The 56,481-nt window shown below is 64.9% G+C and carries 50 protein-coding genes and 1 tRNA gene (2 of these 51 running past the window's edge); 27 read left to right on the top strand and 24 right to left on the bottom strand.

Features of this window, described 5'->3' with window-relative positions:
* Positions 1–1,964: the 5' end (the start) of an amino acid adenylation domain-containing protein gene (locus tag ACNJYD_RS33245; protein ID WP_439364522.1), read on the bottom strand. The gene continues 4,492 nt to the left of window position 1, outside the view; 1,964 of the gene's 6,456 nt are visible here — the first part of the coding sequence; it begins with the start codon at positions 1,962–1,964; its stop codon lies off the left edge, out of view.
* Between the two features lie 136 nt (positions 1,965–2,100).
* Between ACNJYD_RS33245 and ACNJYD_RS33240 the strand changes: the two genes are divergently transcribed.
* From ACNJYD_RS33240 to ACNJYD_RS33225, 4 genes are all read left to right on the top strand, one after another.
* Positions 2,101–5,571: an ATP-binding protein gene (locus ACNJYD_RS33240; RefSeq protein WP_439364521.1), complete on the top strand. Its 3,471-nt coding sequence runs from the start codon at positions 2,101–2,103 to the stop codon at positions 5,569–5,571.
* Positions 5,568–6,362: a protein-L-isoaspartate O-methyltransferase family protein gene (locus ACNJYD_RS33235; protein ID WP_212259254.1), complete on the top strand. Its 795-nt coding sequence runs from the start codon at positions 5,568–5,570 to the stop codon at positions 6,360–6,362. Before ACNJYD_RS33240 ends, ACNJYD_RS33235 begins: the two co-directional genes overlap by 4 nt.
* Before the next feature lie 103 nt (positions 6,363–6,465).
* Positions 6,466–6,732 carry a type II toxin-antitoxin system Phd/YefM family antitoxin gene (locus tag ACNJYD_RS33230; RefSeq protein WP_439364520.1) on the top strand — a complete coding sequence of 89 codons (267 nt, stop codon included), beginning with the start codon at positions 6,466–6,468 and terminating at the stop codon, positions 6,730–6,732.
* Positions 6,733–7,347: 615 nt separating this feature from the next.
* Entirely contained in the window at positions 7,348–8,298 is a 951-nt protein-coding gene (locus ACNJYD_RS33225; RefSeq protein ID WP_439364519.1) for a DUF6492 family protein, read from the top strand.
* Positions 8,299–8,301: 3 nt separating this feature from the next.
* On the opposite strand, the gene ACNJYD_RS33220 is transcribed toward ACNJYD_RS33225, so the two are convergent.
* The gene (locus ACNJYD_RS33220; RefSeq protein ID WP_439364518.1) at positions 8,302–9,369 is read right to left on the bottom strand and encodes an endo-1,4-beta-xylanase; all 1,068 of its coding nucleotides are present in this window, start codon (positions 9,367–9,369) and stop codon (positions 8,302–8,304) included.
* Positions 9,370–9,716: 347 nt separating this feature from the next.
* Here ACNJYD_RS33220 and ACNJYD_RS33215 point away from each other — a divergent pair, with 347 nt between their 5' ends.
* The gene (locus tag ACNJYD_RS33215; RefSeq protein ID WP_439364517.1) at positions 9,717–11,153 is read left to right on the top strand and encodes a lipopolysaccharide biosynthesis protein; all 1,437 of its coding nucleotides are present in this window, start codon (positions 9,717–9,719) and stop codon (positions 11,151–11,153) included.
* Positions 11,154–11,387: 234 nt separating this feature from the next.
* Positions 11,388–12,938, top strand: a complete 1,551-nt coding sequence (locus tag ACNJYD_RS33210; protein WP_439364516.1) for a L,D-transpeptidase — start codon at positions 11,388–11,390, stop codon at positions 12,936–12,938.
* A 29-nt stretch (positions 12,939–12,967) separates the two neighbouring features.
* On the opposite strand, the gene ACNJYD_RS33205 is transcribed toward ACNJYD_RS33210, so the two are convergent.
* From ACNJYD_RS33205 to ACNJYD_RS33185, 5 genes are all read right to left on the bottom strand, one after another.
* Positions 12,968–13,780, bottom strand: coding sequence for a class I SAM-dependent methyltransferase (locus ACNJYD_RS33205; RefSeq protein WP_439364515.1), 813 nt, complete (start codon positions 13,778–13,780; stop codon positions 12,968–12,970).
* Positions 13,781–14,078: 298 nt separating this feature from the next.
* Positions 14,079–14,588 (bottom strand): DoxX family protein, encoded by a 510-nt coding sequence (locus ACNJYD_RS33200; protein WP_439364514.1) that lies wholly within the window; start codon positions 14,586–14,588, stop codon positions 14,079–14,081.
* The gene (locus ACNJYD_RS33195) at positions 14,585–15,367 is read right to left on the bottom strand and encodes an HvfC/BufC N-terminal domain-containing protein (RefSeq protein WP_439364513.1); all 783 of its coding nucleotides are present in this window, start codon (positions 15,365–15,367) and stop codon (positions 14,585–14,587) included. Before ACNJYD_RS33195 ends, ACNJYD_RS33200 begins: the two co-directional genes overlap by 4 nt.
* Complete coding sequence (gene bufB, locus ACNJYD_RS33190) at positions 15,357–16,271, bottom strand: MNIO family bufferin maturase (RefSeq protein ID WP_439364512.1); 915 nt, start codon at positions 16,269–16,271, stop codon at positions 15,357–15,359. The genes ACNJYD_RS33195 and bufB overlap by 11 nt, the downstream gene beginning before the upstream one ends.
* Positions 16,272–16,308: 37 nt before the next feature.
* Positions 16,309–16,614, bottom strand: coding sequence for a BufA1 family periplasmic bufferin-type metallophore (locus ACNJYD_RS33185; RefSeq protein WP_260382328.1), 306 nt, complete (start codon positions 16,612–16,614; stop codon positions 16,309–16,311).
* Between the two features lie 312 nt (positions 16,615–16,926).
* On the opposite strand from ACNJYD_RS33185, the gene ACNJYD_RS33180 reads away from it, so the two are divergent.
* From ACNJYD_RS33180 to ACNJYD_RS33165, 4 genes are all read left to right on the top strand, one after another.
* Positions 16,927–19,023: an adenylate/guanylate cyclase domain-containing protein gene (locus tag ACNJYD_RS33180; protein WP_439364511.1), complete on the top strand. Its 2,097-nt coding sequence runs from the start codon at positions 16,927–16,929 to the stop codon at positions 19,021–19,023.
* A 178-nt stretch (positions 19,024–19,201) separates the two neighbouring features.
* Positions 19,202–20,155: an alpha/beta fold hydrolase gene (locus ACNJYD_RS33175; RefSeq protein WP_439364510.1), complete on the top strand. Its 954-nt coding sequence runs from the start codon at positions 19,202–19,204 to the stop codon at positions 20,153–20,155.
* Entirely contained in the window at positions 20,130–20,714 is a 585-nt protein-coding gene (locus ACNJYD_RS33170; protein WP_439364509.1) for a HutD/Ves family protein, read from the top strand. The genes ACNJYD_RS33175 and ACNJYD_RS33170 overlap by 26 nt, the downstream gene beginning before the upstream one ends.
* Positions 20,715–20,818: 104 nt before the next feature.
* The gene (locus tag ACNJYD_RS33165) at positions 20,819–22,024 is read left to right on the top strand and encodes an adenylate/guanylate cyclase domain-containing protein (protein ID WP_212259240.1); all 1,206 of its coding nucleotides are present in this window, start codon (positions 20,819–20,821) and stop codon (positions 22,022–22,024) included.
* Here the strand turns inward: ACNJYD_RS33165 and ACNJYD_RS33160 are convergent.
* The 3 genes from ACNJYD_RS33160 to ACNJYD_RS33150 all read right to left on the bottom strand — a co-directional run bounded on the left by ACNJYD_RS33160 (position 22,011) and on the right by ACNJYD_RS33150 (position 22,899).
* Positions 22,011–22,304, bottom strand: a complete 294-nt coding sequence (locus ACNJYD_RS33160; RefSeq protein ID WP_439364508.1) for a hypothetical protein — start codon at positions 22,302–22,304, stop codon at positions 22,011–22,013. The genes ACNJYD_RS33165 and ACNJYD_RS33160 overlap by 14 nt on opposite strands.
* 163 nt (positions 22,305–22,467) lie before the next feature.
* Positions 22,468–22,647: a hypothetical protein gene (locus ACNJYD_RS33155; protein WP_172788175.1), complete on the bottom strand. Its 180-nt coding sequence runs from the start codon at positions 22,645–22,647 to the stop codon at positions 22,468–22,470.
* Between the two features lie 45 nt (positions 22,648–22,692).
* Entirely contained in the window at positions 22,693–22,899 is a 207-nt protein-coding gene (locus tag ACNJYD_RS33150) for a hypothetical protein (protein ID WP_210342456.1), read from the bottom strand.
* A gap of 148 nt (positions 22,900–23,047) precedes the next feature.
* Between ACNJYD_RS33150 and ACNJYD_RS33145 the strand changes: the two genes are divergently transcribed.
* From ACNJYD_RS33145 to ACNJYD_RS33135, 3 genes are all read left to right on the top strand, one after another.
* Positions 23,048–23,845 (top strand): adenylate/guanylate cyclase domain-containing protein, encoded by a 798-nt coding sequence (locus tag ACNJYD_RS33145; RefSeq protein WP_439364507.1) that lies wholly within the window; start codon positions 23,048–23,050, stop codon positions 23,843–23,845.
* A gap of 157 nt (positions 23,846–24,002) precedes the next feature.
* Positions 24,003–27,074 (top strand): EAL domain-containing protein, encoded by a 3,072-nt coding sequence (locus tag ACNJYD_RS33140; RefSeq protein WP_439364506.1) that lies wholly within the window; start codon positions 24,003–24,005, stop codon positions 27,072–27,074.
* Between the two features lie 77 nt (positions 27,075–27,151).
* Positions 27,152–28,093 carry a non-homologous end joining protein Ku gene (locus ACNJYD_RS33135; RefSeq protein ID WP_212259236.1) on the top strand — a complete coding sequence of 314 codons (942 nt, stop codon included), beginning with the start codon at positions 27,152–27,154 and terminating at the stop codon, positions 28,091–28,093.
* 45 nt (positions 28,094–28,138) lie between these two features.
* Here ACNJYD_RS33135 and ACNJYD_RS33130 read toward each other — a convergent pair whose 3' ends face one another.
* Positions 28,139–28,408 carry a hypothetical protein gene (locus ACNJYD_RS33130; RefSeq protein ID WP_212259235.1) on the bottom strand — a complete coding sequence of 90 codons (270 nt, stop codon included), beginning with the start codon at positions 28,406–28,408 and terminating at the stop codon, positions 28,139–28,141.
* A 246-nt stretch (positions 28,409–28,654) separates the two neighbouring features.
* Between ACNJYD_RS33130 and ACNJYD_RS33125 the strand changes: the two genes are divergently transcribed.
* The 4 genes from ACNJYD_RS33125 (at position 28,655) to ACNJYD_RS33110 (ending at position 31,784) form a co-directional block, all read left to right on the top strand.
* Complete coding sequence (locus ACNJYD_RS33125) at positions 28,655–29,131, top strand: DUF3833 family protein (protein WP_212259234.1); 477 nt, start codon at positions 28,655–28,657, stop codon at positions 29,129–29,131.
* Positions 29,132–29,283: 152 nt separating this feature from the next.
* Positions 29,284–29,706, top strand: coding sequence for a hypothetical protein (locus ACNJYD_RS33120; RefSeq protein WP_212259233.1), 423 nt, complete (start codon positions 29,284–29,286; stop codon positions 29,704–29,706).
* A gap of 503 nt (positions 29,707–30,209) precedes the next feature.
* A complete protein-coding gene (locus ACNJYD_RS33115) occupies positions 30,210–30,794 on the top strand; it encodes a hypothetical protein (RefSeq protein ID WP_246571837.1) in 585 nt (194 codons plus the stop codon).
* A gap of 213 nt (positions 30,795–31,007) precedes the next feature.
* A complete protein-coding gene (locus tag ACNJYD_RS33110) occupies positions 31,008–31,784 on the top strand; it encodes a helix-turn-helix transcriptional regulator (protein ID WP_212259232.1) in 777 nt (258 codons plus the stop codon).
* Here the strand turns inward: ACNJYD_RS33110 and ACNJYD_RS33105 are convergent.
* The 8 genes from ACNJYD_RS33105 to ACNJYD_RS33070 form a co-directional block, all read right to left on the bottom strand.
* Positions 31,781–33,136: an HlyD family type I secretion periplasmic adaptor subunit gene (locus tag ACNJYD_RS33105; RefSeq protein WP_439364505.1), complete on the bottom strand. Its 1,356-nt coding sequence runs from the start codon at positions 33,134–33,136 to the stop codon at positions 31,781–31,783. The genes ACNJYD_RS33110 and ACNJYD_RS33105 overlap by 4 nt on opposite strands.
* A 113-nt stretch (positions 33,137–33,249) precedes the next feature.
* A complete protein-coding gene (locus tag ACNJYD_RS33100; RefSeq protein ID WP_439364504.1) occupies positions 33,250–34,986 on the bottom strand; it encodes a type I secretion system permease/ATPase in 1,737 nt (578 codons plus the stop codon).
* A gap of 136 nt (positions 34,987–35,122) precedes the next feature.
* On the bottom strand, positions 35,123–35,581 hold the full coding sequence (locus ACNJYD_RS33095; RefSeq protein ID WP_035705682.1) for a hypothetical protein: 459 nt from the start codon (positions 35,579–35,581) through the stop codon (positions 35,123–35,125).
* A gap of 251 nt (positions 35,582–35,832) precedes the next feature.
* Entirely contained in the window at positions 35,833–37,137 is a 1,305-nt protein-coding gene (locus ACNJYD_RS33090; RefSeq protein WP_439364503.1) for a hypothetical protein, read from the bottom strand.
* Positions 37,138–38,133: 996 nt separating this feature from the next.
* Positions 38,134–39,819 carry a hypothetical protein gene (locus ACNJYD_RS33085; protein ID WP_439364502.1) on the bottom strand — a complete coding sequence of 562 codons (1,686 nt, stop codon included), beginning with the start codon at positions 39,817–39,819 and terminating at the stop codon, positions 38,134–38,136.
* 413 nt (positions 39,820–40,232) lie between these two features.
* On the bottom strand, positions 40,233–40,466 hold the full coding sequence (locus tag ACNJYD_RS33080; RefSeq protein WP_439364501.1) for a helix-turn-helix domain-containing protein: 234 nt from the start codon (positions 40,464–40,466) through the stop codon (positions 40,233–40,235).
* Between the two features lie 567 nt (positions 40,467–41,033).
* Positions 41,034–41,109, bottom strand: a tRNA-Ile gene (locus ACNJYD_RS33075).
* A gap of 337 nt (positions 41,110–41,446) precedes the next feature.
* Positions 41,447–42,421, bottom strand: coding sequence for a Bug family tripartite tricarboxylate transporter substrate binding protein (locus ACNJYD_RS33070; RefSeq protein WP_439364500.1), 975 nt, complete (start codon positions 42,419–42,421; stop codon positions 41,447–41,449).
* A gap of 107 nt (positions 42,422–42,528) precedes the next feature.
* On the opposite strand from ACNJYD_RS33070, the gene ACNJYD_RS33065 reads away from it, so the two are divergent.
* Positions 42,529–43,491, top strand: coding sequence for a TAXI family TRAP transporter solute-binding subunit (locus tag ACNJYD_RS33065; RefSeq protein ID WP_439364499.1), 963 nt, complete (start codon positions 42,529–42,531; stop codon positions 43,489–43,491).
* A gap of 195 nt (positions 43,492–43,686) precedes the next feature.
* Here the strand turns inward: ACNJYD_RS33065 and ACNJYD_RS33060 are convergent, their stop codons facing one another.
* Together ACNJYD_RS33060 and ACNJYD_RS33055 are read right to left on the bottom strand one after the other, a co-directional pair.
* Positions 43,687–44,901 carry an ABC transporter substrate-binding protein gene (locus ACNJYD_RS33060; protein ID WP_212259226.1) on the bottom strand — a complete coding sequence of 405 codons (1,215 nt, stop codon included), beginning with the start codon at positions 44,899–44,901 and terminating at the stop codon, positions 43,687–43,689.
* Between the two features lie 103 nt (positions 44,902–45,004).
* A complete protein-coding gene (locus ACNJYD_RS33055; protein ID WP_439364498.1) occupies positions 45,005–45,898 on the bottom strand; it encodes a substrate-binding domain-containing protein in 894 nt (297 codons plus the stop codon).
* 84 nt (positions 45,899–45,982) lie between these two features.
* Here ACNJYD_RS33055 and ACNJYD_RS33050 point away from each other — a divergent pair, with 84 nt between their 5' ends.
* The 4 genes from ACNJYD_RS33050 to ACNJYD_RS33035 are packed head-to-tail and all read left to right on the top strand — an operon-like array spanning position 45,983 to position 50,130.
* Positions 45,983–46,162, top strand: coding sequence for a hypothetical protein (locus tag ACNJYD_RS33050; RefSeq protein ID WP_212259224.1), 180 nt, complete (start codon positions 45,983–45,985; stop codon positions 46,160–46,162).
* A gap of 17 nt (positions 46,163–46,179) precedes the next feature.
* Positions 46,180–47,007, top strand: coding sequence for a substrate-binding domain-containing protein (locus ACNJYD_RS33045; protein ID WP_212259223.1), 828 nt, complete (start codon positions 46,180–46,182; stop codon positions 47,005–47,007).
* Positions 47,008–47,060: 53 nt separating this feature from the next.
* Positions 47,061–48,167 (top strand): molybdopterin-binding protein, encoded by a 1,107-nt coding sequence (locus ACNJYD_RS33040; RefSeq protein WP_439364497.1) that lies wholly within the window; start codon positions 47,061–47,063, stop codon positions 48,165–48,167.
* Positions 48,168–48,180: 13 nt separating this feature from the next.
* Positions 48,181–50,130 (top strand): molybdopterin biosynthesis protein, encoded by a 1,950-nt coding sequence (locus ACNJYD_RS33035; RefSeq protein ID WP_439364496.1) that lies wholly within the window; start codon positions 48,181–48,183, stop codon positions 50,128–50,130.
* Between the two features lie 13 nt (positions 50,131–50,143).
* Here the strand turns inward: ACNJYD_RS33035 and ACNJYD_RS33030 are convergent, their stop codons facing one another.
* The 3 genes from ACNJYD_RS33030 to ACNJYD_RS33020 all read right to left on the bottom strand — a co-directional run bounded on the left by ACNJYD_RS33030 (position 50,144) and on the right by ACNJYD_RS33020 (position 51,985).
* Entirely contained in the window at positions 50,144–50,380 is a 237-nt protein-coding gene (locus tag ACNJYD_RS33030) for a hypothetical protein (RefSeq protein ID WP_439364495.1), read from the bottom strand.
* 65 nt (positions 50,381–50,445) lie between these two features.
* Positions 50,446–51,093 (bottom strand): molybdenum cofactor guanylyltransferase MobA, encoded by a 648-nt coding sequence (gene mobA / locus ACNJYD_RS33025; protein WP_439367543.1) that lies wholly within the window; start codon positions 51,091–51,093, stop codon positions 50,446–50,448.
* Between the two features lies 1 nt (position 51,094).
* Positions 51,095–51,985: a formate dehydrogenase accessory sulfurtransferase FdhD gene (locus ACNJYD_RS33020; RefSeq protein WP_439364494.1), complete on the bottom strand. Its 891-nt coding sequence runs from the start codon at positions 51,983–51,985 to the stop codon at positions 51,095–51,097.
* Between the two features lie 209 nt (positions 51,986–52,194).
* Here ACNJYD_RS33020 and mobB point away from each other — a divergent pair, with 209 nt between their 5' ends.
* The 5 genes from mobB to fdhF all read left to right on the top strand — a co-directional run.
* Complete coding sequence (mobB, locus tag ACNJYD_RS33015) at positions 52,195–52,722, top strand: molybdopterin-guanine dinucleotide biosynthesis protein B (RefSeq protein ID WP_439364493.1); 528 nt, start codon at positions 52,195–52,197, stop codon at positions 52,720–52,722.
* A gap of 9 nt (positions 52,723–52,731) precedes the next feature.
* Positions 52,732–53,988 carry a molybdopterin molybdotransferase MoeA gene (locus ACNJYD_RS33010; protein WP_439364492.1) on the top strand — a complete coding sequence of 419 codons (1,257 nt, stop codon included), beginning with the start codon at positions 52,732–52,734 and terminating at the stop codon, positions 53,986–53,988.
* A 47-nt stretch (positions 53,989–54,035) separates the two neighbouring features.
* Entirely contained in the window at positions 54,036–54,269 is a 234-nt protein-coding gene (locus ACNJYD_RS33005) for a sulfurtransferase TusA family protein (protein ID WP_439364491.1), read from the top strand.
* Positions 54,270–54,555: 286 nt separating this feature from the next.
* Positions 54,556–56,262 carry an NADH-ubiquinone oxidoreductase-F iron-sulfur binding region domain-containing protein gene (locus ACNJYD_RS33000; protein ID WP_439364490.1) on the top strand — a complete coding sequence of 569 codons (1,707 nt, stop codon included), beginning with the start codon at positions 54,556–54,558 and terminating at the stop codon, positions 56,260–56,262.
* On the top strand, positions 56,259–56,481 hold the 5' portion of the coding sequence (gene fdhF, locus ACNJYD_RS32995; protein ID WP_439364489.1) for a formate dehydrogenase subunit alpha. The gene runs 2,546 nt beyond the window's last position; 223 of the gene's 2,769 nt are visible here — the first part of the coding sequence; its start codon is at positions 56,259–56,261; its stop codon lies beyond the right edge, outside the window. Before ACNJYD_RS33000 ends, fdhF begins: the two co-directional genes overlap by 4 nt.

Below are 56,481 nucleotides of genomic sequence, written 5' to 3'. Positions count from 1 at the left end.
ATCTCGACGACGTTATAATTGTACCGGGTCGGGTCGAGCCGCGAGAGCACGTACATCCGCTGCTGCTGGAACGACAGCGGTGCGTCCGTGCCCGCGGCGCGGCGCCAGGCCGGCAGCGCCGTCTCGCGCCGGCTTGCGGCGGTCTCGATCCGGGCCGCGAGCGCTGCGACCGTCGGGCAATCGAAGATGTCCTCGAACGAGAAATCGACATTGAAGCGGTCGCGCAGGCGCGAGCGCATCTGTGTCACCGCGAGCGAATCTGCGCCGAGCGCGAAGACGTCCTGGTCGGCGCCGACCTGCGGCAGCTCCAACAGGCCGGCCCAGATCTCGGCGAGCTGGCTCTCGGCCGCAGTGCGCGGCAGCCGGGTCTCGCGACCTGCGTCCGCGGTTGCAATCAGTTCGGCGAGGGCATTGCGCTTGACCTTGCCGCTGGCGCCCTTCGGCAGCGTGGCCACACTGCGGATCAGGCTCGGCACCTTGTAGGCTGCAAGCCGCTTTCGTGCGAATTGGCGCAGCTGGTCCGAGGTCGCCTCGGCGTTCGGCCGCAGCACCACGATTGCTGCGACGTTCTCGCCGAGCTTCTCGTGCGGGACCGCGAACACGGCGGCCTCCAGCACCGCCGGATGGCTGAGCAGGACGTCCTCCACCTCCAGCGGCGAGATCTTCTGCCCGCCGCGATTGATGACGTCCTTGACGCGGCCGACGATGAAGAGATAGCCGTCGTCATCGAGATAGCCGAGGTCGCCAGTCCTGAACCAGCCGTTGCGGAACGCGGCCCGTGTCGCCGCCTCGTCATTGTAATAGCCGCGGCTCATGTTCGGCCCGCGCAGCATGATCTCGCCGTGCGCGCCGCTGGCGAGCATGCGGCCCGTCTCGTCCATGATCGCGATCTCCGGGCCGGCGGCGCGGCCGACCGATCCGACCTTGCGCAGCTCGAACGGATTGGCCGCGATCTGCGAGGCCGCCTCGGTCATGCCGTAGGTCTCGAGCACGGGAACGCCGAACGTCGCCTCCAGCCCGGCGAGAATCGCCGGCGCGAGCGAGGCCGAGGCCGACCGGATCACGCGCAGCGACGACGGTCGGGCGCGGTCCGGGTTCGCTTCCGCCGCCGTCAGCAATGCGCGATGGATGGTCGGCACCGCCGTGTACCAGGTCGGCTGCAGCTCTCGCATCCAGCCGAAGAAGGACGCTGCGTCGAAACCGTCGGTGCAGATCACGCTGGAGCCCGCAGCCAGCGCCGTGAGCAGGCCGGAGATCAAGCCATGGGCATGAAACAGCGGCAGCACATTGAGCAGGCGATCATGCGTCGTGAGCGACAGCACATGGCCGGCATTATAAGCGGAGAGGCAGACATTGCGGTGGGTCAGCGGCACCATTTTCGGTCGTGCCGCCGTGCCCGACGTCAGCAGGATGAACGCATCGTCGTCGCCGCGCGAAGCGCCGTTGGCATTCGTCGGCCCGATCGCCGAAGCGATGAACGCGCAGCCGCCGAGATCGTGGGCGGGCCCCGCCACGAAATCGATCACGGCGATATCGAGTGCCCTGGCGACGTCACGGCTCGCCGAGTTCATGTCGGCCCGGGTCACGAGCGCCGTCAGCTTCAACTCGCTGAAATAGCGTTGCAGTTCGTCCGCCGTCAGGTCGGGGTTGACGGGGACGCAGGCGCAGCCTGATGCGACCGCGATCAGCGCCAGCGCAGAATCCGCGCCGCGCGGCAGCGCAACCGCGATGCGGTCTGCGGGGCCGATGCCGAGTTCACGCAAGGTCTGGACCAATTGCCGGATCGACTCGGCCAGCGCCCCGTAGCTGAGCGCCGGCCGGCCGGGAGCGAGGAGTGCGGGGGCGGCCGGCGTCTTGCGGGCATAGAATTCGAGAAGGCCGCTGATATGCGCGAATATCTTCGGTTCGGCCGTGGTGCCGGCGAAGGCTTCGTCCGCTCCGGTTGCAATACCCGACAACGCCATTCCCTTTTGGTCCGATTAAGTTATTCTTCCAAGAAGTTAGGGAATGCGTCCAGTCCGAGGTGAAGTTTGGCCCCCAAAATCTTTGGTTGAGGGGCCTCCAAGCCCTTCGACGGAGTGATGGTCGGGCAGAATCACCATGCTGGAGAATGAGCCGGGCACGAGTTTGGAAGGCGGGCTGAAACGCTGGCTCGAAAGTATCGGCCTCGGGCACTACACCGATCTTTTCGCGCAGCACCGTCTCGATCTCGACGTCATCGCGGATCTCACCGAAGCCGATCTGGTCGAGCTCGGATTGCCGCTCGGCGATCGCAAGCGGCTCCAGCGGGCGATGGCGGCGCTGTTTCAAGCGGAGACCACGGAGGCGCCAGCCGCGGCGGCGCGTCCGCAAATCCGGGCGGAAGTCGGAGCTGAACGGCGCCAGCTCACCACCATGTTCTGCGACATGGTGGATTCCACCTCGCTGTCCGCGCAGTTCGATCCGGAGGACGTCCGCGACATGATCGCGGACTTTCGCGAGACCTGCGTCCGGGTGGTCAAGCAATACGAGGGCTTTGCCGCCCGTTTCGTCGGCGACGGTATCCTGGTTTATTTCGGCTATCCGACCGCACATGAGGACGATGCCGAGCGCGCGGTGCGCGCCGGACTCGAGATCGTGCGGGTGCTGTCGACCGCACGCGCGGTCGAGCCGCGCGGTGCGCTCAGCCATTCACCCGCCGTCCGCATCGGGATCGCGACCGGCCTCGTCGTGGTCGGCGATCTGGTCGGGCAGGGTACCGAAGAACGCGATTCCGCGGTCGGGGAAACCGTCAATCTCGCGGCGCGCCTGCAAGGCCTGGCGCCGCCCAACGGCGTGGTCATCTCCGCTTCGACACAGTCGCTGCTGAAGGGGAAGTTCGACTACCGCAATCTCGGCGTCCACGACTTGAAGGGAATTCCCGAGAAGACACAGGCCTGGCACGTGGTGCGCGCCTCGCGGGTGGAGACCCGCTTCGCCGCCGCGATGGGCACGCGGCTGACGCCGCTCGTCAACCGCGAGGAGGAGATCGCGCTGTTGATGGGGCGCTGGCAGCAGACCAAGGACGGCGACGGCCAGGTCGTGGTCAAGTTCGGCGAGCCCGGCATCGGCAAGTCGCGCATCATCCAGGAGATCTTCGAGCGGGTATCGGGCGACCGCCATGGACAGGTCTCGCTGCAGTGCTCGCCCTACTACACCTCGACCGCGTTCCATCCGTTCGTCGCGCAGCTCAAATTCACCCTCGGCCTCGATCGCGAGGAGTCGTCCGCGCTGTCGCTGGCGAGCCTGGAGAACGCGATCGCCTCCGCTCATGGCGACATCGAGCAGGTCACCCCGCTGTTTGCCGCGTTGCTGTCGATACCGACCGGAGACCGCTATCCGCCGCTCGAGCTGTCGCCGCAGCAGCAGAAGGATGCGACCGTCGTGGCGCTGGTCAACCATTTCCTCGGCCTTGCGCGCGAGATGCCGCTCGTGATCGCGTTCGAGGATCTGCACTGGATCGACCCGACCTCCCGCGAGGTGATCGACCTCCTGGTCGACCGGGTGCAGAACCGGCCGATCCTGGCGATCATCACCGCGCGCTCGGAATTCCAGCCGAGTTGGAACGCGCATTCGCACGTCACCACCCTGGTCCTGAATCGGCTGAGCCGGCAGCTGCGCACGACGCTGGTCGAGCGCGTCGCGGGGCGCGAGATGCCCAAGGAGGTCGTCGAGGAGATCATCGTCAAGACTGACGGCGTGCCGCTATTCCTGGAAGAGCTGACCAAGACGGTGCTCGAATCCAATCTGCTCACCGAGCGGCACGGGCGCTATGTGCTGTCGGGACCGTGGCGACAGCTCGCAATCCCCGCCACCCTGACCGACTCCCTGATGGCGCGGCTCGACCGGATGGGACCCTCCAAGCGCATCGCGCAGATCGGCGCCACGATCGGCCGCGAGTTCTCCTACGAGACGCTGCACGCCGTCGCCAACACGCCGGCCGAGCAGATCGAGGCGGCACTCAATCATCTGGAGGAGGCGGGGCTGATCATGCGCCGCGGCCATCCGCCGGACGCGCTCTACTCCTTCAAGCACGTGATGATCCAGAACGCCGCGCATGCGAGCCTGCTGCACAGCGAGCGGCGCAAGCTGCATGCGCGGATCGCCCAGGTGCTCGCCGAGATGTATCCGGAGAAGACCGAGCGCGAACCGGAGCTGCTCGCCCATCATTTGACCGAATCCGGCCAGAGCGAGGGCGCCGCCAGCTTCTGGCTCAAGGCCGGCAAGCAGGCGGCCAAGACCGGCGCCAACCTGGAAGCGATCGGCCATCTCCGCCGCGGCCTTAACGTCGTGCAGGCCAATACGCGCATGCAGGGCGCGGACGAGATGGAGCTCGAGCTGCGTATTGCGCTCGGCAATGCGCTGATCGCCGCCAAGGGCTACGCGGTGCAGGAGGTCGAGGAGAACTACATCCGCGCGCTGGAGCTCGGCCGTCAGCTCGACGACGACGAAAAGGTCTTCGCTGCCACGCGCGGGCTCTGGGTGTGCCATTTCATCCGGGCCGATCTCACCCGCGCGCACGATCTCAGCGTCGAGCTGTTGAAGTTCGCCAAGCGCGAGCGCCTGAACGAGCGGACGCAGCCGGCGCAGCAGACCGGCTATCTGATCGAGGCGCACCGCGCGATCGCGATGACCATGTTCTATCGCGGCCGCTTCGCAGCCTCGCAGCACCATCTGCACCGCTGCATCAACCTGTTCAGCCCCGATCTGCACTCCGATTTGATGGAACGGCACGGCATCGATCCCGGGGTCGTCTCGCTGTCCTATCTCGGTTATCTCTTGTGGTTCCTCGGCCGGCCCGACGCCGCGCGCCAGCACAGCGAGCAGGCGATCGCGAACGCCGAGAAGATCCGCCACCCGTTTACGCTCGCCTTCGCGCTGGTGTTCGGCGCCTATCTCCGGCAGCATTTGCGCGACGTGGAAGGCACGCGCGACCACGCCAACCGTGCCATGATCATTGCCACCGAGCACAATTTCCTGCACTGGAAGCAGCAGGCGGCGATCCTGCGCGGCTGGGCGCTGGCTCAGCTCGGCGAAGCCGACGAAGGCCTCGCTCAGATGCGCTTCGGCCTCGACGAGTACGAGGCGATGGATTCCTGGCTCGCCGGCTGCTGGTTCCGCTGTCTGCTCGCGGAAACTTACGCCAAGGTCGGGATGCGCGACGCCGCCTTGCGCGCGCTGGATGGTGCGCTTGCGACCGCAAGGCGGACCGGCGATCACTTCTATCTGGCCGAGGTCTATCGCCTGCAAGGCGAGATCACGCTGGCGGGTGGCGACCCGGCGTCGGTACAGGAGGCGGAGGACCTGTTCGGCCTGTCGCTGGAGATCGCGCGCAAGCAGGGCGCGCTGTCCTGGGAGCTTCGCACCGCCGTCTGCCTCGCGCGCCTGTCGCATCAAGCCGGCAAGCGCGAGCACGCAAGGCTCCTGCTCATGCCGATCGTCGGCAAATTCAGCGAGGGCTTTCATACGCAGGACCTGAAGCAGGCGATGCAGCTCGTCGAGGAGCTCGGTATGGACGCGCCGGTGCGCGAGCAGGCCGGTCATGTGACATGAGCGATCTTGCCGCCGCGCGTGCGCGCTATGTGGAGCTGATCGCCAGGCGCGAGCGGATTGCCTCAAGGCGTCTGCTCGATGCGCTCGCCGCCGTCCCGCGCGAGAAATTTCTGCCAAGGGGACCGTGGCGCATCAAGGGCGAGGCGGCGCGCAGCTACCGGCTGACGCCCGATGCCGATCCCGTTCATCTCTATGACAACGTGCTGGTCGCCATCGATGCACGCCGCAAGCTCGACACCGGCCTGCCGAGCCTGTGGGCGCATTTGATCGACATGCTCGACGTCAAGCGGGCGGACCGTGTCGTGCAGATCGGCTGCGGTCTCGGCTATTTCTCGGCGGTGCTGTCGATCATGGTCGGCGAGAAGGGGCGCGTCCATGCGATCGAATGCGACGAGCGGCTCGCGGCCCGAGCGGCGAGCTATTTGCGCGACTATGGGAACGTCACCGTCGTCCACGGCGATGGATGCAAGGACGTGGGCGAGCCCGCCGACGTGATCATCGTGCATGCCGGCTTCTCGCATCCGCATCCGCTCTGGCTGCGGTCGCTCCGTCCGCGCGGCCGTCTTCTGGTGCCGCTGACCCAGCGCGACCGCGAAGGCGCCGCCCTCAAGATCAGGCGGAGGGCCAGGGGTTTCGAGGCAGAGGCGATCCAGCAGATCCGGATCTTCCCCGGCCAGGGCCGCGGCGTGAGCGCCCTCGACGACCGCGTCGCCGACTGGTGGCAGCGCGCCTCAGCCCTCGCACCGCTCCGCTTTCGTGCGCTGGAGCAGGGGCTGCCGTCGGATGGATAAGTTATTGATCCAATAACAGTTTTATATCTTTCCGGCGTCTGCCATTGAACGCGCAATATATGTGAATTACATATTTCACAGCTTCAATGTAGTTTGGTGAGACATGCGGGATCTAAAGGAGTTTAGCGCGCAGGACCTGCAAAGACGGTTGGGCGAGGTCCAGGACGCGGCTCTTGTTGCGCCGATCGCGATCACACATCGCGGTCGCCGGCGGCACGTCATGATGTCCATCGATGAATTCAACCGCCTCGAACAAGCCGCCAGCGCAAGCGTCTACAGGATCGGAGAGCTGCCCGGCGATCTCGCGGAAGATCTGGCTAATGTCGAGATGGATTCCCGGCATGACCATCTCGACAAGTTGCTGGATTAGGTGACGGCTTGCGCGAGCAATTGCCGACACCCGAACCGGGCATGGTCGTTCGCTTCGATTATCAATGGGCCGATCGCAAGCAGCCCCGGAAAGATCGGCCAGCCTGTGTCGTTCTCGTCAAGGTGCGGCCTGACCCCCCGACCGCATCGGGAGGGTGATGAGCCTGCCCGTCTCGACGAAGTCATTTACCTACCGGTCAGCACCAAGCCGCCCCGCGCAGATCAGGCAGCTGTTCGTATCCCCGATCAGGTTCGACGTCATCTCGGGCTTCCCGGCGAATCCTGGATCGTGATCTCCGAGTGCAACGTCCAGTTCTGGCCGAACGATTTGTCGCGCGTTCCAGGATCTGGAAGGTGGCTATACGGATTTCTGCCTCCACGCTTCTTCCGTAGCGTTCGCGACCGGCTCGTCGAAGAGTTGAAGAGCCAGCGATTGAAGATGGGGAATGTGCGCTATCTGCCGCCGCGCACGAGGTCGTAGGTGTCCGACGCTCGAAGCAAGGCTGCCGTCGGATGGATAACACTTCGTTTCATTTTACCTTGATTCCGTTTGTGGGTTTCCCCGGTTTCACGGCGCCGCTATCAGTGCGGGCTGATGGCCATTTGAGCGTGCTCCATGCATTCCGTCGCCCTGCTGACCGCCAGCTACGCCAAGGATATCGAACGTTTTTCGCTGCTGAGCGAGAGCATCGACACCTGGCTGACGGGCTACACGCGGCATTATGTGCTCGTTAACGATGAGGATGTGCCGCTGTTCGCGCGCTTCGCGTCCGACAGGCGGGTCATCGTTCCGGCCTCGCGGTATCTGCCGAAATGGCTGTTCGCGCTGCCGCCGCCGCTTCAGTTCATCAGCAAGCGGCGCGTCTGGCTATCGCTGCTGTCGTCGCCCGTGCACGGCTGGCACATCCAGCAGATCCTCAAGATCGCTGGCGTCCTCAATGCGCCCGAGCAGCGCCTCTGCATCCTGGATTCGGACAATCTGTTCTTCCGCGAATTCGACGTCGGCCAATATGCCGGCGGCGAGCAGACGCCTCTGTTCGTCACGCGCGAAGCGATCGGTGCCGACCACCCCCTGCATGGTCTGTGGCTGCGCACGGTCGATCAGTTGCTCGGCATCAAGCAGCGCACCTTCCCGGCGGACGATTATGTCGGCAACGCGCTGGTCTGGGACAAGGACACCGCGCGTGCGATGACGGACGCGATCAAGTCGGCGACGGGCCTGAGCTGGGCGCTGGCGCTGTGCCGGAAGAAGAAATTCTCCGAGTATTTGCTTTACGGAAACTTCGTCGCGACCTCGCCGGAGCACCTGGCGCGACATCGGGTCACCGAAGACAGCATCGCGGTCTCGCACTGGGACGACACGCCGCTCGACCGCACCGCGATCGAAGCGATGATGCGCACGGCCTCGCCCGAGCAGGTCGCGCTTTGCATTCAGTCCTATTCGTCGACCTCGATCGACGACATCCGCGACGTGTTCCGTCTCTCATCAAGCGACCGACGCGCGCCGAGCCTGGCTCCCGATCACATCGGCGACGTGGCCGCGTTCGAAACGCCCAAGACACGCTGATCTCTAAGTATCTTTCGTGAACTTGCTGATGACGTCCATGAACGGCTTCGGCTTGAACTCGCCGTCGAGCGGAAGCGGGCGGTTCGGCTGCTTGTCCGCGCGGGCGAAGGTGCCGTTGATCCAGCTGTAACGGTCCGAGAGGCCCCAGGTCAGGATCGAGCGCACCGGGCCGCTCGCGGAAACGGCGGTCAGCAGGTCGTCGACGCGCTTGGCGACGACGGCATCGCGCTCCGCAGGACTTCCCGCCAGCTTCTGGTCGTCGACGTCGAGCTCGGTGATGAGCACCTCGAGCCCCCAGGAGCGCAGCTCGGTGACGAAGTCGGCGAGCCCGTGCGTGTCGATCTCGAGCTCGGCATGCAGATGCGATTGCAGCCCGACGGCGTGGAGCGGAACGCCCTGATCGAGCAGGTCCATGATGAGGTTGCGATAGGCCGCCCGCTTGGCGATGAAGGAATCCTTCGCCGATTCGATGTCATATTCGTTGATCGCGAGCTTGACGAAGGGATCGGCCGCGGCGGCCGTGCGGAACGCCAGCGCAATCCAGCTCTTGCCGAGATGCTGCGTCCAGAACGTATCGCGCCGGTCGGTGATCCCCTTCGGATTGTCCGGGATCGGCTCGTTCACGACGTCCCACGACGTCAGCTTGTCCTTGTAGTAGGAAACCACGGTGCCGATGTGGTCGAGATAGGCGCGCTCGACGCCCCTTCTGTCCTTGATCTGCTTGGTCCAGTCCGGAATGTCGTGATACCAGGCGAGTGCGTGGCCGCGCATGGTCAGATCGTTGTCGCGCGCGAAATCCAGGATCGCGTCGGCGCGCTCGAAGGCGAACGTATGGGCGTCCGGCCGCAGCATCGGCCATTTCAGCTCGAGCACTGGCACCACCTGCGTGCAATAGGTGCTGATGGCCTCGCCGAGCCGCGGATCGGCTTGCAGGTCCCACAGCGTCGCCGCAGCGCCAAAGCCGGGACGGCGCTGGGCGCGTTTCGAGGCCGGCACCGCGGACGCAGATGCGCCCGCAGCAAGGGCCGCGGCGCTGCCGAGGAGAAATTCGCGTCTAGCGAGCCTGGTCACGTTTGGACGTTCCTTCTGCAACCAACGCGCCTTCGTACCAAGCGGTGCGGTGAACCGCCCGGGTTTCATGGCGTTCGGTTAACTCTGCAGCAGGGCGGGTAAAAAGGGACCCGGAAGCGAAAAACGCCGGGAAACATGGTTTCTTTTCCCTGATCCATGCGCCCGTTCAGCACAGGGCAAATTTAACGCTAACGCGCGAAAGCCGCTCCAACGCCGCATTCGCCGCCCGATCTGCAGACTTATGTGACACTCTTGAGGGATGCTGCGGCGCAGTTCGTTCGCCCGCCAAGATCCAATTGGATCGAGCCTCGCCACACTCGCAAGACCGCTGCCGGTCCCGTGCTCGCATGCTGAACCGCCATTTCTCGATTTATCTCGTCGCCTACATCCTGCCTGCGGCGGTGGGCTTCTTGGCCGTCACGGCCTATACGCGGCTGCTGAGCCCGGCGGAGTACGGCGTCTATGTGGTCGGCATCAGCCTTGCGGGCATTCTGGGTGCGATCTTCTTCGCCTGGATCAAGCTGTCGGTGTCGCGCTATCAGGCGATGTCGGCGGAGGTCGATTTTCGCGGCACGGCGATCGTCGCCTTTGCCCTGACTGTCGCGGTGCTCTGCGCCACCACGCCGTTGATTGTCCTGTTCCGCAGCGATGTCAGCGTCGAGCTGCTGCTCGCCAGCATGTTCGTCGCGATCATGGCCAACGCGGTCGATGTCGGCCAGGAGTTCGAGCGCGCCAAATTGCGGCCCTACCGCTTCGCGGCGATCTCGATCGTGCGCAGCGTCTCCAGCGTCGGCTTCGGTCTGCTCGGCATCTGGCTCGGCTGGGGTGGATTGGGACTGCTCGCCGCATTCGGTTTGGGGTCGCTCGCCGGCATCATCCTCAATCTCGTCGGCGACCGCACCAGGATTGCGCGCTTCCAGCGCAGCCAGTTCATGCAGCTGGCGCGCTATGGCCTGCCGCTGACGCTGGCCGGCCTCTCCGTCGCAGTTTATTCGGCCTGCGACCGGCTGATCGTCGCCTATCTGCTCGGCAAGGACGCTGCCGGCATTTTCGGCGTTGCCGCCGATCTGCCGCGCCAGTTCATGGTCATGATCGCATCCAGCGTCGCCGCCGCGACCGTGCCGCTGGTGTTCCGGTCCTTGTCCGAGAATAACGGCGAGACGACGCGGGAGCGGCTGACCGAAAGCCTCGAGCTCCTGCTCGTCGTCGTGGCGCCCGTCGCGGTCTGGCTTGCGCTCGCCGCGGACCAGGTGGCCGGCACGCTCGTCGGCATCGACTTCCGCGCCGGCGTCTCGGCGCTGCTGCCGACCCTGGTGCTCGCGCGGCTTTTCGGCATCGCCAATCAGTTCTACGTGCAGATCAGCTTCCAGCTCGCCGAGCGGCCGTTCATGCTGGCGGCGCAATCCTTTCTCACGCTGGTGGTCAGTGTGATCCTGATGTTCGCGCTGATCGGCGGCTACGGCCTGTACGGCGCGGCGCTGGCGACGCTGGCAACCGAGGCGATCGGCTTCCTCGTCGCACTCGTCCTGATGCATCGGGCCCATCCGGTCCCGTTCGAGCTCAATCGCCTCGCCGGCGTTGCCGCCTCCGCAGCCGCGATGGCGGCGGCAATTCTGCTGGCGCGCTCGCAAGCGGGCGGCACCGGCCTCGCATCGCTCGTCATCGTCAGCCTCGCCGGCGGCCTTGCCTATGCGGCTGCGGCCTGGCTGCTCAATGTTGCGAACGTGCGAACCTTGTCGCTGCGTGTACTGCGAACGCTGAACCGCAAGGCGTTGGGCGTCTAGCCGCCGTGGGCGGCTGATCGGACATTCTGCCGCAGTGGTCCAGACCAGCTTCGGGCCAGCCTCGGCTGAAGGCCGCCTTCCGCCTGGGCGAGGCGTCGTATATGAGAGATTTGCCGCCGGAAGTGCCGAATCTCGCCACAGAGGGAACGTAAGGCGGCTGCGATTTCTTAATGCAATGACTCCAATCTGGCACGTGAGCGACACCAGCCGACTGGCAGTTCGACCGAGGATGGCATGAAAAACCGATCGACGACGGCGCAATCCATCAGGGCGGTGGGGCGCCGGGGGCCTGCCGGAATCATGGCGCTCGTGGCGGCGGCGACCCTTGCAGCGGTGGCCCCGGCGATTGCGGCCAAGCAGCCGCGCCAGGTGGCCGAGGCGGTGGCGCAGCGTGTGGCTGGCGAGCCGATCATGGCGATCGTGTCGATCAAGAGCCAGCAGGTCACGTTCTACGATGCCGATGGCTGGATCCTGCGCGCGCCGGTATCGACCGGCACCACGGGCCGCGAGACGCCGGCCGGGGTGTTCGCCATCGTCGAGAAGGAAAGGGAGCACCGCTCGACGATGTATGACGATGCCTGGATGCCGCATATGCAGCGCATCACCTGGAACGGCATCGCCCTGCATGGCGGACCGCTGCCCGGCTACGCCGCCTCGCACGGCTGCGTGCGCATGCCGTTCGGCTTCGCCGAGAACCTGTTCGACAAGACCTATCTCGGGATGCGCGTGATCATCTCGCCGTATGACTCGGTCCCGACCGACTTCTCTCACCCCTCGCTGTTCGTGCCGAAGCCGGAGGCCATCGCGGCCGTGCCTGCTCGGGCCGACAAGCTCTCCGCCGAGGCCGAGGAGGCCGCAAGGGCGGCCGACGAGGCCAAGAAGGCTGCGTCCGCCGCCGCGAAGGAAGCCGCCTCGCTCCCGGCCGCGCTGCGCAAGCTGGAACAGCAGAAGGCCCGCGCCGATGCCGAGCTTGCCTTCGCCGACAAGACGCTCGCGAATGCCAGGAACGATCAGGCCCGCGCCAAGGCCGAGGAGCTGAAGCAGAAGGCGGCAGCCAAGGCTGCCGACGCGGCGACGCAGCTCGACGCCGCCAGGGCCGCCGCGCAGCCGAAGCGCGATGCGGTGGCCGCGACCAAGGAAGCCGCGAAGACCGCTGCGGCCAGAAAAACCGAGGCCGTCAAGCTGGCGACCGACGCAAAGCTCGCCGGCGAGCCGGTCTCGGTCTACGTCAGCCGCGCGACGCAGAAGCTCTACGTGCGGCGGAACACGCACAAGCCGGCGCCCGACGGCGGCGGCGAGGTGTTCGACACCAGCATCGAGGTCCCCGTCACGATCCGCAATCCCGAGCAGCCGATCGGCACGCATATCTTCACGGCGATGGCCAAGACCGGCACCGGCTTGCGCTGGAGCGTGGTCACGATCGAGAACGGCGACGAGGCTCGCAACGCGCTCGACCGCATCACCATCCCGCAGGACGTGTGGGACCGCATCGGGCCGACCGCGTTGCCGCGCTCCTCGATCATCATCTCGGACGAGCCGCTGAGCAGCGAGACCAATTACCGGACCGAGTTCGTCGCGGTGCTGAGCAACGAGCCGCAAGGCGGCTTCATCACGCGCAAGCCGACCGCGCCTGCGATGATCGCGAGCGATGACGGCTGGGACAATAACGGCTTCGGCTTCTTCTTCCAGCAGCGCGATCCCTACGTCCAGCCGGCCAACCCGCGCCGGCGCAGCCAGTACCAGTATTATCAGCCGGCGCAGCCGATGCAGCGGGGCTTCTGGTAAGGACGCGCCGCGTCGGCCGACGTCCGCGGCTACGGGCGGGCCTCGATCACGATCGCCTGGATCTTGCCCTCGACCGGACCGGACCCATGGCGCGTCCGGATCGTCTCGGCAACGATCTCGGTTGCGGCCTGAAGCTTGCCGGCATCCCGTGCCTCGATCTCGCTGCGCAGCGGCGTGCCCTGGCAGAGCGCAATGGCGACGTACTCGGCTGACGGCGCGCGGCTGATTTCGGATCGGGTTTCGATCGATATGTCGCGGAAGCCCGCTCGTTCGAGATCGCCCCTGATGACGGCCTTGTCGTGATAGCCGTGCGGCGTCCGGATCATGAAACGCGGCGGATCGTCGGGAAACAGCTTTCCGAGCGCGGCCGTGGCTTCATGCGTCAGCACGTTGTCCTCGATGCGATCCCAGACATTGAACACGAACGTGCCGTCGCCCTTCAGGACGCGCTTCACCTCTCCATAGGCCTTGATGCGGTCCGGAAAGAACATCGCGCCGAACTGGCAGCAGACCACGTCGAACTCGGCATTGCCGAAGGGCAGGGCCATCCCGTCCGCCTGGCGCCAGGTGATGCGATCGTCATCCGACTGGCGTTGCGCTGCGACCGCGAGCATCGGCTCGTTGAGATCGGTTGCAACGTAGCGAACGCCGCGCGGCAGCGCCGCCGCCACGGCACGCGTCACGGCGCCGGTGCCCGCGGCGATCTCGAGCAATACGGAGGGAGAGCGTGCGGCGACGCGCCGAGCCATGTCCTCCGCATAGACGGCGAAGATCATCGGGACGAGATACTCGTCGTAGATTTTCGGAATCGAGCCGGCGAAGACCTTGTCAGTGTCGGGCATGCTAGCCTCGCTGAAGGTTCGAACACGAGGTGCAGGCTACCATGGTTTCCCGCCAGGGCTAGCACCTCGCGGTCGATAGCGGCCTGAGCGGGATGTAGCTACGCTCATCACACCCGCAGCCGTCATCCCTGCGCAACTGCGAAGCAGTTGTCGCTGGAGGTGCTCGCCTTGCGATGCATCGCATCGCAAGGTGAAGCCTCGAAGGATGGGCCACAGACGCTTGCAGCTCATCCTTCGAGGCGCGCAAGGGCGCGCACCTCAGGATGACGGAGTGCTGTGGATAGATAAGATCGCAGGCTCATCGCCCGTGCGACCGCGCACGACAAACAAGATGGTCGAGCGAGATGTGCCCCGGCCCGTAAGCCATGAGGGCAAGTGCCATCGCTGCCCAGGTGAGGTGGATCGGCCAGCCATCGGGCACCGTGAGCTCGACGATCACCGTCATGAACAGCAGCCCGAGCGCTGCGAACCGCGTGCCGAGCCCCAGCACCAGCAGGATCGGGAACATGATCTCGCCGCAGCCCGAGAGGAAGGCCATCACCGTCGGTGCCGGAAAGTGATAGGGCCCGCCCGGCAGATGCAGCATGAATTCGTCGCTGAACAGCGTCACCGCGGTGTCGTTGAGCTTGAGGAAGCCGCCCCATTTGAGCAGGCCCGAGCGCCAAAATGGCACGGCCAGCGCGAGGCGCAGCACCAGCTGGACCAGCGATGGCGTCGCGAGCGTCTGCACGAGATGATTGGCTCTGTCGATGATTGCTCCGGGCGAGGGCAGGCCGCTGGCGGTCGTCATGTGCTGGTCCGTGATCATGATGGGTCTCCGCAACAGAGCGAGGTGAAGGCGCCGGCTTCCATCAGCCCGGCGATGTTCGCGGCAATGTCGAATTCGCTTGCAGTCTCCAGCGCCGCCGCCGCGGCCTCGCCGAGCGGTCGCCCTGACATGAGAAGGTGCGCGAACACCGCGCCGCCGGGTGGCAGGCGGCGCATGGCGACGTCGAACGCGCCTCGCGTGATCAGGGCATCCTCCGGCGTCGAAGCATCGATCCGCATGACCGGTGCGTTGTCGCGATTGGCCGCAAAGATCGTCACGGCGGCGTAGTCCGAACGCAGGCATTGTGCGGCCGGGTGCGGAATGAACACCAGATCAGCCAAGCGATCGGGTGTCACCGCCACGAGCCGGGCCGGCGACAGCGGGGTTGCGTCGGCGGCGTGATAGGCATCGAGCCAGGCCCGTTCGAGACGCGCGACGTCGGCGAGCCAGGGCATATCTTGCGCATGCTCGTAAGCTTCGATGAACTCGGCGAAGTCGCGGCCGTATTCGAACAGCAGCGGCGATGTCGGCGGATGGCTGCGCACATGCAAGCGCGCCATCGCGCGGAAGAAGTCGGTGCCGGTGATGCGCTGCACCGCCGGATAGATCGCGGCCAGCGCGTCGATCAGGCTGACCGTGACGTTGTTGCGGTAGACGTCGTAGCGCCGGCCAGCGGCTTTGCCGTTGGGGCCGGTGACCAGCTCAGGCGTGCTGCGTGCCGGATCCAGCAGCGCCGGCGCGAACGATGCAGCAAAGGACAAGCCGGGTTCAGGCAGCATGACGGTCTGCTGCCATTGCTGCGGACTGACGGCGGTCGAGGATCGCCTGTGCAGCAGCGGCCTCCGCTTGCAGCACCGGCCAGTCCGGAATCTTGCTGTCCCATTCGATCAGCGTCGGCACCGGCCCGCGGCGTTGGATGACGATTTCGTAGAGCTTCCAGACGGCGTCCGCGACCGGGCCGTCGTGGCTGTCGATCAACAGCAGGTCACCTTCGTCGTCGGCCTGCTCGGCATGCCCGGCGAGATGAATTTCCTCGACACGCGACAGCGGGAAATCAGCGAGGTAGTCGAGCGCCGAATATCCATGGTTGGTCGCGGAGACGAACACGTTGTTGACGTCGAGCAGCAGGCCGCAGCCGGTGCGCTCCGCAACGGCGCGGATGAATTCGGTCTCGCGCATCGAGGATTCGCGGAAGGCGAGATAGGTCGACGGGTTTTCCAAGAGCAACGGCCGGCGGAGCGCCTCCTGCACCTGGTCGATGTGATCGCAGACGCAGGACAGCGTCGCTTCGGTATAGGGCAGCGGCAACAGATCGTTGAAGAAGCTGGTCTCATGTGTCGACCAGGCGAGGTGCTCGGAGACCAGCGCGGGCTGATAGCGCGCGACCAGGCCGCGGAAGCGTGCCAGATGCGCCTTGTCGAGCGGCCGGGGTCCGCCGATCGACATGCAGACGCCGTGTAGCGAGAGCGGATGATCGCGGCGGATCGCCTCCAGCGCGCGATGCGGCGGCCCGCCGGCGCCCATGTAGTTCTCGGCGTGGACCTCGAAGAAGCCGCGCCGAGCCTTCGCCTGGAGGATTGCCGGGAGGTGCTCGGGCTTGAAGCTCGTTCCGGCAACGCCGCCGATCGGCGTTGCGAAGCGGAGCGGCAGCGCTGCTGGCAGGGCCGGCTTGATTGTGCTCATCGTGCTGCTCCGTTCGCCCTTCCCGTTGCGCCGGCCGTTACACCGGCTTGAGCGAACCCTTCTTGCCGCCCGGCAGCTCGATGCTGGTGCAGGTGCCGCCCTGGACGAATTTCCAGGCATTGCCCTGGTAGTCGGCGGTCGAGGTGCCCTGGCAGGTCGTGCCCGGTCCCGCCGCGCAATCGTTCTGGCCCTTCAGGGCGACGCCGAAGCACTTCTCCTTCTTGGCGGCGACGGCGGCATCGGCTTCGGCCTTGGTCAGAGGGCCGGCGGAGGCAAGGGTTGCGAGCGCGGTCGACACCGCACCGGCGAGGACGAGAGAGGTCACGGCATGTTTGACAGACATCAGAGGTTCTCCTGTTCGAAGTGGCATCGCCTGGGCGGGGATGCGCGCATGGTCTCCTTCGCTCCGCGCGCCGCCCGCGTTACGGCGGGCTGCTCACGAATCCGTGAGACCGAGTGGGTCGGGCGCACGGGCGGTGCGCTTGGGTGGGGATTAGCGGGCAAGCGACGGCGTAAAGCCAATGCCTTGGCGCTATCGACACGTTAGAGCGAGAGCATTGGATGCGTCCTACCAAACTTGGCAGAGGTAACGGACGGTAGGAAATCTGCGTAGAGCGATGACAGGAGCCGTGCCCACCCAAAGGCGGATACAACCATGAACGTCGATCCCGGACGCCAGCTTCGTGCGATCGCAAGGATGACGGTGAGCATCCGCCTTGCTGTGTCCGCGCTGGTCCTCACGGCGATCCTGCTGACCGCGGCGCTTTCCAGCCTGCTGTGGTGGCGCACGGCGGAGGCGGCCAGCCGGCAGCTCGCCTCGACCATCAACGAGCAGATCGTGGCGGCGGTGCGCAAGGAAGTCTCGGCCATCGTCGACGAGGCGCGGGCCGCGCACACCGCGATCCGCACCCTGTTCCTCCAGAACGTGCTCGACACCCGCGAGGCCGACAAGCGCGAGTTCGTCTTTCTCTCGCAATTGCAATCGCAGGCGACGATTTCCTGGGTCGCGTTCGGTTGGCCCGACGGCTCCTTCTTCGCCGCGCACAAGCTCGGCGATCGGCGCCTGGAGATGATGGAGATCTCGCTGACGGATCATCCGGGGCAGCGCCGCGTCGACGAATATGACGTGGTGCCCGGCGACATCGAGTTCGCCAACCGCCGCTTCGAGCCGACCGATTTCCGCGTCGCCGATCAGGCCTGGTTCAAGGCCGGCCTCGGCGCGGACGACCCGCAATGGTTCAGGGTGATGGACCACGCGACCGGCGAGCGCCCTTCGATCGCTTTCGCCGGACCGATCGACGTCTACCAGGAACGGCAAGGTGTGCTTGCCGTCATCATCGAATATACCAGGCTCGCGCGCTTCCTGTCGCAGCTGGAGGTCGGGCGCACCGGCACGGCCTTCATCGTCGACGGCAGCGGCGAGCTCGTCGCAGCGCCCGACAAGGACGCCGACGAGCTCCATCCGGCGCGCGGCGACACGACGCTGCTGCCGCTGGCGCGCGCAGCGCTCGACCAGGCGGGGGAGGCCGGCCGCAAGGATGCCTGGCGAAGCCGGCTCACCTCGGGCGGCGCGGCCTATGAGGTTGCGCTGACGCCACTGCCGTTTCCCGGCTGGTCGCTCGCGACCGTGATCCCCGAGGCCGAATTTCTCGGACCGGTCGAGACGACATTGCACCGCCTGATCCTCGGTCTTGCCGTCGGCGCCGTGCTCGCGGCGCTGGCCTCGGCGATGCTGGCGCGGTCCGTCATCGCCGCGCCGCTGTCGCGCGTCGTCGGCGAGCTGCGCCATGTCGAAGCCTTCGCGCTGGAGCAGGTTCGTCGCCATCCGTCGCGGCTCAAGGAGATCGCGAGCCTGTCGGGTGCAATCGCGGAGATGGCGGCCGGCCTGTCCGCCTTCCGCAAGTTCATCCCGGCGGATCTCGTCCGCGGCCTGCTGCGCCAGGGTGTCGAGGCCCGGCCCGGCGGCAGCATCCAGGAGCTGAGCGTGATGTTCATCGACATTGCCGGCTTCACCGGGCTGTCGGAGCGGCTCGGCGATCGCGTGGTGCCGCTGCTGTCGCGCTATCTCGACCTCACCTCGGAGATCATCGTCGCCAACGGCGGGACCATCGACAAGTTCATCGGCGATGCCGTGATGGCGTTCTGGGGCGCGCCGCAGCCGCAAGACGATCACGCCGCGCGATGCTGCCGCGCCGCGCTCGCCTGCCGCCTTGCGGTCGAACAATCGGGCCTCGTCGACGATCTCGGCCAGCCGCTCCAGATCCGCATCGGCATCAATTCCGGCCGCATGCTGGTCGGCAATATCGGCTCGGAGCTGCGGCTGAACTACACCGTGATCGGCGATGCCGTAAACGTTGCGAGCCGGCTCGAAGGCGCCAACAAATCTTACGGCACGCAAATCCTGATCGGCGCGGCGACCGAACGCCTGGCGCGCGGCGCCGTCGTCACGCGCGAGGTCGACAGCATCGCGGTTTACGGACGCGAGGAGGGGCTGTCCGTTCACGAGCTGATCGGGATGGTGAACGATAATGCGGCGGGCAGCGGCACGATCGGCTGGATCGCGGATTACGAACGAGGTCTCGCCGCCTATCGCGCGCGCCGATTTGCCGACGCACTCGCCGATTTCGAGGCCGTGCTGAGGCAACGCGGCGACGATCGTCCGGGCGAGCTGATGCGTGACCGCTGCCGCCGGCTCGCTGCAGCTGCGCCCGACGTCACATGGCGGCCTGTGGCGGCATTGACGTCGAAATAGCCGCGCGGATTTTGCGACGTCATGCGCGTGCCGCGCATTCCGCAGGCCGAGCCCTTGAGCTCGCCGGGGCCCTATTGTAAGGGATCGCCTGGGTCTGCAGTTCACCCAGGCGTCAGCGTCCCGCGAAGCTTCTGCGTCATCTCAAGGCCCGGCGCACCCGAGGCGTGGAAGGCGCGACATGACCGCAAATCCGGATGCATTGCCGCTCGCCGGGCCTGCTCCGGTCTCGGTGCAGACCTCCCGCGGGATCGTCCAATGCGCGGTCGCAGGCGAGGGGCCCGCCATCCTCGCCATTCATGGTGGCATGGGCGGCCACGACCAATCCTGGCTGCTCGCGCGAGCGCTCACTTCGACGCTCGGCGACAAGCGGGTGGTGGCCGTGTCTCGCCCGGGCTATCTCGGCTCGCGCCTGGAGCTCGGTGCCTCGCCCGACGAGCAGGCTGATCTCTATCGCGAGCTGCTCGATGCGCTCGGGATCTCCAACGTGGCGGTCGTCGCGGTCTCGGCCGGCGGCCCCTCGGCGCTGCAATTTGCCGCGCGGCATCCCTCGCGCTGCCGTTCGCTGGTGCTGGTGTCGGCCTGCACGGGACGACTGCAAACGCCGCCGGACATCGCCGGGCGGCTGCGCATGATGCGCCATCTTGCGCGTCTTCCCGGATTGCCTCGGCTCCTGAAGTGGCGGGCTGAACGCAATCCGCAATCCGGTGCGCGCCGCGCGATTCCCGACCACGCGATGCGCGAGCGAACCTTGCGCCATCCCGAGGCTGGCCTGCTGTTGCGCACCTTGCAGTCGAGCGTGCTCGAGCGTCTGCACGCCCGGATCCCCGGGACCGTCAACGACATCGCGCAATTTGCCGCGCTGGAGCAATTGCCCGCAGGAACGGTCTCGGCGCCTGCTCTCGTCGTGCACGGCCGCGCCGACGACGTGGTGGCGTTCTCGCATGCCGAGAACGCCTGCCGCGCAATCCCGCAGGCGAAGGTGCTGGCGCTCCCCGACGGCGGTCACGTCTCGCTGTTCACGCATCTGGACGTTGTGCGCAAGGCGGCCGCGCCGTTCCTGGACGGGCGCGACGATGCTCCGCAACCTCATCGCATCAGGGGACTCCATGAAGGCAACGCTGCTCAATCCTGAAAGCTACACCCGCTCGCCGTGGAAGAATGGCGGCGGCATCTTCACCGACATCGCCGACGCTCATCGGGCCGATGCGCCGCGGAAGGACTGGGACAGCCTGCTCTGGCGCTTTGCGTCGACCCCGATTCTTGCGCCCGGTCCCTTCTCCCATATGCCCGGCATCGACCGCTTGCAGATGGTGGTCGAGGGACGCGGGCTGGTGCTGAAGTCGCCGACGCGGGACTTCGACGAACGTGAACCTTTTACGACGGTGCGTTTCACCGGCGAGCTCGAGATCGTGACCGAGCTCGAGGCGGGTCCCGTCGAGGTCGTGAACCTCATGGCGCGGCGCGGTGCGGCGGAGATCGACCTCCTCGCGCTGAAGGAGCCCGGCGAAAGGCCGCTCGCCACCGGCACGCATCTGGTCTACGCCCCGCGCGGCGAATGCCGCATCCGTCTCGACCATGAGGATTTTGCGATTCCCCGCACCGGCACGCTGAAGCTCGAGCTGGCCGGGCCGTCGCAGCTCGTGCTCGTCTCGGGCCTGGCGGTGCTGGGGTCGATCCGGCTTTTGGGGTAGAACTTCAGACCAATGCGCACAATCCGTGCAACTGGCTAGGTTGACGCCGCTCGGCCGGCGCACGATATCTGCTTCGTTAAAGACCGCAGCTCGAGGGGCAGGATATGAATGCGCCAGATACATACGCCCCCACGCAGGCCGACGGCGTCATCGACTGGCTGACCAACGGTACGCGCGACGAGCGCTACATCGACGACATCTTCGCGCAGATGTGCATCCGCCTGCAGCAGGCGGGCATTCCGGTGCAGCGCGCGACGCTCCATGTACTGATCAATCACCCGCAATGGCTGGGCGCCCGGATGATGTGGTCCGACGGGATGCGCGAGGCGGAGATTGCGCTGGTCGACTACGACGTGCGCGAGCGATCCGAATATATCGGCAGCGCCGCCAACGAGATCCATGACGGCGCCGCCGAGGTGCGCGAGCGGCTCGCGCAGGATTCCGCGCATCGCCGCAAGCACGCCCTTTATGACGAGATGCGGGCCAAGGGCCTGACCGACTATGTCGCCTGGCCGCTCTATCATACGCTCGGCAAGCGCCACATCGTCACTTTCGCGACCGCCCGGCCCGGCGGCTTCGAGGACGCCCACATCGCCGGCCTGAAGAAGCTGCTGCCGGTGCTGGCGCTGGTCAGCGAGATCCGCGTCAAGAATCGCCTGGCACGCACGCTGCTGGAGACCTATGTCGGCACGCATGCCGGCGAGCTGATCCTGGCCGGCGCCACAAGGCGCGGCAGCGGCACGACGGTGCGCGCGGCGATCATGATCTGCGACCTCAGGGACTTCACCAAGATCTCCGACAACTGGCCGCGCGACGACGTGATCGACCTGCTCAACGACTATTTCGACGCGATGTCGGAGCCGATCGCGCGGCACGGCGGCGAGATCCTCAAATTCATCGGCGACGGGCTGCTCGCCATCTTCCCGCTGCATCAGCCGAACGCCTGCGCCAATCTGCTGCACGCGGTGGGGGAGGCGAGGGGAGCCATGGCCGCGCTCAACGAGCGGAACAGCGGAAGCGGCCGCGCGCCGCTGAATTACGGCATCGGCGTCCACGTTGGCGACGTCATGTACGGCAATATCGGATCGGCCAGGCGGCTCGACTTCACGGTGATCGGCCCGGCCGTCAACATGGCCTCCCGCCTGGAGACACTGACCAAGACGCTCGGCAGGAACGTGCTGCTGTCACGCGATTTCGCCGAGCTGGTCGAGAAGCAGTTCGCGCTGGAGCATGTCGGCAGCCACGAGGTGCGCGGCTTCAACGCTCCGATCGAGCTGTATGCCTATCCGGCTCGCGCTACTTCCGGTTAGTTCCGCTGGTGTTCGGCAGGGCCTGCTGGCCGCCCTGGGTTTGCCTGGCCGGATCGTTGTCGCCCGGCCTCATCGTTGACGACTTCGCCGGTGCATTCGCGCCGCCGCTGTTGGCGTCCGACGAGGTATTGAGGCTGGAGGCGCCCGCGCCGGTGGTGCCGCCGGTGCCGGTCGAATTGATGCTCGAGCCCGTCCTCGACGCACCCGCGCCGCTTTGCGCGAAGGCGGAAGGGGACGAGGCGAGAGCCGCGATGAGCCCTGCGATGACGAGTACTTTCATGTCCGCTCCTGTGCTCGGCCCCAGGCGGCCCCGACCCGGCGGTCCGGGGGCGGGGCTTTGAGCCGGGGCCGCCATTTGCCGGAATGGTGAGACGCCGGCGAAAGGCCAATGCGCGGCAGCGCGTGGTCGTTCCAAATCCTTCGGCGGCCGCAAACCCGCTGAACTACGCCGACCAGCGATCCTGCTCTTCCTGGTGCGCGTGCTCGTTCAGCCGGTCGGCGAGCTCGTCCGCGATCTGCTCGGTCTCGGCCGAGGCCACCGGCTCGCCCTTGTGGGTCTTCAGCTTGTCCTTGTCGGCTTCAATCGGAAAATCGTCGGGTGTCAGTCCGGTCGTCTTGTTCATGGCGCGCCTCACTGCATCCAGTTGCGGAAAACACACGAGGCGGCGTCAGGCGCCGCCGACCGCCCGCGTGATGGTGCCGCTCCCGCCGCAGGTCGCGCAAGGCGCGCCATCGATGCGCCCCTTGCCGTGACAATCGGGACAGACGTCTTCGCCGGTGCCCTTGGTTCCGGGCGGGGCTTCGTCACCGGGATTGAGCGCTGCTTGCGTCGGGATCTTTGCGTCTTGCGCGTGGGCAGCCTTCGTCTTGGTCATCTGCGCCTCCTCGAAAACACCGCAACGCGCCTTGCCGCAGAAAGTGCCAATCGGTTGGCCAGAGAACCGAGCGCCTATTGCCGATGCGGAACTCTCCGAATAGGCTTGGCGCACATCGTCCAACGGTCCTTCCATCGGCCGCGCCTTCATGCCCAAATTCCTCCGCATCGGTGTCCATCAGTCCAACGTCTCCGGATACACGTCGAAGGCGTGGTGCGTCAGGCGGGTCGGCTCGGCGGTCTTCCTGAAATGGGGCGCGGTGGAGGTGCATGGCACAGGTGCTGCGCGCAAGGTCTATTGGTCGCGCCTGCCGCAGGAGAAGACCGTTCGTTGCGGCAGTGCGCAAGCCGCGCAGGACTACACCAAAGCCGCGATCGCGCGGCGCCGCAGCCATCGCTATGAGCCGCTGACCGGCGCGATCGCGAACCGGCGGCCGTCGGCCGCGCGCGGCGCCGAGCTCAAGCAGGCGCTCGCCACCATCCTGATCGTCGACATCGTCGGCTCCACCGCGAAGGCGGCCAAGCTCGGCGATGCGCGCTGGACCAAGGTGATGGGCCACTATTACGCGGCGGTCCGCAAAGAGCTGAAGACGTGCGGCGGCAAGGAGGTCGTCACCACCGGCGACGGCGTGCTGGCGACCTTCAGGAAGCCCGCCGCCGCCATCGCCTGCGCCAGCGCGATCCAGAAAGCCGTGCGCACGCTCGGCCTCGAGATCAGGGTTGGCCTGCACACCGGCGAATACACCATCAGCGGCGGCGAGATGGTCGGCCTCGCCTTCCACATCGGCACCCGTATTGCCGCGAAAGCGCGCGCCGGCGAGGTCCTGGTGTCGAGCGCGGTGAAGGAGCTGATGACGACGCAAGCGGCGATCGGCCTGCGCGATCACGGCGTGCACCGGCTGAAGGGGGTGCCGGAAAGGTGGAGGCTGTGGCGGGTGGAGGGGTGAGGGCGGCTCTTTGCCGAGCCCCGAGGTTTCATTTCGGGAACCGAGATGATCGACGTCCCAGTGTTTCCGACATTCCGTTAAACCTAAAAATACCAAGCGCCTTTACGGGTCCTTCGCCACTCCTGCCCTAGCCTTCACGGCGGCTGGGGCAAATTTAATGGGCTTCTTCGCGCGGCTTCGCGACTCCTTCTCCGTGGGCGACACGAGCGATCCGCTCGGCCGTGCGCTGCTGGTCGAACAGTTCCGGGTTTTGCGCAAGCAGGTGCCCGTTCTCTACGCCATGCTCCTGGTCAACAGCATCAGCGTCGGGCTGGTCCTTCCCAACACGATATCGGCGTGGCTGCGATTTGCCTTGCCGGCCGCCCTTCTGGCGGCCTGTCTGTTCCGGCTCGCCCAGTGGCTGCGGCTCAAGAAGGCCGATTTCACCGCCGAGGAGGCGTATCTCGAGCTTGCAAGAGTTCGCACCGCCACAGTGGTGCTCAGCTCCGGCTTCGTGATCTGGATCCTGGCGCTGTTCATGGTCGTCGATCCCGGTCTGCGCGCGTCGGTCTCGCTGCTTCTCTTCATGGGCTGCGTCGGCACCGCCTACTGCCTCGGCAGCTTTCCGCCCGCGACGCGGCTGACGATGATCATCGCCGGCGCACCGATCGCCACGCTCCTCTTGCTCTCGGGCGAGGGGATGCTGGTCTCGGTCGGGATCAATCTCCTGGTGTTGCTCGCTCTGCTCGCCCGGATGATCAACACCAATTTCCGTTCCTTCGTGAAGCTGGTCGAGACCCACGGACGGCTGTCCGAGGAGGGTGACCGCGCGCGGGCCGCAGAGCAGACCGCGACCGCCTTCGCCGAGCGCTTCGACCGGGCGCTCAACAACATGTCCCATGGCCTCTGCTTCTTCGACGACGATCAGCGCCTGATCGTCTGCAACAGGCAATATCTCGAGATCTACGATCTGGATCCGAAGCTGGTCCGGCCCGGCATGAAGCTGACCGAGATCGTCGATCTCCGCTATTCGGCCGGCAGCGCGCCGAAGATGTCGAAGCAGGACTATCTGGTCTGGCGCAACAGCGCTCCGGTGAGCGCCGAGAATTCGGATACCACCGTGGAATTGACCAACGGCCGGATCGTGCGGATCAAGCATCGCCCGATGGAGGGCAAGGGCTGGGTCGCCACCCACGAGGATATCACCGAGCGTCATCGAACCGAGATGGCGCTTGCGGAAGCCAAGACTGCGGCCGAGCAGGCCGAAGCCGCCGCCCGCGCCGCTCACACCCATCTGACCGAAGCCCTCGACGTCGTCCCCGAAGGACTTGCCGTTTTCGACAAGGACGATCGCCTGGTGCTCTGGAATCATCAATACGCCGAATTCTACACGGCCAGCCAGGAAGCGCTTGCGGCCGGCACGCCGTTCGAAACCATGCTTCGAACCGGCCTTGCCGCGGGACAATACCCGGACGCGGCGGGGCGCGAGGAGGCGTGGCTCGCCGAGCGCCTCGCGCACCACGCGCTGCCGCACCATTCGCACGAGCAGCATCTGGCGGGCGACCGCTGGGTCCGCGTCGAGGAACGGCGCACCAGCGATGGCGGCAGCATCGGCGTCCGCATCGACATCACCGACCTCAAGCGCCGCGAGGCCTCGTTCCGCCTGCTGTTCGAGGAGAACCCGCTTCCGATGTGGGTGGTCGACGCCAAGCGGCGGCGCCTCATCGCCGTCAATGGCGCGATGTGCCGGCACTACGGCTATTCCCGCCACGACCTGCTCGCGATGTCCGAACGCCAGCTCGAATATTGCGAGCGACAGGACGCAGAGCAGGACTACGAATTGCACAGGACCGCCGACGGCGAGGCTATCCAGGTCGTGATCGAATCCCGGCCGCTGGTCTATGAGGGCCGTCCGGCCCATGTCTGCGTTGCCTTCGACGTCACCGAGCGCAATCGGGCGCAACAGCGGGTGAGCTATCTCGCGGGCCACGACGCGCTCACGGAGCTGCCCAACAGGGCCGCGCTGGGTGAGCATCTCGGCGATGCCATCGAGCGCGCGGAGATCACGGACGGCGCCTTCGCGGTGCTCTGTATCGATCTCGACCACTTCAAGGCGATCAACGACCGCTTCGGTCATGCCGTCGGCGATGCCGTGCTGCGCGAAGCCTCGCGCCGGCTGCAGGAGGCCGCGCAGGGAGCTTACGTGGCGCGCGTCGGCGGTGACGAGTTCATCGGCGTCACCGATGAGCTGCCGCTGCCGGCGACCGCCGAGCTGCTCGCGACGCGCATGCGGGCGCAATTCGAGCGCCCGATCGAGGTCGACGGCCACGCGCTCAAGATCGACCTCTGTGTCGGCGTTGCGCTCTATCCGCGCGATGCGGACAACGCCGCCTCGCTGCTCGCAAACGCCGATGCCGCGCTCTATCGCGCCAAGCACGAGGGCAGGGGAGCCATCCGCCTGTTCACCAGCGCGATGGACCAGCAGCTGCGCGACCGCCGCGCGCTGGAGCACGATCTGCGCCTCGCGGTGGAGCGGGGCGAGTTCTATCTCGAGTACCAGCCGCAGCATCATCGGGACGGCACGCTGATGGCTTACGAGGCGCTGGTGCGCTGGCGGCATCCGTTGCGCGGTGTCATTCCTCCCGGAGAGTTCATCCCGATCGCGGAGCAGAGCGGCGCCATCGCGCAGATCGACGATTGGGTGCTGATGGAGGCGTGCCGGGAGGCGGCGTCATGGGATCAGCCGCTGCGGGTCGCCGTCAACGTCTCCGCGGCCCAGTTCCGCCGCGAAAACCTCGATGCGCAGGTCCGAAGGGCGCTGCGCGAGAGCGGGCTGCCGGCCGCGCGGCTCGAGCTCGAAATCACCGAAGGCGTCCTGATCGAGGAAGTGCCGCGCGCCAGGCGGACGATGCAGTCGCTCAAGTCGCTCGGCATCCTGATCGCGCTCGACGATTTCGGAACGGGCTATTCGTCGCTGTCCTATCTCGAAGCGTTTCCTCTCGACCGGATCAAGGTCGACCGCTCCTTCGTCGCCGCTCTCGGCCAGAGCGAGCGCTCGCTCGCCATCGTCCGCGCCGTGATCGGCCTCGCCCACGGCCTCGGCGTCCCCGTCCTCGCCGAAGGCATCGAGACCGAGGCCCAGATGTCGCTCCTCGTCCAGGAAGGCTGCGACGAGATGCAGGGCTATCTCTTGGGGCGGCCGCGGCGGCTGGAGGCGGCGGCGGAGAAGGTGAGGCGGGCGGCGTCTTAATTGTCGCTCCCGATGTCGGAACCCGGGCCGGCCGTTCGTCTTGAATCCAAGCCGCCTCGAACCGGAGTTCTGCGTAAATGGCCCCGCGCGCCAATTGGAAAGGCTTCCTGAGACTGTCCCTCGTCACCTGCCCCGTGGCGCTCTACCCGGCCACGTCCGAGAGCGAGAAGATCTCGTTCAACCAGCTCAACCGGCAGACCGGCCACCGTATCAAGTACCTGAAAGTCGATGCGGAAACCGGCGACGAGGTGCCGAACGAGGACATCGTCAAGGGCTACGAGCTCGAGAAGGGCCAGTACATCGAGGTCTCCAAGGAAGAGCTCGAGGAGATCGCGCTGGAGTCCACCCGCACTATCGAGATCGACGAGTTCGTCGACAGGTCGGATATCGACCCCCGCTATTTGATCCGCCCCTATTACATCCGCCCCGACGGCAAGGTCGGCCACGACGCCTTCGCGGTGATCCGCGAGACCATCCGCGAGATGGACAAGGTCGCGATCGGGCGGGTGGTGCTGACCAACCGCGAGCACATCATCGCGCTGGAGCCGATGGACAAGGGCCTGGTCGGCACCCTGTTGCGCTACCCCTACGAGGTGCGCAGCGAGCAGGACTATTTCGACGACATCCAGGACGTGAAAGTCACCAAGGACATGCTCGATCTCGCCCGGCACATCGTCAACCAGAAGGCCGGACGCTTCGAACCCGACAAGTTCGAGGATCATTACGAGACCGCGCTGATCGAGCTGATCAACGAAAAGCGCGCCGGGAAGGTGATCCGGCCGAAGGAGCGGCCGAAGGGCGAGAACGTCGTCGACCTCATGGAGGCGCTGCGGCGAAGCGTCGGCAAGGAAGCCGGGAAGCAGGCCGCGCCTGCGAAGGCAGACAAGCCAGCCAAGAAGCCGAGGAAGGCGGCGGCCGGCCAGAAGGAGATGCTGATGCCGATCGCGGGCAAGAAGGCGGCCGCCAAGGAGTCGTCCGCTAAGAAGCCGGCGGCAGGGGCGCGGCGGAAATCGGCATGAAGCATCTTCATCGTCCGCGGTACGCGAAGGTCCTTGCCGGACGCCTCAAAGGCCCTCGTCAGGGCACTCCGGACAGGTATCGCCGATCGAATCGAGGACATCGTTGATCTCAGCGACGGCCTGATCGGCGGCGACGCCGTCCGGTGGATCCTGGCGCGCAAGCGCGACCGCGCGTTTCCGAGCGTGCGGGTCGGCACGATCCTTGGCCCAGCCGTGCTCCTCGCATTCGTTGATCGCGCCAGCCTCCTGCAGCACATGAATGGCCCATCCGCGCAAGGTCCGGATCGCCGGACGTCTTTCCCTGGTCATCAGCATGCGAGATCGCTCCTGCGGGACGAATCCGCGCTACCGCCCGCTCGTTCCCGGCGGTTAGCACGGGTCAGGGATTCCCGAACGGCGGGGCTGATCTTGTCCACGTGTTCCGGCGGGCTGTGGAGAAGGCGAAGTGTTGACGCGGGGTCTGCATGCGCCGCAAGCACGCGACCGAGCCAGGCGGGTCCCAGCTGGGGAACCCGGTGCCGAGAGGCGACTTATGTCGCCATCGGTTTCGGAGGAAAAGCCATGGCCATTGATGCGTTCGCTGGCACCACGCCGGTGTTTCTCCCTGAGCAGTTCTTCGTCGGCCGCTTGGACGGATGGGCGGTGGTCGAAAGCCTCATCGGCGGGCTGTTGAAGCGGGCGACGATCACGGCGCATGGCGAGTTGGACGCGGACACCGACACTGTCGTCCTGACAGAAACCTACACCTTCGATGACGGCCACAGCGACACGCTGCGCTGGACGATCCACAAGCTGGGCGAGGGTCAATACACCGGCCATGAGAACCGACTGGAAGGCGAAGCCACCGGCGAGCAGGCCGGTTGTGCATTTCATTGGACCTACACGCGCGACACGCCCCAAGGCGATGGAAAGTCGTTCAAGCTGAACTTCGATGATTGGCTCTATGCGATCGACGACCGCGCCTGCATCGTGCGCGGCAGTGCAGGGCGCGCGGGCATTCCGTTCGCGACGGCGCATGTGACTTATCGGAAGCTTTAGTTAGGGCGACGCGGCTGCAGCCCTGCTCCCCTGCGCGCCCTTCTTTCTTGAACTTAACATTTTTGAATCGCGAAGGCACCGAAGCAAAGTACGGTGGGCGTTTCCCGGGAGGGATCTTCTGGCGCTGATTGGTCCAGAGCGGGGGCGGGGGCGTGAATTTCCAGGTTACGGTTTTGAAGATCCTGGTGAGCTATCCGGACGGCTTTGCCGTCATGGAAGACCTCAAGCGCGACATGGCCATCCTGGCGACCAGTGGCCGCGATTGGGCCGACCGGACGAGGCGTCTCGCCAGCCGGGTGCCGGACCTCGACATCTTTTCGCAAGGCCTGGTCGAGCGCATCAGCGGTGGCTGGAGACTCACCTCCAAGGGGCGAGACGTCTTGGAGTTCATGGAAGCCCGCCCGGCACCAAGCGAGCCAAGCCTCGCGTCCGTGGTCAATGAGACGTCCCCACCGGTGTTCGAGCGTGCTCCCGTTTCCCCGCTGCCGCAGCCAGCTGACCGTGCCAAGCGGCGGCGCGAGCGCCGAGAGCGCCGCCGCGAAGCCCTCGAACGGGCGAGGGCGAACGCGTCCTGAAGCGGGATTGAGGTCCGCACCGAACATCTCTGCTCGTGCCAAGACAACAGCAGCAGTTTTGGAATGCTCTCCAGTGCCACCACGCTACTTGACGAAATCGATACTCCGGCACTTCCAGTCATCGAGCGGAAATTCAAACGATAAGAAACCTCATTGGGCACGGCAGCCTTCACTCGCTTCGCTTCTAATGTGTGTCGCTGGCTCTCCTAGCTGAAGCTCGCCGCAACAGTCCGTCGTCGCTTCCGCTGCGCTCCAGCTATGCCGGACACCGCGCTTCGCCCTTCGGGCCTCTGCGTGGCTGTGCCACGCGCCGGTGATCGGCAGCTTTTGGTGGTGCAAGGCGGACGTTCGAACACGCAAGTTGCAGAGAGGTCCAAGAGCGGACCAAATCGCGCCGCTGCGCGCTTAATGGGCGTTTAACGCTTTTGCGCAACAGATGGATCACCAGCGCGGAATTAGTCCTAGTTACGAGTGCGAGCCGAGCTCCCAGGGAGGGGAATCGGATGGGACTGCTTTTTGTTGGAGTGCTGGCAGGAGTCCTGATCGGCTTTGGCTGGTTCGCGCCTTCCCGAGGGTATTTCCTTGGGTGTGCGTCACGACCCTGTTTCGACCGGGTTGCGGTCGCCCGATCCCCGCAGCCAACGCCGACGGCACTGGCGCCGGATCCCGTGATCGTCAAACCGAATTCTGCAACTCCGGGAAGGTCCGGCAAGAAATCATCACCAAAGAAGAGCGGATCGGTCGACCTCGCCAAAGCGGCGTCACTGCGGACGAGGACCAGCGTCCCAGCATCCGAACGGCCCGCGGAAGACTCAGATCCTGTCCTAGAAAAGGCGAAGGTCACCATCGCGACGAAGATGGAGGATCCAGGATCGGCCGAATTCACCGAAATGAAGCGCACGATGCGAAAGAACACGCTCGGACGCCCCGTGGATACGATTTGCGGGCGTGTGAAAGGAGGAAGCGCATCAGGGGGCGAGACCGCAGAGAGACCGTTTCTTTATCTCGTGAAGGAGGATGAAGCATATGTCGTCGACGGCAAGTCGGGGTCGGCGGCGTCAACGGCCTATAGAAATATCTGCAATTAGGGAATGCGTCGGCTGCGGCAGCGCGCGGTCCGCGCCGAAATGAATTTGAGCGGAAAGAATTTCCACCCAGGCGCCAGTTAAACCGCAGTGGACAAGGCACTGGCGGCGGCACTGCGCCGCTCTCGTGATGATCATTCAGGATGAATGCAGCAGCAGGGGACAAGCAATAGGGAATGGGAATATCGCGGAAGCTCTTTTTATCTCGAGGAAATCATGGACGACATAACCAACTCCTCAAAGCGGCTCGATGGGTCACTTCACTTGCCGGTTCTGGTGCTCGTCGAACCGCTCCTGTTGCCTCGCACATGTATTCTGAACGTCCTCAGGCGGGAATTGGCGGAATTCGAGATCCTAGACATGGCAACGGTCGAAAGCCTGGACTGCACATCAACCCGCGATGTTCGTCTGGTGGTGCTGAGTATCGCAGACAAGCCCATCGACGATCCCTCGGTTGAGGGAAGTCTCGCCTTCGTTGCGGAGTGTTGTCCCAACGCCGCCGTTGCAATTCTGTCAAACCATGACGACGAGCCGACCGTGCAGGCCGCGATGCAGCGGGGTGTGCGCGGCTTTCTTTCTACCTCGCTGCCGATCGAGATTGCCATAGCTGGCCTGCGCCTTGTCCTTGTCGGCGGCGTCTACAGGCCGTTGCCCGTCGCCGGGATGAACAGGATACCGGATTTCGAGCCGCCAGATGCGCGCGGGCTTGCGCGCGCATCTCTTGTGAACGAGGGAGCCGGAGTGACTATCGAAAGGAGCGTGCCGGATCTCACGCCTCGTGAGCAACAGGTTCTGGCGGAATTGGCGCTCGGCCTGCCCAACAAGCTGATCGCCGCCAAATTGAACCTGTCGGAAAGCACAGTCAAAATGCACATCCAGCACATCATGAGGAAATGTGCTGCGCACAATCGGACGGAAGCCGTGCTGCGCTGGCGCGGCCGGTTGCCGTCGCAGGGGCACGACCCCGGCGCAGGTCCGATGCAGGAGACTTAGTCCTCTCTGAATGCATTACGGAAGCAGTCGAGCAGGGGCCTGAGCGCGTAGAGAGCCACGGTACCGCGCCCTGTCGTGATGAACACTTGAACCGGCATGCCGGGGACGATCTGGATGTCGTTTGCGACGATCTGCGCGTCATCGATCCGGATTTTGGTCGCGTAGTATGGCTGGTCCGTGCGCTTGTCGAGGAGCCGGTCTGCGGACACGTGCACGACAGTTCCGATCAGGCGAGGCACGCGACGCTGATTGTACGGTACGAGGTGAACCTCGGCATTGAGGCCGGGATGAACCACATCGATATCCTCGGGCCTCAGGCGCGCGGTCACGATGAGACGGTCTTGCCGGGGTACCAGGTCCATGAGCGGAGCGCCCGCTCCGATGACGCCGCCGGCTGTATGAATCCGCAAATCGGTTATCACGCCGTCCTCTGGCGCCTTGACCTCTGTTCGCGATAGCTGGTCCCTGGCCGCAAACAACCGCTCGCGGAGCTGGAATATCTGGTTCTGTGCTTCACGAAGCGACTGTGCGATCTCGTTCTGCCTCTCGCTCTCGAGCTTGAACAATGTGGCCTGCTGTTCGCTGATGACTTGCGCGGCGCGGGAAATCTGCGCGGCGATCTCGCCGCGGCGGCCCTCAACGTCGGCCAGTTCCCGCTGCAGGTTCAGAAGTCGCGGCCGCCGTTCGAGCCCCTTGTTGACGAGGGTCGTGACCATATCCAGTTCCTCCCGGACGATGCCGACCCGCTGCCCGGTGGCGCTCTCCTGTGCCGTGAGACCTTCGATCTCCTTTTCGACTTGACGCCTTCGTTCGCGAATGACCGCAAGCTGCGACTCGTGGACCTGCAGGCGCGCCTGGAAAATGAATTGCTGCGCCGACAGTGCAGCGGCGGCCACTCCGCTCTGCCTGCTGTCCTGTTCCAGCGCGTCCGGAATTGCGATCCTCTCGAATCTCTGCTGCTCGGTCTGAAGCCGAGCGGCACGAGCAGCTGCATCCCACAATTGGCCTTGAAGGCTCTGCACCTCCGAGCTCGCCCGGGTGTCCTCCAGCGCGATCAGCGTTTGGCCGCTGCGCACGATGTCGCCATCCGAAACCAGGATCTTGCTGACGATACCGCCTTCCAGATGCTGGATCGTCTTGCGACTCGATTCCGATTCCACGACGCCGGACGCGATCGCGGCGCTTTCGAGAGGCGCGAGGCTCGCCCATGTACCAAGCCCCAGCATGAAGCAGAGCACCAGCAGATTGCCCGCGACGGTGATAGCGCGAAGCCTTCCGCGTGGCGAGGTCGGCGTAGGCGTCGAGCACCATGGAAATTCCAGAGGCTCGAAATCGTCGATTGCGGTTACCACGACGCCAGATCGTCGGGTCGGCGTGGGGCGCGACGGCCCTCGTACGAACCGGTCCCAGATCATGGGAAGTCTGGCGACGGCAGGATGCTTCCAGATGGTGAGAGAATTCCAGATCATGGCGCAACCTGTGAAGTAACCTGGGGTCGGCTCAGGTGCCGTTCAAAGATGTCCTCGCTGTCGCCGAACGCGGCGACCGCACCGTCTTCCATGATGGCAATCTTGTCCGTGGCGGCGAGGAGACCCATCCTGTGAGTGACGACGACAAGGATGACGCCCGCGAGCTTCATGCGCTCGATGGCATCCAGGAGCATTCGCTCGCCCCCGTAGTCGAGGCTGGCGTTGGGTTCGTCGAGAACGATGAGGCGTGGACTGCCGAAAAATGCGCGGGCAAGACCGAGGCGCTGCCGATACCCGCGTGAGAAGATGGTTTCACTGTGAACCACCGTGTCGTAACCCTGCGGCAGGCGCATGATCGCCCCATGGATTCCGGCGAGCTTGGCCGCTTCGACGACCTTTTGCCGGTCCGCATCTTCAAGGCGTGCGATGATGTCGTTGATGGTGTCGCCGATCAGATTGATGTCCTGGGGGAGATATCCGAGGCCGTCGCCGTTTCGGGTCTCGCGGAGCAGCGAGACGTCGGTATTGTCGAGGAGAACACGGCCATGCGTCGGCATCGACAGCCCCGCGATCACTTGGCCGAGCAAGGACTTGCCTGACCCGGACGGACCGATAATGCCAAGGCATTCTCCGGGCATGAGGCTGAAGGAGACGCCGTTCAGCAGAAGATGATCGGTCCCGGCAAGCCACACGCCCACATTGTCGACGACGAGGCCAGTTCGTGCCAGCGGCGGGAAAACCCCCGCGCTCTCCTGCCGGGTGACGGGGAATGCGGCGAGAAGCGCGCCGAGCCGCTGACAGGCGCTCACGGCCGTCACGAGTGATTTCCAGCCTGCGACCGCACTTTCGACCGGTGCGAGCGCCCGGCTGAACATCAGCGTAGAAGCAAAGATGATTGCCGGACTTTTGCCGGGATCGAGGACGAGCCACGCGGCAGCCCCCATGATCAAGACCTGCGACAGCGCGCGAACGGGCTTGGTGACCAGAGAAACGATCTCGCCTCGCCGGAGCGCCACATCGTGCTCTCTACGCGCGTGCTGCGCGTCACGGTGGATCATGCGCGCGGCGCTATCGAACATTCCCATGGCGCGGATCATGTGGATGTTGCCCGCGGCAGTCTGAAGGCGACCGTAGCTTCTGGAAAGCGCGGCGCTGGACCTGAGCAAAACGTCTTCCGTGACCAGCTCTCCGGCGACCGTGAGTGCGAACAGGAAGGCGACGCAGCAGGCGCCCACCACGCCAAGCAGGGGATGGATCAGAACGAGGACAAGGAGGAACAAGGGCGCCCAGAGCGCGTCGAACAGCATCGTACATGAGCCGGACTCGACGAACTGGCGCAGCACGGTGAGGTCCCGATATGCGCCCGACGCTTGCGTCCAATCGCTGCGAAACGCCGATTCGAGGCCGGCCGAAAGCACGCAGGGACGAAGGCGATCGTCGAGCCAGGCGCCGAGGCGTCCAAGGACGGCGCGCCGCAATGCATCGAACACGCCGCCGACGACCACTGTGATCGCGACGATGAGCGTGAGCAGGAGCAACGTGTCGCCGCTCCGGCTCGACAACACCCGGTCGTAGATCTGAAGAAGATAGATGGAGGGCGCAAACAGTAGCAGATTGTAACTGCAGCTATATGCGAATACGAGACCTAGCGGTCCCACGCAGGACCGGAGGGCTGTGTGCAGTGGCGTCCGGATCTGCGGCAGGATGGGCAACCGAATGGGCGGCATCAGCATGATCGTCACCGCCTGAAATCGAGGTCCGGCGCACTTGAGGTCAACGCAATCCGGCAACCGCATCGGTAGATCTTTGGCGCGAAATCCGGGACCGGCGGCCGCGGCAGCCGGTCCCGCCAGTCGGACGAGCGGCTCGTCAGAGCGTGTCGAGATGGAAGGTCACTCCGCCACCCCATGCGAAGTTGCCGTCTCCGCCATCGCCGCCGATGCCGGCGACAACTTCCTGGTGCTGGTCCACCGCGAGCTTGTTGATCTGGGTGGCATCCGTATTGGCGTAGACCTTGGAAGTATCGTAGCCGCTGTAGGACTTCTGGCTGCCGTTCGACTCGGCGTCTCCGCCATGAGCCTTGGAGAACACCGAGGCCTTGGCGTTGGCGCCGCCGGCATCCCAATCCGCCGTCTGCTTGACGTGATCGCCGGTGCTCACGTGCACGTCGGCGCCTTCCGCCTTGTTGGTCGGATCGTAGTTGACAGTCGGCTTGCTGATGATGGCTCCCTTGAAAGTACCGTCGCCGCCATTTCCGGCACTTTGACCACCGGTGTCGATCGATTTGACCTTGATCGTATCCGAGATGTTGATTGCCTTTGGCATCATTTGAGGCCTCCGTCGTTTTGTTGGCTGTCGTGCAACATCCATCCCGATCAGGCGGACGCGCACGGCAAGTCTGATCCGCCCGTGCGCGAGAGCGATAGATGTCAAATCGAACATCATCCGGTTTGGTGGGCCTACCTACGAAAGTACGACATTTCGTCAGGGGAGGGCGCCTCTGCGCGGGATTTGCATGCGGCGAGTGGCGAGGCCGCGTGCCGCGATGCGATCGGCCATGTGAGCGATGCGACGTTTCGCTACGCCACCAGGTGAAGATCCGACAGGAGATGCGCGGCATCGCCACCTGGCGCGAGGTTGCCGTAGCCGCCGTCTCCGCCAACGCCGGCGATCTGGGTCGCACTCTGGTCGATGTGCACGTTGTTGACCTGATCGGCCACGGCCGTCGAATGTGGACCTGCGATTGCTATGTTGATGGGTGCATAGATCGCGACGCTGACGTCGATCAGACTGCCCGCAAAATAACCGTTGCCGCCATTGCCTGCGCTGTTCGAACCGGTCGCGATCGTATCGGACCCGCCCCACAGACTATGGGAGAGAGGGCTTGCATGGCCGCCCGCTGCGGCGTTGTCGTTGCCGCCGTGCCCGCCAATGCCAGCGATCTGAACCGCGGATTGATCCACGGAGACATCATTTATCTGGACCGCGTAAGCACTGGAGCCATAGCCCGCGATTGCGATGTTGATCGGGTTGTACACGACAAACGAGGTATGGACGAGTTCCCCGTAGAACATGCCGTCACCGCCATTGCCGGCCTGGTTTCCGCCCGTTTGAACGTCAAAGACGCTCGATCCCCAGCTGGGGTCGAGCGTGATGACGCTGCCGCCGGCGGCCACATTGCCATGTCCGCCACTTCCGCCGACGCCCGCGATCTGCGTGGCCGATTGGTCGATGTCGACCGTGTTCGACTGACTTGCATGTGCAGTGCCGCCCGAACTCGCCAACGCGATATTGATCGGATGATAGATCACCACGGGAGCGTCCACGATCGCGCCCGAGAAATGGCCGCTGCCGCCGTTTCCGGCGCTGTTGTCGCCACTCGCAATCACGCCGGAGCCTGAAAACGTACCGATGCTCCCACCCGCTGCAATGTTGTCATTGCCGCCATGGCCGCCGACGCCGGCCATTTGAAAAGCGGATTGATCGACATGCAAATCGTTGGACTGGTTGGCCAGGGCGACCGAGCCGTATCCCACGCTGATCGAAATGTTGATCGGTTCGTAGATCAACAGGGACGCGTGAATGATACCTCCGTAAAAATGGCCATCCCCGCCGTTCCCTGCCGTGTTCGCCCCACTCTCGACCGAAGCAATGCCCTTCTCGGCAAAGGATGCGCCGGCAGCAGGCTTCGTGGACGAAACATCCAGGCCTGGTGCAGCGTGGTTGCCGGCATGGCTGCCCATCTCGCCCCCCGATGGGGGATGTTTGGATTGAACCGGGTCGGAGTCTTTATGCTGGATATTCGCGCTCGCGGCGTATGCTCCAGGACCGGCAAACGGGCCGGGACGATGGACCAAGGCGCCACCGCCGACCGCGTCAGCCATGAACGGAGCTCTGGGTGCAGGGCCCAATTCGCCCGCGCCATCGTACCCATCGTGGTGATGAGAGGCGTGATGCAGCCGGATTGCATCCGACATCCGCGTAAAATCCATCGTAGCCTCCCTCATCGCGATCGCTCCGCGCGATCGGACGGGTTCTGCACTCCGGAGAGAATGTCGTCCCGGGAAGGTCGAATGCCCAGCCGTCAGTTCGGATATAGCGCTCGTCTGGCAGCCGCAACATCGGCTACATCCGTTCGGGTGCGGTTACAGCCTTGCATCAATTCCCCCGGTCCCCGCACTCATCTCGCCTGCGGCCAAAATGAATCCGGCGCATTGCCGGATTTGAACCGTATTGCGACCTGGGTCGCGGCCAAACTGTGCCCCAAAAAAATCGTGGGTTTTGTAAGTGCTGCGCCTGATTTCACTGGTGGGCCCGGCAGGACTCGAACCTGCAACCAGACCGTTATGAGCGGCCGGCTCTTATAGGGTTTAAAAAGATCAACAAAAAATTACTTAAGTTTTTGCATTTTCGTAATAGAAAGCCAATCGTCGCTGTTCGTTTGCATTCGTGCATTTGCATTTCAAATCTTCATCCCTCTTCTCGCTTGTGTCCTTAGTGCACGCCTAGGCAGTCATGAGGTCCGTGACGGACGTATCGAGAAAGCCGAACTGTGGCTGACCAAGGCAATGAAGATCTAGGGTATGTACTCATTAAGCGGCAGGCCGACTCATGTCCGGTCAACCCCCAACTGCGGCCGAAGGGCGGAGATTCCCCAAGGTCGCAAATGGGCCAGGAGGCAACATCGAGACGGCGCATTATCGCGTTCGGTCTTGTCCTTCACGCCAACCTCAAATTGGCTTGCGCGGATGGCGGCTCGGGGCCAGAAGCGATCAATCGAGCATTTGCTGTGATTGTTCTGAGGACAGAGAGCGGCCAAGCTGCTTTAGGTGGAGGAGAGGTATGTTGGCCGCCTTTTTTGGCTTCTGGGCAACGCACCGTCAATCAAGGGCAGCCGCGCGCCATCGAGAGATCGCGCCATTATCCAGTCGCAAAAGGGGAACGGTGATGCTGGTGCCGAAAACATCGAGAGGCTGATCCTCCCAGCCATGGATTCCGTCATTTGCAATCTCGGCCAGTATTCTGGCCGAGCGTTCCGGGACAGTCGCAAGATCGGCAGCAGCAGTTGGCGCGGCTGCAATCTGCTCGGTCACCAACTTCAGCAGCGGCAGGTTCATCGCAGCCCGTCCACCGATCGCCTCCCACGCCGAAACGGAACCGAAAGACGAACGGGAAAGGACGCCGGATGCCCATCTCACCTCGTGCGCTCGAACTCCGAATGCCGTCTGTATGGCCGCGTCTTTCTCGCTGGTTCCCAGGCGTTCGAAGCCTTCGAGTTGCCGAACGGCTGTGCGCGTGTTGGTTTCGAGTTGGCGCGTCATGCGGGCTCCATCAGCAGGGATTGCCGCCTTTGCCTGGATCTGGAGGGCGGAATTGGTTGCCTGGGAGAAGGCCAGCAGGTCGATCTCTCCATCGCGCCAGTGAACGTTGGTGCGAGTCTGGATACCCGGCACTCGGTCAATCAGCTGCTTTGCATGCACAAGCAGCGAAGGTTCAAGCTCTGCCGAGACAAGATCGTCAAAGCGACGCCGGTCGAGCTTGTTGAGTGCGTAGAGTATGTTGCGCTCGGAGGTCATCTGGTGCATTGCGCGTGGCGATATCAAAACGCAATCATCATAGGCCTTGAGCGGTGCAAGGTAGCCTTCTCCTGAGATACCATGCTCCGCGAACGGGTCCTCTTCGAAATATCTTAGAATCTCTGCCACTCGATCGGCTGGCAGCTCGGCTAGCTGCTGAATCATTCCGTGCACGAAATCGCGGCGCAGCAGGGGCGCCAGCCACTCTAAACACTCGTTGCCGTAGCGGTCCTGCTCCTTGCCTTTGGTGCCCATCGCATGCGCTTCGGCGGCATTTGCCATGCCGAGGCACCAAGAGCCAAAGGCCATCATCGCCGCACGCAACCGGACGAATTCGTCATGCCGGAAGCCGAGCACGCGTTCATAGGCATGGGCGCCGAGGAAGGCGTCCTCACGAACATTTTCTAGGTGGAAGGCGTAAGCCTGCCGAAGCACTGCATGGAGGTCAGCCGCATCGATGTGTGGCCAAGTCTCAACCATTCGCAGAAGCGGGGGCGGATCGTATTTGAAATGATCGGCCAAGGCGGTCAGTGCCAACTCGCTAACGATGACGTCGAGCGCTTCGAAACGTGCCGCCGCCTCGTTGGAGTAGCGCAGGTGAAAGCCGGTGGGGGTGCGATCGACTGTCAAGGCCTTCTTGTGAACGAAGGGCATCAGTTCGCAGAAGTGGGAATAGAGTAGTGCCTGCGTGATTTCGCGCTGCGTATCGAGCGTCACCACGCTCAGGGCGTTGGAGATGTCTGCCCCGATATCCCGGGTGCATTGCCGCAGAAAAGGATGCCAATAGGAATAGCGGGCTAGCATGGTGCCGCCCTTGTCCGGATAGGGCTTGCGGTGATTGCGGAACCGCCCGCCGCTGAATTCCGCATCCGCTCCGAGCAGCGCGGCCGAATAGACTGAACGGTAGGGGAGTTTCCAAAGCGACAAACACCGCATCCGCTCGTCGGCCTGCTTCTCGAATGCACTCAACTCGTCATAGCTATCAGACATGGGCAAGCAGGTCATAGATCAAGTGACATCGGGCCGGCTCAATTAAGCTGGCTGTGGAGCCTATCAACATTATGTCGACCAGACGCGCTGCGGGCCCGGGAGCGCGTTAGCACAACATCGGCTTCTGAGCGAAGGCAAAAAACTGCTCGTATCGCCGAGATTGGTAAGCCGACATCTTTATGAGGAATGGAAACGGCGCCACGTAATGTCGTTGCACTCAACGACGCCAGACGTCTTACATCAACCCGATCTTCTCGAAGAATGCCTTGTTGCGGATTTTGGCTGAATCCAACACGTCCTTGAAGGACGATATCTCTATGAAGATGTTGAAGGCATCGTCCCAGCGATACCATGTGCCAGATCCCACCTTCTGATGAAATGGCCCCAGAGCTTTCATAACGGCCCGCAGCGTATCACACGGCGTCAGCCCTAATCTCAACCTGTTTTAGAATTTTGCTGGGGGTTGTGTTAAGAGCGGCAGCCAGCTTGAAAAGCATGAAAATGGTCGGCGACTTAAGGCCCCTCTCAATCTGACTGACATACGTCCGATGGATCGCGGCCCGTTCGGCCAGCTCCTCCTGTGAGATTTGAGCGGCCTGTCTCAGATCAGCAATGGTTTTGCCAAAGGCGATGTTCGGACTATTCACGCCTCCATAGTCTTGGCTTGAATACTAAAGTGCTACAGACTATAGTATTCAGTGCTCCTTCCAGTCGATCCGATCACAGACCTGCTGGAGAATTTTGTTTGGATCCCTCAGCGAGAGACTTTTCAGAAGACACGCCGCTGAGGTTGGACGTCGCGGTGAAGGCCGCCTTTCCCGCCGGTGGAATTACCGTCGCGGGTCTTAGAAAAGAGATTGCCAAGGGGCGGTTGGAGGTCGAGCTTATCGCTGGCAAGCTATTCACTACGCTCGCTGCAATAGCTCGGATGAGAGAGCGCTGCCGCGTCGTTCCGAAGCACTTGCAGTCAGAAGATCGGGAAGAAACACGGAGCCGCTTGAAGCTGAGCGATGGCCAAATTGCGCAAGCTCAATTGCGGGCCCTCCTTACAGGTCGGACCGAGATATCGAAGACCACACGTCGGCGCCCAAGACCAGCAAAGTCGAGGAAATAACCCGCTGTGATCCGCTCCAGACGGCGAACGATCTGCGAACTAATCATTGCACCAATCGTTGCACCGGATTTTTGGGAACTCGCTAAGCCATTGATTTCAATGGTGGGCCCGGCAGGACTCGAACCTGCAACCAGACCGTTATGAGCGGCCGGCTCTAACCATTGAGCTACAGGCCCCGCCGCGAGGCGGCCGCAGGTAGCGCGACCGGCAACGGTGCGCGGTTCGTTTACAGGGCCTGAGGCGGGGGTGCAATGCTGACTCTGGTGGATGGGAACGCTGGCACGGCATCACGGATCCATTTTCGAATAACCGAAATTGGCGATGATGCCTGTATAACCCTGTTTTGCCCGACGAAGCAAACCGCCGTTTCGAAGTTTTTTCGATGCGGGCTGTAACCCATTGAAATCACTGGCCTGGTCTACTGTGCATGGGGTTGTTTTCGCAATTTTGTTTGAGAGGGCCTTTCGGCCCCCTTAAACGTGGTGCGGGCGAGCTCGGCGGCGGGGCCGCCGCCTAGTCCACCGAGACCCCGGCGAACTCGACCACCTTGCGCCACTTCTCGGTCTCGTCCGAGACCAGCTTGCCGAACTCGGCTGATGTCATCGGCTTGGGCAGGCCGCCGACTTCGGTGAGGCGCGCGACCAGCTTCGGGTCCTTCAGCGCTTCGCCGACGGCCTTGTTGAGGATCTCGATCACCTCGCCCGGCGTGCCCTTCGGCGCGGAGATGCCGTAGAAGCCGACCGATTCGAAGCCGGGCACGGTCTCGGCGATCGCGGGCACGTCGGGCACGCTCGGCCAGCGCTGCGGCGAGGTCACCCCGAGCGCCCGGACGTTGCCGCCCTTCACCTGCTCCATCGCCGAGGGCAGATTGTCGAAGATCAGCTGCACCTTGTTGGAGATGATGTCGGGGAAGGCGATGGCCGAGCCGCGATAGGGCACGTGCACCATGTCGCACTTCGTCATCACCTTGAACAGCTCGGCCGACATGTGCACCGAGGTGCCGTTGCCGGAGGAGGCATAGGAGATCTTCCCGGGATTGGCCTTGCAATAGTCGATGAACTCCTGGACCGTCTTCGGCGGAAACGCGTTGGAGACGACCAGCATGTTGGTGAGCTGCATGATGCTGGCCACCGGCACGGTGTCGCGCAAAAAGTCGAACGGCAGCTTTTTGTAGAGCGAGGTCGAGATCGCGTTGTTGGGCGCGACGAACAGCAGCGTGTAGCCGTCCGGCGGCGAATTGATCGCGGCCGCGGCGGCGATGTTGCCGCCCGAGCCGGTGCGGTTCTCGACGATGACTTGCTGGCCGAGCCGGTCCGACAGCCATTGCGCCATGATCCGCGCCACGATGTCGACCGGGCCGCCGGCGGCAAAGCCGATCAGCCAGTGCACGGGACGGTCGGGATAGCCGGCGGCTGCGGGAGGGGTGGCGCTGAAAAGACCCAAGAGGACTGCGAGCCCGAAAACACCGCACCGCAAAATTCGCAACATGACATCTCCCATTGTTCTATTGTCTTTGCGCGGCATGCTTTCACAGAATCAGGTCGCTGCCTACATCGCCGCAAGTCGGTGTTGACGCAGGTCCGCCAGGAGCGACCATGAGATTCGCGATGATCATTCTAGGTGCGGCGCTGCTCGCCAGCCCAGCCGCCGCCCAGACCGGAGGCACGGCCATTCCGACCACGACGATCAGCTTGGGTACGGCGACGCCCGGCGGCGGCTTCCCGCTCTATGGCAACGCCTTCGCGGAGGTGATGAACGCGGCCGATCCGCATCTCACCATCGCGCCGCGCAACACCAAGGGCAGCAACGAGAACATACCGCTTCTGGAGAAGGGCGAGCTCGATCTCGCGCTGGTCGCGGGCGAGCCGGCCTATGAAGCCTTCGCCGGCATCGGCCGTGCGCCTGTGCGCCTGAAGATCCTCACCGCGATCTATTCCAACCCCGGCATGTTCGTGGTGCGCGCCGACAGCCCCTACACGACGATTCGCGATCTCGTCGGTCAGCCCGTCGCGTTCGGTGCCAAGGGCTCCGGCCTGCCGATCCTGGCGCGCTATGTGCTCGATGGTCTCGGCCTGAAGCAGGACGAGGACTTCAAGGCTGTCTATCTCGACCGCGCCGGCGATGGCCCCGCGATGGTCGAGGACGGCCGCGTCGCTGCGCTCTGGGGCGCCGGCATCGGCTGGCCCGGCTTTGCCGCGGTCGCCGCGAGCGCATCGGGCGCGCGCTTCATCGCGCCAGTAGCGGACGAGATCGCGCGCATCCGCGCCAAGCATGCGTTCCTCAAGCCGCTGACCGTGCCGGCGGGCTCCTATCCGAAGCAGAACGAGCCGATCGCCTCGCTCGGCTCCTGGAGCTTCATTCTCACGCGCGAGGATCTGCCCGACGAGGTCGCCTATCGCCTCGCCAAGACGCTGCACGGCAATGAGGCGACGTTCTGCAAGAAGCTCGCCCAGGCCTGCGAGACCACGGCTGCAAACACGGTCGCGGCCGCGCCAAAGGCGGAGCTGATCCATCCGGGCGTGATGAAGTATTTTCGCGAGATCGGGGTGGTGAAGTAGCGAACTTTCGACAACGCGCTTTCTCCCTTCTCCCCTTGTGGGAGAAGGTGGCGCGAAGCGCCGGATGAGGGGTTCTCTCCCCTCGTGAAGTTGTTCGTGAGGATAGATACCCCTCACCCGGCTTCGCTTCGCGAATCCACCCTCTCCCACAAGGGGAGAGGGTGCACCGTCATCGCGGCTTCATATTAGCCAAACCTATTTCTTCACCATCGCACACGCCGGGTCGGGCGGCCCAAACGCCTTGTCGCCGGAGATGGTGGTGAGGATCTTGTAATAGTCCCACGGATATTTGCTCTCCTCCGGCGTCTTCACCTGCACCAGCCAGAGATCGTGCACCATCAGATTGTCCTCGCGAAGCTTGCCGTTGCGGGCAAAGAAATCCTCGATCGGCTTCTCGCGCATCTTGGCGGCCACTTTCAGCGGATCGTCGGTGCCGGTCTCCTTGATGGCGTTGAGATAGTGCATCACGCTGGAATAGACGCCGGCCTGCCACATCGTCGGCATCCTGTTCATCTTGGAGAAATAGCGCTTCGACCATTCGCGCGTCTTGTCATCCATGTCCCAGTAGAACGAGGTGGTCAGCAGCAGGCCTTGCGCCGCCTGCAGGCCGAGGCCGTGGATGTCGGTGATCAGCGCCAGCAGCGCCGCCATCTGCTGGCCGCCCTTGAACACGCCGAACTCCGCGCCGGTCTTGATCTCGTTCATGTTGTTGGGGGGACCGGCGGCAATGCCGATGATCTTGGCCTTGGAGGCCTGCGCCTGCAGCACGAAGGAGGAGAGATCGGGCGTTGCCAATGGCGGCCGCACCGAGCCCAGCACCTTGCCGCCATTGGCGGTGACGACGGCGGAAGCGTCGCGCTCCAGCGAATGGCCGAAGGCGTAGTCGTCGGTGATGAAGAACCAGCTGTCGCCGCCGCGCTTGACCACGGCGTCCGCAGTGCCGACCGCGAGCGCGCGGGTGTCGAACACCCATTGGATGGCGTAAGGCGAGCAGAACTTGCCGTGGAAATCCGCGGTCCCGGTGGAGTGGGTGATGAACAGCCGCTTCTTCTCGTTGGCGACGTTCTGCACCGCGAGGCCAACCGCGGAGACCGGCACGTCGACGATCAGATCGACCTGGTCGACGTCGTACCAGCGCCGCGCGATCGTGCCGCCGATGTCGGCCTTGAGCTGGTGGTCGCCGATCACGATGCTGATCGGCTTGCCGAGCACCTTGCCGCCGAAATCGTCGATCGCCATCTGCGCCGCAGTGACCGAGCCCTGGCCGGTCGGCGCCGAGGCCGGGCCGTTCATGTCGGTGAGAACGCCGATCTTGACGACGTCGTCGGAAACCTGCGCCCTGGCCGCGCCCGGCAGCAGCGCTGCCGCAAGTGCGGCCGCGACCGGCAGTCCAAATCTCGTTGGATACACGTTTCTCCTCCCCTGATCCGGCGCGTTGGCCGGTGTTGCTTGTTCCGGGTATGGCCCGGCTGAATTGGTTTCTTTTGCAACTATTAGGGGGCAGGCGTCAATGTCAGGCTGCGAAGCGGATCAGTCCTGCGGGCGAGGGATCGTAACCGGTCAGCTCTTCCGCGCGCTGGCGCAGCCGCCGCTCGTTCATGAAGCGGAGCAGGGCCTGCATGGCAGGGCGGAAATAGCTGCGCTGCCGCATCGCAAGGTCGAAATTCTCCCAGACCAGCGGCACGAAATCGAGGCCGGCCGAGCGCGCCGCGGCGCGCGTCGCGATGCCGCAATCGGCCTGGCCGGCGCGAACCAGCTCGGCAAGATCCGGGCCGGTCAAAGCCGGTGTCTCGATGCGGCGCAGGTCCCGCATCGAGGCGCCTGCGCGCTTCAGCAGCACGTCGAGCAGCATCTGCGCGCCCGTGCCCTGTTGCCGCGTCGCCATCCGGGCGCCGGCTGCGAGCACGTCGGTCAGGCTGTGCAGGTGCTGCGGATTGCCGTGTGGCAGCACGAGGCCTTCTTCGCGGCGGACGAACGCGACCAGCACCGCATCATGCAGGTCCGGCGTGGTCCGCAGCGCTTCCATACTGGCATCGCCGGCGAGACTGTCGGAGGCATCCAGGGCGTGGAAGTGCACCGCCGCGGCCATCACCTCGTTGCGCTGCAAGCGCTCGAGCCCGCGCGCGCTGCCCTCGCTCATCGATCCGAGCCCGGAGCCGGATTCGCGCAGGCTCCAATCCAAGAGCTCGTCCTGGCTGCCGCCGACGACCGGCGGCGGCTCGGCGATCAACATGCCGGCCGGACGTGCGAGGCCCGACAGGACCCAGAGATCGAGCTCGTGCCGTGGGAAGAGCCATTTCCCCGTCACCTTGCTGCAGGGGATCGCACCGGTGGTGACGAGTTCGTAGAGCTTGCGTTCGCCGAGCCGAAGGTAGTCGGCGGCTTCGCTGGTGGTCAGGAATTCCATCCTGCATTCCTATGCAAATTCTTGCTTCTTTTTGACGTCCGACGCAGGTGGAATTCTGCATTTCAGATTTTTGTCGCGGGAACCATGCCCGATCATCTCGCTGCTTTGCAACACATCCGCACGCGCGATTTTCGCTTTGGTGAACGATCCCAAGCGATCGTTCGCGCGCTACGTCTCGATGAAATTGCCGAAATTTCCCGACTGGCAGCGCAAAAACGCGTCACGAGTGCGGCGCAATCGATCATCATCATGATCGCGTCATAACCTGAGGGAACCCGCTCATGGGCCGCCTGTCCGTTGCACTTGCGCTCCTCTGCGGCCTTGCCGCAGGCATTGCGGCGTCATCCGCGGAGGAGCGCAGAATCGTCCTCGCTTCGACGACGGCGACGCAGGAGTCCGGGCTGCTCGACTATCTGCTGCCGATCTTCCGCGACAGGACCGGCATTGACGTCACCGTGATCGCGCGGCGCGCCGACGAGGTGCTCGATGGTGCGCGGAGGGGCGAGGTCGACGTCGTGCTGATGCACGCGCGGCCACAGGAGGAGAAGTTCGTTGCCGACGGCTTTGGCGTGAAGCGCTACGACGTGATGTACAGCGACTATGTGCTGATCGGGCCGAAGAGCGATCCCGCGGGCGTGAAGGGCAAGGACATCGCGACGGCGCTGAAGGCGATCGAAGCCAAGGGCGCGCCGTTCGTGACGCGCGGCGATCGCTCGGGCACCCACGCCGCGGAGCTCGCGCTTTGGATCGTGGCCGGCATCGATATCGCCGGCGCCAAGGGCGCCTGGTATCGCGAGGCCGGGCCCGGCATGGCCGCGGCGCTCGAGGCCGCGCGCGCCGCCAATGCTTACGAGCTGGCGGATCGCGGCAGCTGGATCGCCTTCAGGGATCGCGGCGATCTCGACATCGTCGTCGAAGGCGACCGGCGGCTGCTCAACCAATATGGCGTGATGCTGGTGAACCCTGCGAAGTTCCCGAACGTGAAGAAAGACCTCGCGCAGACTTTCGTCGACTGGCTGACGTCGCCGGAGGGACAGACGGCGATCGCCGGCTACAAGGTCGACGCGCAGCAACTGTTTTTCCCCAATTCGGACAGGTCGGGCGGCTGAAGCCGGCATCGCCGGCGGTTGCCAAACCGGACGATGCATGGTCCTCATGGCGCATGACCCAGCGCCTGCCGCCCTCGCTCACGCCGCTCGACACCGCGCTCGCCGCGCTGTTGCGGGGCGTTGATCCCGTTGCGCCGGTGGAGGTGCCGCTGGCGGAGGCGATCGGCTGCATCGCGGCTGGCGATCCGCTGCTCGCCGCCCATCCTTCGCGCGACATTGCGGCCGTAGACGGTTGGGCGCTATCGGCCAACGATCTCGTCGGCGCGTCCGCTTATTCGCCCGTGCCGCTGACAACGGCCCCTGCATGGGTCGAGGCCGGTGACACGATGCCGGCGGGATGCGACTGCGTGCTCGATGCCGACGCCGTGGAGATGTCGGGGCCGCTTGCCCAGGTGCTCGCAGAGGGGGCGCCGGGGCAGGGTGTCAGGCGCGCCGGCAGCGACATTGCCGCGCGCATGGCCGTGGGGGCTGCAGGCCATCCCGTCGGTGCGGCGGACCTGCTGCTCGCGCGCGTGTCGGGCGTGGAGAAACTCGCCGTGAGGCGGCCACGGCTGCGCATCGTCAATGTGCCGGGTGGAACAGTCGCGGCGCAGATGATTGCCGGGATCGCGCACACGGCGGGACTGGATGTGGAAGCGCGTCAAGCGCGTGCGCGCGATGAAGCGTCGATCGCCGATGCGCTCGATGCGTCGTCTTGCGATGTTGTGCTGACCATCGGCGGTAGCGGCGTCGGCCGCCAGGACGCTGCCATCGCGGCCCTCGCCCGGCGCGGCGAGGTGATGGCGCACGGCCTTGCGCTGCAGCCGGGACGCACGGCGGCGGTCGGACGGCTGGGACGGGTTCCCGTCATTGCCTTGCCCGGCTCACCCGATCATGCGCTTGCAGTCTGGCTTGCACTCGTGCTGCCGCTCGTCGAGCGTTTGTCGGCGCATCGGCCGCGCCGAAAAGTGTCGCTGCCGCTTGCGCGAAAAATCGCCTCCAGCGTCGGCCTGACGGAGATCGCTTTGCTGGCCGAGGAACATCGTGCCTGGATGCCGCTTGCCGTAGGCGAATGGCCGCTCCAGGCGGTCGCCCGTGCGGACGCATGGCTGCTGATTTCCGCCAGCGACGAGGGATTTGCGGCGGGTGCATCGATCGATGCCGATCTGATGCCGGCGTGATATGGGTTCTGGTATGACGATGATCCCGAAATCACCGGACCGCAGCGCGCTCGAGCAGGAGCAGTTCCTCAAGGTCCTGTCGCGCGAGGAGGCCTTGGCGCGCTTCGAGGCGGCCTTGTTCCCGCGTGCGCTTCAAACCGAAACGCGCAAGCTCGCGGCTGCGCTGGGCACTGCCCTCGCTGAAGACGTCACGGCGCCGATCGACGTGCCGCCGTTCGACCGCTCCAATGTCGACGGCTTCGCCGTGCGCTCCGCCGACCTTGCGGCGGCCGGCGAGGGCGCGCCGGTGCGCCTCGCGCTGAATGGCGAGACCATTCATTGCGGGACCGCGCCGATACTGCAGGTGGCGGCCGGAACCGCAACGGCGATCGCCACCGGAGGTCCGTTGCCGCGCGGCGCCGATGCCGTGGTCATGGTCGAGCACACCCAGCCGGCCGGCCAGGATGCGATCGATGTCCGTCGCGCCGTCTCGCCGGGGCTATTCGTCTCGTATGCCGGATCCGACATCGCGCGCGGCGAGGCTTTGCTGCGCGCCGGCACCATCATCGGCTCGCGCGAGATCGGCATGCTGGCGGCTTGCGGTGTCGCCGAGGTGAGTGTCGTGCACAGACCGCGGGTTGCCGTCATCTCCACCGGGGACGAGCTGGTTCAGCCCGGCCAGGTGCTCGGGCCCGCCGAGATCTACGATACCAACGGCGCCATCGTCGCGGCCGCGATCGACGAAAACGGTGGTGAGGCTGTCTTCCTGGGCGCCATTCCGGACGACGAAGTCAAGCTCGAAGCCGCCATGCGCGACGCGCTTGCGGATGCCGACATGCTGGTGCTGTCGGGCGGCACGTCGAAAGGCGCGGGCGACCTCTCTCATCGCATCATCGGCCGGCTCGGCGCGCCCGGCATCATCGCCCACGGCGTTGCGCTCAAGCCCGGCAAGCCGCTGTGCCTTGCGGTGTGCGACGGCAAGCCTGTCGTGATCCTGCCGGGCTTTCCAACCTCGGCGATGTTCACCTTCCACGACATGATCGTGCCGGTGCTGCGCAGGATGGCCGGACTGCCGCCGCGCTCCGATGCCAAGGTGAACGCGACCGTGCCGGTGCGCATCGCCTCCGAGCTCGGCCGCACCGAATTCGTCATGGTTTCGCTGGTCGAGGGCAGCGCGGGCCTCATCGCCTACCCCACCGGCAAAGGGTCCGGTGCGATCACGTCCTTTGCGCAGGCGGACGGCTTTCTGCGCATCGACGCACTTGCCGACCAGATGCCGGCCGGCACCGAAACCGAGGTGACGCTGTTCACGCCGCATGTGCGCGTGCCGGATCTCGTCATCGTCGGCAGCCATTGCACCGGCCTCGATCTCGTCACCGCACAGCTCGCGCATGCCAGCCTGACCGTGCGCTCGATCGCGGTCGGCAGCCTTGGAGGATTGGCGGCGGCAAAGCGCGGCGAATGCGATCTCGCGCCGATCCATCTGTTCGACGATCGCAGCGAGACCTACAACACGCCCTATCTCGTCGAAGGACTCGAGCTCGTCGCCGGCTGGCGGCGGATGCAGGGCATTGTCTTCCGTAAGGGCGACAAACGTTTCGAAGGCCTGAGCGCAAAGGAGGCTGTTGCGGCTGCGCTCGCCGACCCCACCTGCATCATGGTCAACCGCAACCAGGGCGCCGGCACGCGCATCCTGATCGATCGGCTGCTCGGCGGAGTCCGGCCGGAAGGCTATTGGAACCAGCCGCGTTCGCACAATGCGGTGGCGGCGGCCGTGGCGCAGCACCGCGCCGACTGGGGCATGACCATTGCGCCGGTCGCCCACGCCGTCGGCCTCGGTTTCATTCCGCTGGCCGAAGAGCATTACGATTTCGCGCTGGTGACCGCGCGCAAGGACCGGCCAGCCGTGCGGGCCTTTCTTGATGCGCTCGGCTCGAGCGCAGCGCGCGCCGCACTTGAGCGCGCCGGTTTCCGGCCTGCGTAGATATCAGCGAGGGCTACAGTTGCGACGCCTGGTCGGTGGCGCTGGCGGCCTGATCGGATTGCTCGCGCCTGCGCTTCCGTTCCTCGGCCTCGGCCAGCGCACGCTGCGCGGCGGCCGGCAACGGCTTCGGATCGGGCGGAACCTCGACGGTGTCAGGCTTGCTCAGCTGCTTCGTGCGATCGATCACATCCGAAACATCGAGCGCAAGATCGACGACATCGAAGACGACATCAAGGAGAGAGTCGGCCATGGTTCATCCCGGGGACAACGTACCGATCATTGGTCGTTCCCCAGCTCGGTCGGGTTCACGGCAGCTCAACGCAGCGGCTTAGGATGGTCATCCAGCGCCGCCAGCCGCTCGGCCTCGGCAATGTCCTCGACCGTGTTCGCATTGAAGAACGGATCGACCGGCTCGGTCGGCCAGGTCACTGTCGCGAGCGGATAGCGCGCGGTCCAGCGGTCGATCTTGCGGAGGTCTTCGACCACGAGCGCGTGGCGCAGCTCCTCACGCAAGGCGACACGCCACAGGCCGATCACCGGATGCGACTGCTCATCTGATGCAGCGACCGCGAGCTGTGCGTTCTCACGCGCGCGCGCCTCATGCAGGCGCGCCACGAGATCGCGTGGCAGGAACGGACAGTCGCCGGCGGCGCTGAGCACCCATTCGATCTCCGGCCGGTTCGCCGCGGTCCAGTCGAGCGCCGCGAGGATGCCGGCGAGGGGGCCGGGGAAGCCGGGCACGTCGTCGGCGACGACCTGCAAGCCGAACGCGGCAAAGCGGGCGGGATCGCCGTTGGCGTTGAGGATCAGCTCGCTACACTGGGGCGAGAGACGCGCGATCACGCGTTCCAGAATGGTGCGGCCACCGATGGTGCGCATCGGCTTGTCGCCGCCGCCCATGCGCCGCGCCAGCCCGCCGGCGAGCAGCACGCCAAGGGTCGGCGGAACACGCGCCGCGGACATGTCAGTCGTCACCGCCTTCACCCTTGCGCTTGTGCTTGGCCGATTCCTCCTCGACATAAGCGAGGTTCTGGTCGTAGACGATGCGCTCTTCGCCTGCGAGCGCGATGAAGCGCTTGCCGCGCGTACGTCCGACCAGCGTCAGGCCGACCTGTCTTGCGAGATCGACACCCCAGGCGGTGAAGCCGGAGCGCGACACCAGGATCGGAATGCCCATGCGCACGGTCTTGATCACCATCTCCGAGGTGAGGCGCCCGGTGGTGTAGAGGATCTTGTCGGAAGCGTCGACGCCGTGGCGGTACATCCAGCCCGCGATCTTGTCGACGGCGTTGTGGCGGCCGACATCCTCGGTGTAGCAGAGCGGCGTGCCCTCCTTGCACAGCACGCAGCCGTGGATCGCGCCGGCCTCCAGGTAAAGCGAGGGCATGGTGTTGATGGTCTGCGTCATCTGGTAGAGCCAGGAGGTGCGCAGCTCCGCCTTGGGCAGCGCGACGCTCTCGACCGCCTCCAGGAGGTCGCCGAAGGCGGTGCCCTGCGCGCAGCCGGACGTCTGCGTGCGCTTCTTCAGCTTGGCCTCGAAATTGGTGTGGTGTGAGGTGCGCACGACGACCACCTGGAGGTCGTCGTGGTACTCGACCTCAGTGACCACGTCATTATATTTCAGCATGTTCTGGTTCAGCAGGTAGCCGAGCGCCAGATATTCGGGGTAGTCGCCGATCGTCATCATGGTGACGATCTCCTGGGCGTTCAAATAGAGCGTCAGCGGCCGCTCCATCGGCACCTTGATCTCGACCCTGGCGCCGGCCTGGTCGGTGCCGGTCACGCTCTGGGTCAGGCGCGGATCGTCCGGATTGGGGACGATCAGGGGCACCGGGGCTTTGTCGATCTTCATCATGGCGGCGAGGTTAGCATGACATTCGGGTCAAGCCGATATAAGCATGGCCGGGAATGGGCAAAATGCCTCCGCTCGTCATTGCGAGCGGAGCGAAGCAATCCAGAATCCTTCCGCGGCGGCAGTCTGGATTGCTTCGCTGCGCTCGCAATGACACGGAGGGGGCCGCGGTTCCAGAAGGGACCTGGGTCGTTCGCGGACACGGAGCTGGAATGAAAGTCATCGGCCTTGCAGGATGGAGCGGTGCGGGCAAGACCACGCTGTTGACGCGGCTGATTCCGCATTTCAACGCGCAAGGCCTGCGCGTCTCGGTGATCAAGCATGCGCATCACCGGTTCGACGTCGACGTGCCCGGCAAGGATTCCTGGCGCCATCGCGAGGCCGGCGCGGCAGAGGTGCTGGTCGCTTCGTCGAACCGCTGGGCGCTGATGCATGAGCTGCGTGGGGCGGCGGAGCCGCGGCTGCCGGAGCTGCTCGAGAAACTCTCCGCGGTCGATCTCGTCGTGGTCGAGGGATTCAAGCGTGAGCCGCATCGCAAGATCGAGGTGCATCGTGCCGCCAACGGCAAGCCGCTGCTGTTTCCGGACGATCCCGGGATTGCCGGGATCGCGACGGACGTCGCGATTGACACGAGGCTCCCGACTGTCCATCTCGACGATATCGAAGGCGCCGCGGCATTGATGCTACGGGCGGCGATGCCGGTCGAGGAAGCGGTGGCAAGAAGCGCCGCGATACGCTGACGAGGCACCATGGCGCAACTGTCGGACGATTGCTTTGCCTTCGGTGGCCCGATGATGTCGGTCGACGAAGCCGTTGGCCTCATCACGACGCGCGTCAGTGCGATCGTCGATCTCGAGACGGTTGGGCTCGCCGACGCGGACGGACGCGTGCTCGCGGGCGATGTGGCCGCGCCTCTGCCGCTGCCGCCCTTCACCAACTCCGCCGTCGACGGCTACGCGGTGCGCAACGCGGACCTTCCGGCAAGGGCGGAACAGGCGTTCCCGCTCGACGGTCGCATTCAGGCCGGCGGCCTTGCGCAGGCGCCGATCAAGCCCGGCCACACCGCGCGCATCTTCACCGGCGCGCCGATGCCGCCGGACGCGGAGACCGTCTTCATGCAGGAGGACGTCCGCATCGATGAGTCCGGGAAGATCGTGTTGCCGCCGGGGCTGAAGCCCGGCGCCAATGTGCGACCCGCAGGCGAGGACATTCCCCAAGGACACGTCGCGCTCCGCGCCGGCCAGCGCCTGCGGCCGCAGCATGTCGCGCTTGCCGCCGCGTTCGGCCTGACGAGGCTCGACGTCGTCAGGCGCATCCGTGTTGCCGTGTTCTCGACCGGCGACGAACTGGCTTCACCCGGCGAGCCGCGCGCCGCCTCGCAATTGTTCGATTCCAACCGCTTCATGCTGATGGCGATGCTGCGGCGGCTCGGCTGCGAGGTCAGCGATCTCGGCATTCTGCGCGACGAGCGAACGTCACTGGCGAGCGGCCTGAAGCGGGTTGCAGGCGACCATGACCTGATCCTCACCACCGGCGGCGTCTCGACCGGGGAGGAGGATCACGTCAAGGCGGCCGTGGAGAGCATCGGCTCACTGGTGCTGTGGCGGATGGCGATCAAGCCGGGCCGTCCCGTGGCGATGGGGATCGTCGCCGGCATACCGCTGATCGGACTGCCCGGCAATCCGGTCGCGAGCTTTGTCACCTTCGTCCATGTGGTGCGGCCGACGGTGCTGGCGCTGGCGGGTGGGCTGCCGGAGCCGCTGTTGCCGATTCCGGTGCGTGCTGCGTTTACCTACAAGAAGAAGGCCGGGCGGCGTGAATATGTGCGCGCCTCGTTGCGGCGCGCGCAGGACGGCGGGCTCGAGGCGATCAAGTTCCCGCGCGAAGGGGCCGGGCTCTTGTCCTCGCTGGTCGAGACCGACGGCCTCGTCGAGCTCGGCGAGGACATCACGAATGTCGAGCCGGGGCAGGATGTCGGCTTCCTGCCCTACGCCAGCCTGATCTGAGGCCTCCCCGCGTTGACGCAGCCGTTCCACGCCGCCATGGTGCGGCCATGACCAGGACGATACTCGATCTCACCGGGCTGAAATGCCCGCTGCCGGCGCTCAAGACGCGCAAGGCGCTCAAGCCGCTCAAGGCAGGCGACCAGCTCGAAGTTCACTGCACCGATCCGCTCTCGGTGATCGATATCCCCAATCTGATCCGCGAGACCGGCGACAAGGTCGAGATCACCGAGCGCAACGAGGCGCGCATCGTGTTCCTGGTCGAAAAGAGTGACGCCCCGTAGAAGGCGATGTTCACGGCGGCGGCCTTTGTGCTCCCGCCGTAGCCTCGGACCGGGCATTCGATAGGACTTCGCTATCGCAGCACGGGACACCTTTATTGATCTCCCGACCAATTCGGGCTTCGCTCCATCAATGGCCCGTTGGGACGAAACGCAGGCCGTGTCTGGGCAGTCACGTCTACCCTGAGTTTCGCTTAAACGCTTCCGCGAACATCACAATTCGCTTGGCATCTGGCATGCCAGGGGCTAGAAGTGGAGCCGTTCTAAAAGAAGAGATCGAGACGAATCGATGAGCCACGAGGACGTGCACAAGGTCCGCTCCTTCGAGCATCCCGGTGAGGGACGCCGACGCGCCAAGGCGACCCCCAAGGGGCGGCAGGTCGATCCCACGGCCGCGCACGAGATCGAGCTGTTGCTCGGCGACAGGCCGCGGCGGCGCGATCTCTTGATCGAATATCTGCACCTGATCCAGGACAAGTACCACCAGATCTCGGCCGCGCATCTGGCCGCGCTCGCCGACGAGATGAAGCTCGCCTTCGCCGAGGTGTTCGAGACGGCGACCTTCTACGCGCATTTCGACGTGGTGAAGGAAGGTGAGCCCGACATTCCCCCGTTGACGATCCGCGTCTGCGATTCACTCACCTGCGCGATGCTTGGCGGCGAGAAGCTGCTCGAGGATCTGCAGAGCGCGTCAGGTCCCGGCATCCGCGTCGTGCGCGCGCCCTGCGTCGGCCGCTGCGACACGGCGCCGGCCGCCGAGGTCGGGCACAATTTCGTCGACCACGCCACCGTCGCCAACGTCATGGCGGCAGCCAAGGCCGGCGACACGCACGCGCATCTGCCCACATATACCGAGTACGATGCCTACGTCGCCGATGGCGGCTACAAGCTACTCAATCGCCTGCGCTCGGGCGAGCTGTCGAAGGACGATCTCCTGAAAGCGCTCGACGACGCTTCGCTGCGTGGACTTGGCGGCGCCGGCTTTCCCACCGGACGCAAATGGCGCGCCGTGCTCGGCGAGCCCGGGCCGCGGCTGATGGCGATCAACGGCGACGAGGGCGAGCCCGGCACGTTCAAGGACCGCTATTACCTCGAAACCGATCCGCATCGCTTCATCGAGGGCATGCTGATCGGCGCCCATGTGGTGCAGGCGAGCGACGTCTATATCTATCTGCGCGACGAATATCCGGCCTCGCGCGAGATCCTCCAGCGCGAGATCGCAAAGCTCCCGCCGGGCGGCCCGACGCTGCACCTGCGGCGCGGCGCCGGCGCTTACATCTGCGGCGAGGAATCCTCGCTGCTGGAGAGCATCGAAGGCAAGCGTGGTCTGCCCAGGCACAAGCCGCCTTACCCGTTCCAGGTCGGCCTGTTCGGTCTGCCGACGCTGATCAACAACATCGAGACGCTGTGGTGGGTGCGCGACATCGTCGAGAAGGGCGCCGACTGGTGGAAGGGCCATGGCCGCCACGAGCGTCACGGCCTGCGCAGCTTCTCGGTTTCGGGACGCGTCAAAAATCCCGGCATGAAGCTCGCGCCCGCGGGTATCACCGTGCGCGAGCTGATCGAGGAATATTGCGGCGGCATGGCCGACGGCCATCGATTCTACGCGTATCTGCCGGGCGGTGCGTCCGGCGGCATTTTGCCGGCATCGATGGACGACATCCCGCTCGATTTCGGCACGCTGGAGAAATACGGCTGCTTCATCGGCTCGGCTGCGATCGTGATCCTGTCGCACAAGGACAGCGTGCGCGCTGCCGCATTGAACCTGATGAAGTTCTTCGAGGACGAGAGCTGCGGCCAGTGCACGCCGTGCCGCGTCGGTACCCAGAAGGCGGCGCTGCTGATGCAAAGGCCGGTCTGGAACCGTGCCTTGCTGGAAGAATTGAGCCAGGCGATGCGCGATGCCTCGATCTGCGGGCTCGGACAGGCGGCATCGAATCCACTGTCCTCCGTGATCAAATATTTCCCTGACGAGTTCAAGGAAGCGGCGGAATGACGAAGATTACGTTCGAGCTCGACGGCAAGCAGGTCGAGGCCAAGCCTGGCGAGACGATCTGGCAGGTCGCAAAACGCCAGGGCCGCGACATTCCGCATCTCTGCTATTCGCCGGCGCCGGACTATCGCCCCGACGGCAATTGCCGCGCCTGCATGGTCGAGATCGAGGGCGAGCGCGTGCTCGCCGCGTCCTGCAAGCGCACGCCGTCGGTCGGCATGA

It is taken from the genome of Bradyrhizobium sp. SPXBL-02 (assembly GCF_051853065.1).
Classification (GTDB): Bacteria; Pseudomonadota; Alphaproteobacteria; order Rhizobiales; family Xanthobacteraceae; genus Bradyrhizobium.
Note: the sequence above shows the minus strand (reverse complement) of the source record. Positions and strands in the feature narration are given on the sequence as shown.

Bases quoted from the DNA above. Each gene is read 5' to 3' on its own strand.
- ACNJYD_RS33240 (WP_439364521.1), top strand. From the start codon at position 2,101: ATGCTGGAGAATGAGCCGGGCACGAGTTTGGAAGGCGGGCTGAAACGC.
- ACNJYD_RS33235 (WP_212259254.1), top strand. From the start codon at position 5,568: ATGAGCGATCTTGCCGCCGCGCGTGCGCGCTATGTGGAGCTGATCGCC.
- ACNJYD_RS33230 (WP_439364520.1), top strand. From the start codon at position 6,466: ATGCGGGATCTAAAGGAGTTTAGCGCGCAGGACCTGCAAAGACGGTTG.
- ACNJYD_RS33225 (WP_439364519.1), top strand. From the start codon at position 7,348: ATGCATTCCGTCGCCCTGCTGACCGCCAGCTACGCCAAGGATATCGAA.
- ACNJYD_RS33215 (WP_439364517.1), top strand. From the start codon at position 9,717: ATGCTGAACCGCCATTTCTCGATTTATCTCGTCGCCTACATCCTGCCT.
- ACNJYD_RS33210 (WP_439364516.1), top strand. From the start codon at position 11,388: ATGAAAAACCGATCGACGACGGCGCAATCCATCAGGGCGGTGGGGCGC.
- ACNJYD_RS33205 (WP_439364515.1), bottom strand. From the start codon at position 13,780: ATGCCCGACACTGACAAGGTCTTCGCCGGCTCGATTCCGAAAATCTAC.
- ACNJYD_RS33200 (WP_439364514.1), bottom strand. From the start codon at position 14,588: ATGATCACGGACCAGCACATGACGACCGCCAGCGGCCTGCCCTCGCCC.
- ACNJYD_RS33195 (WP_439364513.1), bottom strand. From the start codon at position 15,367: ATGCTGCCTGAACCCGGCTTGTCCTTTGCTGCATCGTTCGCGCCGGCG.
- bufB (WP_439364512.1), bottom strand. From the start codon at position 16,271: ATGAGCACAATCAAGCCGGCCCTGCCAGCAGCGCTGCCGCTCCGCTTC.
- ACNJYD_RS33185 (WP_260382328.1), bottom strand. From the start codon at position 16,614: ATGTCTGTCAAACATGCCGTGACCTCTCTCGTCCTCGCCGGTGCGGTG.
- ACNJYD_RS33180 (WP_439364511.1), top strand. From the start codon at position 16,927: ATGAACGTCGATCCCGGACGCCAGCTTCGTGCGATCGCAAGGATGACG.
- ACNJYD_RS33175 (WP_439364510.1), top strand. From the start codon at position 19,202: ATGACCGCAAATCCGGATGCATTGCCGCTCGCCGGGCCTGCTCCGGTC.
- ACNJYD_RS33170 (WP_439364509.1), top strand. From the start codon at position 20,130: ATGAAGGCAACGCTGCTCAATCCTGAAAGCTACACCCGCTCGCCGTGG.
- ACNJYD_RS33165 (WP_212259240.1), top strand. From the start codon at position 20,819: ATGAATGCGCCAGATACATACGCCCCCACGCAGGCCGACGGCGTCATC.
- ACNJYD_RS33160 (WP_439364508.1), bottom strand. From the start codon at position 22,304: ATGAAAGTACTCGTCATCGCAGGGCTCATCGCGGCTCTCGCCTCGTCC.
- ACNJYD_RS33155 (WP_172788175.1), bottom strand. From the start codon at position 22,647: ATGAACAAGACGACCGGACTGACACCCGACGATTTTCCGATTGAAGCC.
- ACNJYD_RS33150 (WP_210342456.1), bottom strand. From the start codon at position 22,899: ATGACCAAGACGAAGGCTGCCCACGCGCAAGACGCAAAGATCCCGACG.
- ACNJYD_RS33145 (WP_439364507.1), top strand. From the start codon at position 23,048: ATGCCCAAATTCCTCCGCATCGGTGTCCATCAGTCCAACGTCTCCGGA.
- ACNJYD_RS33140 (WP_439364506.1), top strand. From the start codon at position 24,003: ATGGGCTTCTTCGCGCGGCTTCGCGACTCCTTCTCCGTGGGCGACACG.
- ACNJYD_RS33135 (WP_212259236.1), top strand. From the start codon at position 27,152: ATGGCCCCGCGCGCCAATTGGAAAGGCTTCCTGAGACTGTCCCTCGTC.
- ACNJYD_RS33130 (WP_212259235.1), bottom strand. From the start codon at position 28,408: ATGCTGATGACCAGGGAAAGACGTCCGGCGATCCGGACCTTGCGCGGA.
- ACNJYD_RS33125 (WP_212259234.1), top strand. From the start codon at position 28,655: ATGGCCATTGATGCGTTCGCTGGCACCACGCCGGTGTTTCTCCCTGAG.
- ACNJYD_RS33115 (WP_246571837.1), top strand. From the start codon at position 30,210: ATGGGACTGCTTTTTGTTGGAGTGCTGGCAGGAGTCCTGATCGGCTTT.
- ACNJYD_RS33110 (WP_212259232.1), top strand. From the start codon at position 31,008: ATGGACGACATAACCAACTCCTCAAAGCGGCTCGATGGGTCACTTCAC.
- ACNJYD_RS33100 (WP_439364504.1), bottom strand. From the start codon at position 34,986: ATGCTGATGCCGCCCATTCGGTTGCCCATCCTGCCGCAGATCCGGACG.
- ACNJYD_RS33095 (WP_035705682.1), bottom strand. From the start codon at position 35,581: ATGATGCCAAAGGCAATCAACATCTCGGATACGATCAAGGTCAAATCG.
- ACNJYD_RS33090 (WP_439364503.1), bottom strand. From the start codon at position 37,137: ATGGCTGACGCGGTCGGCGGTGGCGCCTTGGTCCATCGTCCCGGCCCG.
- ACNJYD_RS33085 (WP_439364502.1), bottom strand. From the start codon at position 39,819: ATGTCTGATAGCTATGACGAGTTGAGTGCATTCGAGAAGCAGGCCGAC.
- ACNJYD_RS33070 (WP_439364500.1), bottom strand. From the start codon at position 42,421: ATGTTGCGAATTTTGCGGTGCGGTGTTTTCGGGCTCGCAGTCCTCTTG.
- ACNJYD_RS33065 (WP_439364499.1), top strand. From the start codon at position 42,529: ATGAGATTCGCGATGATCATTCTAGGTGCGGCGCTGCTCGCCAGCCCA.
- ACNJYD_RS33055 (WP_439364498.1), bottom strand. From the start codon at position 45,898: ATGGAATTCCTGACCACCAGCGAAGCCGCCGACTACCTTCGGCTCGGC.
- ACNJYD_RS33050 (WP_212259224.1), top strand. From the start codon at position 45,983: ATGCCCGATCATCTCGCTGCTTTGCAACACATCCGCACGCGCGATTTT.
- ACNJYD_RS33045 (WP_212259223.1), top strand. From the start codon at position 46,180: ATGGGCCGCCTGTCCGTTGCACTTGCGCTCCTCTGCGGCCTTGCCGCA.
- ACNJYD_RS33040 (WP_439364497.1), top strand. From the start codon at position 47,061: ATGACCCAGCGCCTGCCGCCCTCGCTCACGCCGCTCGACACCGCGCTC.
- ACNJYD_RS33035 (WP_439364496.1), top strand. From the start codon at position 48,181: ATGACGATGATCCCGAAATCACCGGACCGCAGCGCGCTCGAGCAGGAG.
- ACNJYD_RS33030 (WP_439364495.1), bottom strand. From the start codon at position 50,380: ATGGCCGACTCTCTCCTTGATGTCGTCTTCGATGTCGTCGATCTTGCG.
- mobA (WP_439367543.1), bottom strand. From the start codon at position 51,093: ATGTCCGCGGCGCGTGTTCCGCCGACCCTTGGCGTGCTGCTCGCCGGC.
- ACNJYD_RS33020 (WP_439364494.1), bottom strand. From the start codon at position 51,985: ATGATGAAGATCGACAAAGCCCCGGTGCCCCTGATCGTCCCCAATCCG.
- mobB (WP_439364493.1), top strand. From the start codon at position 52,195: ATGAAAGTCATCGGCCTTGCAGGATGGAGCGGTGCGGGCAAGACCACG.
- ACNJYD_RS33010 (WP_439364492.1), top strand. From the start codon at position 52,732: ATGGCGCAACTGTCGGACGATTGCTTTGCCTTCGGTGGCCCGATGATG.
- ACNJYD_RS33005 (WP_439364491.1), top strand. From the start codon at position 54,036: ATGACCAGGACGATACTCGATCTCACCGGGCTGAAATGCCCGCTGCCG.
- ACNJYD_RS33000 (WP_439364490.1), top strand. From the start codon at position 54,556: ATGAGCCACGAGGACGTGCACAAGGTCCGCTCCTTCGAGCATCCCGGT.